The organism is Paenibacillus sp. Leaf72 (assembly GCF_001422685.1).
Classification (GTDB): Bacteria; Bacillota; Bacilli; order Paenibacillales; family Paenibacillaceae; genus Pristimantibacillus.
Map to the genome: position 1 here is coordinate 922744 of NZ_LMLV01000001.1, position 57671 is coordinate 980414.

54 protein-coding genes and 3 pseudogenes (1 of these 57 running past the window's edge) are annotated in these 57671 nt (G+C 47.9%); 21 read left to right on the forward strand and 36 right to left on the reverse strand.

What is annotated here, in order from left to right; genetic code table 11:
• The 5 genes from ASF12_RS04055 to ASF12_RS04075 form a co-directional block, all read right to left on the reverse strand.
• Positions 1–1273, reverse strand: the 5' portion of a protein-coding gene (locus ASF12_RS04055) for a hypothetical protein (RefSeq protein WP_056029862.1). 128 nt of this gene lie to the left of the window's left edge; the window shows 1273 of its 1401 coding nt (coding positions 1–1273); the start codon lies at positions 1271–1273; its stop codon lies off the left edge, out of view.
• Between the two features lie 163 nt (positions 1274–1436).
• The gene (gene bioB / locus ASF12_RS04060) at positions 1437–2414 is read right to left on the reverse strand and encodes a biotin synthase BioB (RefSeq protein WP_056032797.1); all 978 of its coding nucleotides are present in this window, start codon (positions 2412–2414) and stop codon (positions 1437–1439) included.
• A 282-nt stretch (positions 2415–2696) separates the two neighbouring features.
• Complete coding sequence (locus tag ASF12_RS04065) at positions 2697–3194, reverse strand: SRPBCC family protein (RefSeq protein ID WP_056029865.1); 498 nt, start codon at positions 3192–3194, stop codon at positions 2697–2699.
• A complete protein-coding gene (locus ASF12_RS04070) occupies positions 3187–3558 on the reverse strand; it encodes an ArsR/SmtB family transcription factor (protein WP_056032800.1) in 372 nt (123 codons plus the stop codon). The genes ASF12_RS04065 and ASF12_RS04070 overlap by 8 nt, the downstream gene beginning before the upstream one ends.
• Before the next feature lie 272 nt (positions 3559–3830).
• Positions 3831–4115 (reverse strand): hypothetical protein, encoded by a 285-nt coding sequence (locus ASF12_RS04075; protein ID WP_063892464.1) that lies wholly within the window; start codon positions 4113–4115, stop codon positions 3831–3833.
• Between the two features lie 217 nt (positions 4116–4332).
• On the opposite strand from ASF12_RS04075, the gene ASF12_RS04080 reads away from it, so the two are divergent.
• The 6 genes from ASF12_RS04080 to ASF12_RS04105 are packed head-to-tail and all read left to right on the forward strand — an operon-like array spanning position 4333 to position 7866.
• Positions 4333–4554 carry a sugar ABC transporter permease gene (locus ASF12_RS04080; RefSeq protein WP_056029873.1) on the forward strand — a complete coding sequence of 74 codons (222 nt, stop codon included), beginning with the start codon at positions 4333–4335 and terminating at the stop codon, positions 4552–4554.
• Positions 4555–4592: 38 nt separating this feature from the next.
• Positions 4593–5111 carry a hypothetical protein gene (locus ASF12_RS04085; RefSeq protein WP_056029876.1) on the forward strand — a complete coding sequence of 173 codons (519 nt, stop codon included), beginning with the start codon at positions 4593–4595 and terminating at the stop codon, positions 5109–5111.
• 12 nt (positions 5112–5123) lie between these two features.
• Positions 5124–5648, forward strand: a complete 525-nt coding sequence (locus ASF12_RS04090; protein WP_056029879.1) for a tubby C-terminal domain-like protein — start codon at positions 5124–5126, stop codon at positions 5646–5648.
• A 16-nt stretch (positions 5649–5664) separates the two neighbouring features.
• Complete coding sequence (locus ASF12_RS04095) at positions 5665–6015, forward strand: LytTR family DNA-binding domain-containing protein (protein ID WP_056029882.1); 351 nt, start codon at positions 5665–5667, stop codon at positions 6013–6015.
• Positions 6012–6959, forward strand: coding sequence for an ABC transporter ATP-binding protein (locus tag ASF12_RS04100; protein ID WP_056029885.1), 948 nt, complete (start codon positions 6012–6014; stop codon positions 6957–6959). The genes ASF12_RS04095 and ASF12_RS04100 overlap by 4 nt, the downstream gene beginning before the upstream one ends.
• A complete protein-coding gene (locus ASF12_RS04105) occupies positions 6928–7866 on the forward strand; it encodes an ABC transporter permease (RefSeq protein ID WP_056029888.1) in 939 nt (312 codons plus the stop codon). The genes ASF12_RS04100 and ASF12_RS04105 overlap by 32 nt, the downstream gene beginning before the upstream one ends.
• Positions 7867–7967: 101 nt before the next feature.
• On the opposite strand, the gene glpK is transcribed toward ASF12_RS04105, so the two are convergent.
• The 3 genes from glpK to ASF12_RS04120 form a co-directional block, all read right to left on the reverse strand.
• Complete coding sequence (glpK, locus tag ASF12_RS04110) at positions 7968–9458, reverse strand: glycerol kinase GlpK (RefSeq protein WP_056029891.1); 1491 nt, start codon at positions 9456–9458, stop codon at positions 7968–7970.
• A 20-nt stretch (positions 9459–9478) separates the two neighbouring features.
• Positions 9479–10021: a glycerol-3-phosphate responsive antiterminator gene (locus tag ASF12_RS04115; protein ID WP_056029893.1), complete on the reverse strand. Its 543-nt coding sequence runs from the start codon at positions 10019–10021 to the stop codon at positions 9479–9481.
• 242 nt (positions 10022–10263) lie between these two features.
• A complete protein-coding gene (locus ASF12_RS04120; protein WP_056029896.1) occupies positions 10264–10911 on the reverse strand; it encodes a hypothetical protein in 648 nt (215 codons plus the stop codon).
• A gap of 252 nt (positions 10912–11163) precedes the next feature.
• Between ASF12_RS04120 and ASF12_RS04125 the strand changes: the two genes are divergently transcribed.
• Genes ASF12_RS04125 through ASF12_RS04145 form a run of 5 tightly spaced genes read left to right on the forward strand, consistent with a single transcriptional unit; the run spans position 11164 to position 15810 of the window.
• Positions 11164–11721, forward strand: coding sequence for an RNA polymerase sigma factor (locus ASF12_RS04125; RefSeq protein WP_056029898.1), 558 nt, complete (start codon positions 11164–11166; stop codon positions 11719–11721).
• The gene (locus ASF12_RS04130; RefSeq protein ID WP_056029900.1) at positions 11708–12472 is read left to right on the forward strand and encodes a hypothetical protein; all 765 of its coding nucleotides are present in this window, start codon (positions 11708–11710) and stop codon (positions 12470–12472) included. Before ASF12_RS04125 ends, ASF12_RS04130 begins: the two co-directional genes overlap by 14 nt.
• Before the next feature lies 1 nt (position 12473).
• Positions 12474–13355, forward strand: coding sequence for an ABC transporter ATP-binding protein (locus ASF12_RS04135; protein WP_056029902.1), 882 nt, complete (start codon positions 12474–12476; stop codon positions 13353–13355).
• The gene (locus tag ASF12_RS04140; protein WP_056029904.1) at positions 13352–14641 is read left to right on the forward strand and encodes a hypothetical protein; all 1290 of its coding nucleotides are present in this window, start codon (positions 13352–13354) and stop codon (positions 14639–14641) included. Before ASF12_RS04135 ends, ASF12_RS04140 begins: the two co-directional genes overlap by 4 nt.
• Before the next feature lie 35 nt (positions 14642–14676).
• Positions 14677–15810 carry a hypothetical protein gene (locus ASF12_RS04145; RefSeq protein ID WP_155972760.1) on the forward strand — a complete coding sequence of 378 codons (1134 nt, stop codon included), beginning with the start codon at positions 14677–14679 and terminating at the stop codon, positions 15808–15810.
• 120 nt (positions 15811–15930) lie between these two features.
• Here ASF12_RS04145 and ASF12_RS04150 read toward each other — a convergent pair whose 3' ends face one another.
• Together ASF12_RS04150 and ASF12_RS36125 are read right to left on the reverse strand one after the other, a co-directional pair.
• Positions 15931–16221, reverse strand: a complete 291-nt coding sequence (locus ASF12_RS04150) for a hypothetical protein (protein ID WP_056029910.1) — start codon at positions 16219–16221, stop codon at positions 15931–15933.
• Positions 16222–16364: 143 nt separating this feature from the next.
• Complete coding sequence (locus tag ASF12_RS36125) at positions 16365–16490, reverse strand: hypothetical protein (RefSeq protein ID WP_268795400.1); 126 nt, start codon at positions 16488–16490, stop codon at positions 16365–16367.
• 776 nt (positions 16491–17266) lie between these two features.
• Between ASF12_RS36125 and ASF12_RS04155 the strand changes: the two genes are divergently transcribed.
• The 3 genes from ASF12_RS04155 (at position 17267) to ASF12_RS04165 (ending at position 21043) form a co-directional block, all read left to right on the forward strand.
• Positions 17267–18667 (forward strand): discoidin domain-containing protein, encoded by a 1401-nt coding sequence (locus tag ASF12_RS04155; protein WP_056029912.1) that lies wholly within the window; start codon positions 17267–17269, stop codon positions 18665–18667.
• Between the two features lie 244 nt (positions 18668–18911).
• Positions 18912–19718 (forward strand): alpha/beta fold hydrolase, encoded by an 807-nt coding sequence (locus tag ASF12_RS04160; RefSeq protein ID WP_056029915.1) that lies wholly within the window; start codon positions 18912–18914, stop codon positions 19716–19718.
• A gap of 170 nt (positions 19719–19888) precedes the next feature.
• Positions 19889–21043: a PQQ-dependent sugar dehydrogenase gene (locus ASF12_RS04165; protein WP_056029918.1), complete on the forward strand. Its 1155-nt coding sequence runs from the start codon at positions 19889–19891 to the stop codon at positions 21041–21043.
• 60 nt (positions 21044–21103) lie between these two features.
• On the opposite strand, the gene ASF12_RS04170 is transcribed toward ASF12_RS04165, so the two are convergent.
• The 14 genes and pseudogenes from ASF12_RS04170 to ASF12_RS04235 all read right to left on the reverse strand — a co-directional run.
• Positions 21104–22798: a hypothetical protein gene (locus tag ASF12_RS04170; RefSeq protein ID WP_056029921.1), complete on the reverse strand. Its 1695-nt coding sequence runs from the start codon at positions 22796–22798 to the stop codon at positions 21104–21106.
• 54 nt (positions 22799–22852) lie between these two features.
• Entirely contained in the window at positions 22853–24016 is a 1164-nt protein-coding gene (locus tag ASF12_RS04175; protein ID WP_056029924.1) for an MFS transporter, read from the reverse strand.
• 11 nt (positions 24017–24027) lie between these two features.
• The gene (locus ASF12_RS04180) at positions 24028–24903 is read right to left on the reverse strand and encodes a carbohydrate ABC transporter permease (protein ID WP_056029927.1); all 876 of its coding nucleotides are present in this window, start codon (positions 24901–24903) and stop codon (positions 24028–24030) included.
• A 26-nt stretch (positions 24904–24929) separates the two neighbouring features.
• Entirely contained in the window at positions 24930–25832 is a 903-nt protein-coding gene (locus ASF12_RS04185; RefSeq protein ID WP_056029930.1) for an ABC transporter permease, read from the reverse strand.
• A gap of 166 nt (positions 25833–25998) precedes the next feature.
• Positions 25999–27597 carry an extracellular solute-binding protein gene (locus ASF12_RS04190; protein WP_056029933.1) on the reverse strand — a complete coding sequence of 533 codons (1599 nt, stop codon included), beginning with the start codon at positions 27595–27597 and terminating at the stop codon, positions 25999–26001.
• 386 nt (positions 27598–27983) lie between these two features.
• The gene (locus ASF12_RS04195) at positions 27984–30254 is read right to left on the reverse strand and encodes a helix-turn-helix transcriptional regulator (protein WP_056029936.1); all 2271 of its coding nucleotides are present in this window, start codon (positions 30252–30254) and stop codon (positions 27984–27986) included.
• Between the two features lie 377 nt (positions 30255–30631).
• Complete coding sequence (locus ASF12_RS04200) at positions 30632–31288, reverse strand: urease accessory protein UreH (protein WP_056029939.1); 657 nt, start codon at positions 31286–31288, stop codon at positions 30632–30634.
• 33 nt (positions 31289–31321) lie between these two features.
• Positions 31322–32161 (reverse strand): urease accessory protein UreD, encoded by an 840-nt coding sequence (locus ASF12_RS04205; protein ID WP_056029942.1) that lies wholly within the window; start codon positions 32159–32161, stop codon positions 31322–31324.
• The gene (gene ureG / locus ASF12_RS04210) at positions 32154–32870 is read right to left on the reverse strand and encodes an urease accessory protein UreG (RefSeq protein ID WP_081418599.1); all 717 of its coding nucleotides are present in this window, start codon (positions 32868–32870) and stop codon (positions 32154–32156) included. The genes ASF12_RS04205 and ureG overlap by 8 nt, the downstream gene beginning before the upstream one ends.
• A gap of 59 nt (positions 32871–32929) precedes the next feature.
• Positions 32930–33664 carry an urease accessory protein UreF gene (locus ASF12_RS04215; RefSeq protein WP_056029945.1) on the reverse strand — a complete coding sequence of 245 codons (735 nt, stop codon included), beginning with the start codon at positions 33662–33664 and terminating at the stop codon, positions 32930–32932.
• Positions 33665–33691: 27 nt separating this feature from the next.
• Positions 33692–35740 (reverse strand): urease subunit alpha, encoded by a 2049-nt coding sequence (gene ureC, locus ASF12_RS04220; protein ID WP_081418600.1) that lies wholly within the window; start codon positions 35738–35740, stop codon positions 33692–33694.
• Complete coding sequence (locus ASF12_RS04225) at positions 35737–36063, reverse strand: urease subunit gamma (RefSeq protein ID WP_056029948.1); 327 nt, start codon at positions 36061–36063, stop codon at positions 35737–35739. The genes ureC and ASF12_RS04225 overlap by 4 nt, the downstream gene beginning before the upstream one ends.
• Before the next feature lie 245 nt (positions 36064–36308).
• Positions 36309–36731 (reverse strand): ester cyclase, encoded by a 423-nt coding sequence (locus tag ASF12_RS04230; RefSeq protein WP_056029951.1) that lies wholly within the window; start codon positions 36729–36731, stop codon positions 36309–36311.
• Between the two features lie 23 nt (positions 36732–36754).
• Positions 36755–37006: pseudogene (locus ASF12_RS04235) on the reverse strand (TetR family transcriptional regulator C-terminal domain-containing protein); the annotation flags it as partial.
• A 234-nt stretch (positions 37007–37240) separates the two neighbouring features.
• Here ASF12_RS04235 and ASF12_RS04240 point away from each other — a divergent pair.
• Positions 37241–37834 (forward strand): annotated as a pseudogene (locus tag ASF12_RS04240) (MFS transporter); the annotation flags it as partial.
• Between the two features lie 519 nt (positions 37835–38353).
• On the opposite strand, the gene ASF12_RS04245 reads toward ASF12_RS04240, so the two are convergent.
• The 3 genes from ASF12_RS04245 to ASF12_RS04255 form a co-directional block, all read right to left on the reverse strand.
• Positions 38354–39373, reverse strand: a complete 1020-nt coding sequence (locus ASF12_RS04245) for a Leu/Phe/Val dehydrogenase (RefSeq protein ID WP_442952513.1) — start codon at positions 39371–39373, stop codon at positions 38354–38356.
• A gap of 341 nt (positions 39374–39714) precedes the next feature.
• Complete coding sequence (locus ASF12_RS04250) at positions 39715–40107, reverse strand: DoxX family protein (protein ID WP_056029960.1); 393 nt, start codon at positions 40105–40107, stop codon at positions 39715–39717.
• A 43-nt stretch (positions 40108–40150) separates the two neighbouring features.
• Positions 40151–41812 (reverse strand): AraC family transcriptional regulator, encoded by a 1662-nt coding sequence (locus tag ASF12_RS04255; RefSeq protein WP_056029963.1) that lies wholly within the window; start codon positions 41810–41812, stop codon positions 40151–40153.
• Between the two features lie 194 nt (positions 41813–42006).
• Here ASF12_RS04255 and nikA point away from each other — a divergent pair, with 194 nt between their 5' ends.
• Positions 42007–43644: a nickel ABC transporter substrate-binding protein gene (gene nikA, locus ASF12_RS04260; RefSeq protein WP_056029966.1), complete on the forward strand. Its 1638-nt coding sequence runs from the start codon at positions 42007–42009 to the stop codon at positions 43642–43644.
• A gap of 1 nt (position 43645) precedes the next feature.
• On the forward strand, positions 43646–44842 hold the full coding sequence (cntE, locus tag ASF12_RS04265) for a staphylopine family metallophore export MFS transporter CntE (RefSeq protein ID WP_056029969.1): 1197 nt from the start codon (positions 43646–43648) through the stop codon (positions 44840–44842).
• A gap of 30 nt (positions 44843–44872) precedes the next feature.
• Here cntE and ASF12_RS04270 read toward each other — a convergent pair whose 3' ends face one another.
• Positions 44873–46453, reverse strand: coding sequence for an AraC family transcriptional regulator (locus ASF12_RS04270; RefSeq protein ID WP_056029972.1), 1581 nt, complete (start codon positions 46451–46453; stop codon positions 44873–44875).
• 85 nt (positions 46454–46538) lie between these two features.
• Here ASF12_RS04270 and ASF12_RS04275 point away from each other — a divergent pair.
• From ASF12_RS04275 to ASF12_RS04290, 4 genes and pseudogenes are all read left to right on the forward strand, one after another.
• Positions 46539–46877, forward strand: a pseudogene (locus tag ASF12_RS04275) (MFS transporter); the annotation flags it as partial.
• Positions 46878–46905: 28 nt separating this feature from the next.
• Positions 46906–47199: a hypothetical protein gene (locus tag ASF12_RS35010; RefSeq protein ID WP_056029981.1), complete on the forward strand. Its 294-nt coding sequence runs from the start codon at positions 46906–46908 to the stop codon at positions 47197–47199.
• Positions 47172–47933, forward strand: coding sequence for an IucA/IucC family protein (locus tag ASF12_RS04285; RefSeq protein WP_056029984.1), 762 nt, complete (start codon positions 47172–47174; stop codon positions 47931–47933). The genes ASF12_RS35010 and ASF12_RS04285 overlap by 28 nt, the downstream gene beginning before the upstream one ends.
• Positions 47923–48474, forward strand: coding sequence for an IucA/IucC family C-terminal-domain containing protein (locus tag ASF12_RS04290; protein WP_056029986.1), 552 nt, complete (start codon positions 47923–47925; stop codon positions 48472–48474). Before ASF12_RS04285 ends, ASF12_RS04290 begins: the two co-directional genes overlap by 11 nt.
• A gap of 391 nt (positions 48475–48865) precedes the next feature.
• Here the strand turns inward: ASF12_RS04290 and ASF12_RS04295 are convergent, their stop codons facing one another.
• The 8 genes from ASF12_RS04295 to ASF12_RS04330 all read right to left on the reverse strand — a co-directional run bounded on the left by ASF12_RS04295 (position 48866) and on the right by ASF12_RS04330 (position 57554).
• A complete protein-coding gene (locus ASF12_RS04295; protein WP_056029987.1) occupies positions 48866–49792 on the reverse strand; it encodes an ABC transporter ATP-binding protein in 927 nt (308 codons plus the stop codon).
• Complete coding sequence (locus tag ASF12_RS04300; protein WP_056029990.1) at positions 49756–50859, reverse strand: ABC transporter ATP-binding protein; 1104 nt, start codon at positions 50857–50859, stop codon at positions 49756–49758. Before ASF12_RS04300 ends, ASF12_RS04295 begins: the two co-directional genes overlap by 37 nt.
• Positions 50860–50872: 13 nt before the next feature.
• Positions 50873–51892 carry an oligopeptide ABC transporter permease gene (gene opp3C, locus ASF12_RS04305; RefSeq protein ID WP_056029992.1) on the reverse strand — a complete coding sequence of 340 codons (1020 nt, stop codon included), beginning with the start codon at positions 51890–51892 and terminating at the stop codon, positions 50873–50875.
• The gene (locus tag ASF12_RS04310; RefSeq protein WP_056029995.1) at positions 51885–52826 is read right to left on the reverse strand and encodes an ABC transporter permease; all 942 of its coding nucleotides are present in this window, start codon (positions 52824–52826) and stop codon (positions 51885–51887) included. The genes opp3C and ASF12_RS04310 overlap by 8 nt, the downstream gene beginning before the upstream one ends.
• Before the next feature lie 132 nt (positions 52827–52958).
• Positions 52959–54644 carry a peptide ABC transporter substrate-binding protein gene (locus ASF12_RS04315; protein ID WP_056030000.1) on the reverse strand — a complete coding sequence of 562 codons (1686 nt, stop codon included), beginning with the start codon at positions 54642–54644 and terminating at the stop codon, positions 52959–52961.
• 216 nt (positions 54645–54860) lie between these two features.
• On the reverse strand, positions 54861–56357 hold the full coding sequence (locus ASF12_RS04320) for a monooxygenase (protein ID WP_056030003.1): 1497 nt from the start codon (positions 56355–56357) through the stop codon (positions 54861–54863).
• Between the two features lie 30 nt (positions 56358–56387).
• The gene (locus ASF12_RS04325) at positions 56388–56894 is read right to left on the reverse strand and encodes a MarR family transcriptional regulator (RefSeq protein ID WP_056030006.1); all 507 of its coding nucleotides are present in this window, start codon (positions 56892–56894) and stop codon (positions 56388–56390) included.
• Positions 56895–56993: 99 nt separating this feature from the next.
• On the reverse strand, positions 56994–57554 hold the full coding sequence (locus ASF12_RS04330) for a nitroreductase family protein (RefSeq protein WP_056030009.1): 561 nt from the start codon (positions 57552–57554) through the stop codon (positions 56994–56996).
• Between the last annotated feature and the right edge of the window lie 117 nt (positions 57555–57671).

Sequence of the window (57671 nt, forward strand, 5' to 3'; positions counted from 1 at the left end):
CCATTTCATCAAGTTCTTCTTGCGAAATCATACTGCCATCATCGTTTTCATCCATTACCGTTTTCGAGAAAGCCAGCATAAGGCTGCGCACCTGTTCCCAGACTTTTTGAAGCTCATCAACGTCAGCATAACGACTGTTCATCTTTTTTTCAATATTGCCTACAACATAACTGTGAATCACTGCCCTATACTCAAGATTATAATTAGCCGCAAATTCTTGCCACATGGTGCCTTTTCCACTCTTTACGTAATTATAATCTATCACTTCACTAAGGATATCTCCCAAAAGTTCGTCATATATCTTAACCTTCTCTGCAAGCTCGTCATGACCAGCCAACATGTGAACAATATCTTGGTTGAAGCATTGCCCTAGAAGATACATTAAGCTTTTATGGAGATAGGTTGAATAATCCATAAAAATCGCAGTGGAATCGTAGGTGTTTACATATTTCAAGCTGTTCTTTTCTAACATCTTGCTGCTGCAGATGAGTGCTGCCAAATGCTCGATTTTTATTTCATCATCATCCAGGTTGGCGATCTCGTTATAAATCAATGCGGCCTCCCCCGTAACTCCTGCAATACTTTTGCTGCCATCGGTACGATTTAGCAGGTCATCAAGCCAGAGCAGCGGGACAAAATACTGATGGTCACTAAAATACACCGAGGCCCATGTCAGAGACCCGCCGTTGGCTCCCGCTCTGGCATCCTTATAGTTTCCGATAATGATAATATCCTTTTCACCGTCATGATTGATATCTTTAAAGCTAACTGCAAGAATATCCTCCAGCTCATAACGGGATGCGCTGTTGCGAGGGAGCCGATATTCCGCTTTGCCATCCTTATTGATTAGATAAAATCGCTGCTCCCCTTTATGATTAGCATTAGAATACCCGCTTACAAAATGCACCGCGCCCCAGTCCTGAAGCTCCGCCTCAAAGGATTGCTCCTCAATAATGATTAGCCCTTCGTCTTGCAGTTGAGCAAGTGTTTTTCCAACATACGACTGCTGCTCATCTTCATTCTCCTCCTCTAAATCAGCCGTATCTACGAATTGTGTTTCCTGATTGGTCGGTTGAAATGAATTATTTTGCGTGACATTTCCTGCTTCTTCACTGCTGCCAATTGGCGATGTAGTTGTCGATACTTCCGGAACGGCTTCTGTTTGAACGGATGCGGACAAATCGTCCTCTGCTTTATTGGATGAACATCCTGCCAATGCGATAATGATGGTCAGCATTCCTGCTGCCATGACGAACTTGAATTTCTTGCTCATTATTTCCCCCATGTTTACTTATCATTTTCTTATTTTCTAAAGCCCTACTCTTAAAATTCGACATGATTTTCATAGCTCCTTCCTTAAATTGGAGATAATACGATCCAGATGAAGCAGCAGAGCGGATTAAGCAATCGTCCGATTAGAGCGCATTCCGCTCAATTTAAAACCCCAGGTCTTGAATCATTTGATGGTCAATCGAAATATCCTGGCCCTCTGTCGTCAAATAATCGCCGACGAACAGCGAATTTGCCGCATATAATGCTAAAGGCTGGAGCGATCGCAGACTGCGCTCCCGTCCGCCAGCAACGCGAATTTCCCGCGACGGGCAGATTAATCGAAACAGGGCCAGCACCTTTAAAGCTTGCAGTGGCGGCACGCAGCCCGCAGCTGCAAGCGGCGTGCCTTGTATCGCATGAAGAAAGTTAATTGGAATCGAATCCGCTTCAAGCTCGCGTAAAGCAAAGGCCATTTCAACGATCTCCTCGTCTGTTTCCCCCATTCCGATAATGACGCCCGAGCACGGCGATAGACCGTGGGCTTTAGCGGTTTGCACCGTGTGGACACGCTGCTCATATGTATGTGTCGTAGTAATGGAAGAGTAGTGCTTCTCGCTCGTATTCAAATTATGATTGTATCGATGAACGCCCGCATCAGCTAAACGCTTCGCCTGCTCCTCTTTCAGCAGCCCCAGACAGGCACAAATTTTCAGCGGCATCGTCGCGCGAATTTCCTCAACCGCTTCTACCACTTGGCTGAGCTCCTTATCTGTAGGTCCCCTGCCTGCTGCAACTATGCAGTAGGTTCCCGCTTTGCGAGCCAATGCTTCGCGTGCGCCAGCTAGCAGTGTCGTTTTATCAAGCATGGTATATTTGGGGATGGAGGCGGTCGACAAAATCGATTGGGAGCAGTAGCCGCAATCCTCTGGACAGAGGCCGCTTTTCGCATTAATCAGCATATTCAGCTTTACCTTTCTGGAAAAAAAATGCTGCCTCACTGAAAATGCTGCCTGCAAAAGCGGAAGCAGCTCCTCCTGCTGCGCCCCAAGAATAGACCGTCCCTCCGCTAACGTTAGACATTGTCCAGCAAGCGCCTTTTGCGCCATCGCCTCCCACTTGCTCCCATTAAGCTGTTGCTCCATCATCATACGACCTGCCTCCCCACCGAATAAAAAGCTGCACCACATTTATCCGGACATTTATCTATTATTTTAAATTCAATTTAATTGTTAACCTAAATAAATAAAATTTGGTTAACAATTAATCTTTGTTATTTTAGCAAAACATGCCTCCTCTGTAAAGATCGCCTTCATTCCTTTCCTGAGCACGGCATAACAAAAAGACTGTCCCCTTGCAGCTTGCACTGCGAAAGAAACAGCCTTCGGTATTGCTTAAAACCTGCATAATTACTCGATTAAAAAGGCTTAGCCTGCTTGAACGCCTTTCAAATAAGCTTCGAGCTGGTCGAACGTGCCGCCAAAGCCTTGTCTCATGGAATCGAACATGTCCATGAAAAATTGGCGTTCTGCCTCCGTCGCATTAATCGGCCCTCCAAGCAAGGTAAGAATAGTTTTGCCATCCTGCTCGGTAAACGTTAACGTATTGGACACTTCAATCGGGAATGTTTCGCTGAAAGGAGCACGTACGGCATTGCCATCCTTGTCCGAAAAAGAGTTAACGAAAACGATTTTTTCCGGCTCCACGATTTCTCCAAAAACAAATCTGCCCCACATTTCAGCACCATCCGGTGCCGTCATCTTGTAATGGAACATGCCGCCTGGTCTAAAATCCAGCTTGGCATAGCTAATTTCCAGTCCAGTCGGTCCCCACCATTTTTTCAAATGCTCGACCTCAGACCATACTTTAAATACGAGCTCGCGCGGCGCATCCAGTTCTCTTGTAATTTCTAATTGATCAGCCATGTTCATCCTCCGTCTTTAGCTTAGTAATCGATTGCTGGGCTTGTGCTGCCTCTTGCTTCTGAAGCTCCTTCAAATAAGCCTCCAAATTGTCAAAGCGCTGCTCCCACATGCTGCGGAACGTCTCCGACCATTCATTCAATTGCTGTAAAGATTGTGGCCGCAGCTTGTAAATTCGCTTATTGGCAGCCGGCTGCACCTCAACCAGGCCCGCGTCGCTGAGTACGCGAAGATGCTTCGACGTCTGGGGCTGGTTCAGCTCCAGCTGCTCGGCAATAGCTCCTACGGGCAGCGGCCCGTCACGCAGAAGCTCCACGATACTCAGGCGGTTCGGCTCGGCTAAAGCGCTAAAGGTCATTGCTTTCATCATTATAAATCTACTCCAGACTTGTTATCCATTAAAGTATACTTCAAAAGGAATATTCCTGTAAATGCATATTTAATTCAAAATGTTTTGCAGGTATTCTCTTCATCATAACAAGCCAAGCCGATTTGTACCACAGCAGAAGGAAAATAAACAAAAGAAACGGCCGTCCACGGAAAAATACCGCGAACGACCGACTTGTTTGCCCAATATTATCCTGATTAATCTACTAATAGGACAAAATTTATTTAAACTAACATTCTTCTAGTAGAAGACTAAAGAATATTAGCGCTTCCCCACAGAACCGAGATAATGTCTGCTATTTTCCCTGCCGGCGTTAAGCTCAAAATGAATTCTCCTAGATCAAGAATGACGCCGCCCAGATCTGCCCAAGAGAAATTGCCCCCAAATGAATTGTAAATAGCGCGGAACTTCCATAGCAAGGAGTTATAAAGTGAAACAGCATCCCCCGCAACATTAAGCTTTCTGAAAATCAATTGCGCAATAGACCAAGCTGCATCAGCAAGACTCGACGTACCAGTAAAAGCATTGTATAACATAATCCAATTTCCTCCTAAAAAATATGTTTTTGACTACAAACACATCGTAACCTGATTATTACTATTTTTTTTCGAATCTATTCGAACTAGTAAGTTTGATACTTAAAACAATCATTTACCAATACGTAATGGTAAAAAATCTATTCTAAATAATCAATATTGATTAGTTTGGGCATTTTTGTTATTATTAATTTCAAGATGAAAGGGGGTGAATGGGTTGAAAAAACCATGGTTAGCTATATTACTTTCTTTTATTTATCCGGGTCTTGGGCATTTATATTTAGGATATGTAAAAAAGGGAATTATTTTGCTTGTTGTTGAATTTATTTCTATTCTACTTATTTCAGTCGTTGTCGGAATTTTCTTATACCCTATTATCTGGATATACAGTATTATTAACGCTTATCAATTATCCACAAAATCGCAAGCGGCTTCATAGTTCGGCCATGCTTCCATATCCATTGAAGGGTAATTCAAATGATGAATTTTCGAAAAAAATTGATTTTATTTTTCTGCATGTTGTCCTTTATTTTTTTTCTAATCGGCTTTTTTTCGCCAGGACAATCTGAACATCATGAAATAAGTCAACTAGGCTTCAATGATGCTCTATTTATCTTTATTTTCAATAGTATCAATCTATTAATCTGGTTCATGCTTTCTTTGACGGGCTTGTCCCCATTGCTTATATTAAAAGCGATTTTCGGCATGGGCACAGGCTGGCATGCGTTGTCTATCTCTCCTTTACTCTATTACAGCACTTCATTTTCACATGGGGTTTTGGAATGGATCGCCTGTCTTATCGTCTTTCTTTTTACAATCGATCATCTTTATCATTTAACTTCATATTTCAGGAAAAAAATCTCTTATGAACAATTGAAAAGCTTTTATTGGGTGACTGTAAAGAAAACGATTCCAACGGCCCTTTTCATACTTTTCGCCGCAGCTTTTTTTGAGGTATATGTATCTAATAGGCTGTTGCTCATTCTGGTTCAATAAGAAGGGTGTCCTATGATTTATAAAACGACTTTACCTTTTCTAAGGCTGAGTACCTCATCGGCAATACTAGAAGATGAGAACGGCAGCCCTGTTGGGAGCATGCAGCGTTATTACTCAAATAAGAAACAGAAGCTCATGAATTATTTATTCGATAATATGGTGAATAATGTACATGCCTACGATCAAGATAACAATCTACTCGTAGATATTAAAGAAATAAACACAATAAAAACGCTTGTAACAGAAAAATGGCATGTGCATATTGGTCAAGATCAGTTCGTTTGCGAGAAAAAAACAAAAATCAAAACCAATCCACAATTTTTATATAAAAAACACAATGCAGAAATTTGGATCAAAAAAGATTTTGCTGATAAAGCTGTCCGCTTTACTTTAAATGGACAGATCATTGCTGAAGCTGTACCAGACGGGCTAATACCGCCGAAATCCAATCATATTACATTCAAAATATTCGACTCTCGATTTGAAGTTCATGAAATTGCGTCTTTATATTATGTTTTTTCTCTAAAAAATAGCTAATATTTAGGAGTTAATTATGAATATTCAATTGGTGCATAATCGACTGATTATTGCGAAAAGAGATCAGATTGTTTACCTAGACCTGTCTGAAATTATTTTTATTGAGCGTATTGGACAAAAAACCTTGATTCACACGGATACACAAGAAATTTATGTGTATGTCTCTTTGAAAGATTTAATGGGCATATTGCCCGATATGTTTGTAAGATCGCATAAGTCTTTTATAGTAAATGTCTTCAATTTAAAAGAGCTCAATTTTTTCAACCGTAATACATATGAAGCTTACTATAAAAACCGTAAAACCGCTTTAGTAAGTAAACGTGTAATACGACAATCTATTACATTGAACCAGGTGGGAACCCAGTGACCATTCATCCATTACAAATCGAAAATTTGAGCAAGACCATTCGGGGAAAAAGCATATTGCAAAATATTTCACTTGAGGTAAGAAGAGGCGAAATTTTCGGATTGCTCGGGCCCAATGGAGCAGGTAAAACAACGCTATTTCGCCTAATTGCCAACCTGATATTTCCAACACAAGGCTCCATATATATTAATGGAATAAATGCTAATCAAAATCATGTTCTCGCCGCGAAACATATCGGGGCTATCATTGAAACACCGCATATGTACCCTTTTTTAACTGCCTATCAAAATCTAGTTCATTTTTCTCTCTACAGCCAACAGGAACCAGATAAAAACAGCATTTTGGAAATTTTAAAAGTCGTCGGCCTGCAAGAAGCTGCAAGAAAAAAAGTGAAAACCTTCTCGCTAGGGATGAAACAAAGGCTCGGACTAGCACAGGCGCTGCTCCATAATCCCGACCTTATTTTGCTTGATGAGCCAACCAATGGCATGGACCCTGTCGGTATGAAGGAGTTCCGAGATTATCTCCATCATTTGACCAAGGAGCAGAACAAAACCGTCATTATTTCAAGCCATTTGTTAAATGAAATGGAAATGATTTGTGATCGTGTGGCGTTTATAGTGGATGGTGAAGTCAAATCGATTGAATCCATGCAAAAAACAGAAAACGTTAGGCAAGTCGTTACAATAGAGATAGACTCAACCGATCGAGCGTTACCATTACTTCATAAGCATGAACGAACGTCGAACTTGCTCAAGGTGGAGGAATCCGAATTGGTTTTCCTGTTGCTACGCGAAGAAATTTCGGAAATGCTTTATCTCCTTATTCATCATCAGATCCATGTATATGCTGTTCAAAGCAAACAGTTGAGCCTGGAAGACAAGTTCATGAGCTTGACAGAGGAGGCTTCCATTGATAAGGCTTATAAGAGCAGAGCAAATTAAAATATACAGCCGTCCTATGGTATGGGCCATGGCTATCATTTTTGTAATCATTGTTATTATGACGGCACTGTTTAATATCGATAAAAGGAACGATTCTCAAACAGACGATTGGAAAACCGTTATAAACGAAGAAAACCAATTGTTAAAAGAACAAATGAAGGAAGCTCCAGAGGATGTTCTTCCCTATTTAAATTCACAAATTCAACGTAACGAGTATGCCTTGGAAAATGGAGTGTCTCCGGATCGCATGACATCTTGGAAATTTTTAAGCCTGGTCTCCAATTTTCTTCCATTCGTCACGTTATTTACGCTTATAGTTGCCAGTGATATCGTAGCTAGTGAATTTAAATGGGACACCATGAAGCTGCTGCTCATCCGTCCAGTTCGCCGCTATAAAATATTGTTAGCGAAATATTGTTCCGTCCTTATGTTCTCAGCCTTGCTTATCTGTATGATTTTTCTTTCATCTTGGATTATTGGTTCCCTTTTATTTGGGGTCGATGGCGCTTCAGAGCCATTCATATTTTCAAAGGATAAACAAAATTATGAACACATCCCTATGGTTATGCATGTGTTCCTATCATATGGATTAAAAATGATTACCCTTTGCGTTATTGTCACTATGGCATTTGTCATCTCTATACTGTTTCGAAGCAATTCTCTCGCCATTGCATTCTCTGTGTTCATCTTGTTTGGCGGCAATATGATCTCTGCCTTCTTAAGTCGAATTCAACCGGAATTCGCAAAATATTTTTTATTTTCTCATTTGAATCTTGAGGCTTATTTTACAGGCACCCCAATAGTAGAAGGTGTTACCCTTCCGTTTTCATTGATCATTCTGTCCGGTTATATGCTATGCTTTTACGCCGCCGGCTGGGTCGTATTCACTAGAAGGGAAATGGGCTAAAACTCACGTATACACAAATAGGGCAATTCCTAAAGTCATCTTTCATGACAGCAGGAATTGCCCCTATTTATGACTGCCCCGGCAACCAGGGGGCCGTTCTATTATTTAAACGCCCTCGCGGCGTTCACTGCTTTTTTCCAGCCGGTATAGAGCTTTTCTTTACGCTCTTCCTCCATGGCGGGCTGGAATGCCCGCTCCTTGTGCCATTGCTCCATAATTTCCTCGCGGCTGGTCCAGAAGCCTACCGCTAGTCCCGCTAAATAGGCAGCGCCAAGTGCCGTCGTCTCTGCATTGACCGGACGCTCGACCGGAACGCCGAGAATATCGCTCTGGAACTGCATGAGGAAGTCATTTTTCACGGCTCCGCCATCGACGCGCAGCGTTTTCAACGTTAGCCCAGAATCAGCCTCCATAGCCGCAAGCACATCGCGCGCCTGGTAAGCGAGCGCCTCAAGCGTTGCTCTAATAAAATGCTCCTTGGTCGTGCCGCGTGTCAGCCCGAATACCGCCCCGCGCACGTCGCTATCCCAATAAGGCGTGCCTAGTCCAACAAACGCCGGAACGACATAAACGCCTTCCGTTGAATCGACGCGCGCGGCGTACTGCTCGCTGTCCGTCGCATTTTGCAGCATGCGCAGGCCATCCCGCAGCCATTGAATAGCAGAGCCCGCTACAAAAATACTGCCCTCCAGTGCATATTCAACCTTTCCGTCTATCCCCCACGCGATTGTGGTCAGCAAGCCATGCTCGGACACCACTGCTTTTTCACCCGTGTTCATCAGCATGAAGCAGCCTGTGCCGTAAGTGTTTTTTGCCATGCCTTCCTGGTAGCAGGCTTGACCGAACAAGGCCGCTTGCTGGTCGCCTGCGATGCCGGAGATTGGAATTTTGCAGCCGAAAAAATGATATTCATCGGTATAGCCGTAGACCTCAGAGGAAGGACGTACTTCTGGAAGCATATTAGCTGGTACCGTTAGCAGCTCCAGCAGCTCTTCATCCCATTTTAACTCGTTAATGTTATACATCAGTGTGCGCGAAGCATTGGAATAATCCGTCACATGGACTTTGCGCCCGGACAGGCGCCAGATCAGCCACGTATCGACCGTTCCGAACATCAGCTCGCCGCGCTCAGCCTTCTCACGCGCGCCCTCCACATGGTCAAGAATCCATTTTACCTTCGTGCCTGAGAAATAAGCATCAATAAGCAAGCCCGTCTTGCTGCGGAACAACGGCTCGTGGCCATCAGCCTTAAGCTGCTCGCAAATCTCTGCCGTTTGGCGCGATTGCCAGACGACGGCATTGTAAATCGGAATTCCCGTCTCGCGATCCCATACAATCGCCGTTTCACGCTGGTTCGTAATGCCGATTCCAGCAATCTGCTGCGTTTTAATGCCTGATTCAGACAAACAGGCGGCAATGACAGCCAGTATAGAGCCCCAAATTTCATTGGCGTTATGCTCGACCCAACCTGATTTTGGAAAATATTGCTTAAACTCCTGCTGGGCCGTATGAACCTTTTCCCCTTTTTTATTAAATAAAATAGCTCGCGAGCTTGTCGTGCCTTGATCGAGCGCCAATATATATTTTTCCATCAATTCAATAACCTCCTGATTTACACGTTCCACAGCGCCGCATTGCTGGATGAAACCGCAATAGCACCAGAACCGAACAAAGCGGGCAAATCCTCACGCGTATGCACAAAGCCGCCCAAAATAATTTCCGTATTCGTCTCCTGCCTGATTTTGCCGACCATAGAGTGGGCGAAGCTTGGCAGCAACTCGATGTAATCGGGCTTCACATGCGCAGCCGTATTAATAATCGTCTTGACCGAATGCGAGTCAATGAGAAATCCGCGTTGAATAGCGGCCAGCCGATGTTTCTTAGCAAGCAGAAGGCTGGACGTTCTCGTGCTGATGACGCCATCAATCTTGATCGCCTTGGCTAAATAATGAATAGATGCCTCATCGTCCTTAATGCCTTTGACCATATCCAGATGCAAGAACAGCTTTTTCCCCGCGCTTCGCACCGCATCCGCAATGCCTTGCAATTGGATTAGCTCACCCTCTAGCAAAAATAAGATGGGCTGCGGCGAGGCAAGCGCCTGCTCTAGTTCCTTGAAATTCCGAATGGCCGGAATGACCGTATTCGGCTGCATGCCTGTTCCCTCCCTACTCGCAATCATTCACGGCTGCCCGGATTACTGTGAAGGCTGTCAAGCTGTAAACGATTTCAACGGCTATAAATTAAAAAAAGCCGACAGAAAGAATGTATACACCCCATATTTGGAATTTATATACTCAATCCAGCGGCTGTTCTCATTAGTCTCACAGCGAGTTTTATTTACTTGTCAGTGACGATTATAATATACTCCGATCAAGCTGTAAACCCACTCATTTCTTATGAAAGTGCCAGAAGGCCAAGCGCTTCCAGTTCCTCAAGTGCTTCCTCAGCGTCTCGCTCCGGATTCAGGCTGGCGATGAGTTCTTTTGTTATTTCGGCACCTTCAAAAACCGCGCGCACGGCTGCCAAATCCAGCTCCTCCTCAAAGTAGCCTTGCGCCCACTCCTGATAGCTTTCCGGGGAATCGCACAAATAGCCTAGGAGAAAATCCGCTCCATCTTCCCAACCACCCGGCTGCTCATATTCGCTGATGTGCCACGCGGAATTTCCATTTTCCCACCATATGCAGAAGGTAACATCCTCATAGGTGAAAGCCACATCCTGTATACGATGCAGCAGCGCTTCCGGCACCTCATCATAAATACCCGGCCAAGTGCCGTATTCCTCCTGCGCATGCGGACTGTAGGGTGATTCATGGTCGAAGCCTTTGATAATGGCTCCTTCCGGTGCAAAAACGACAAATACAACATCGCCCGCTCCATTGTTCAAGCTGCCCATCGTTTCATCATCCGACCATGAGGAATCATAACGGTGAACGCGAAGCCATTCTTCCTCGCACATCATCAAATCCAGCGCAGCGAGTATGCGCATCTGCTTCTCCAGCCGCTCCGGTGCCGGCAACTTCGGCATATCCCATATCTTCATTCGTATCTGCCTCTTTCCCCATTAGCCAATTTTTGCGCTGCTTTCCTTTAAAAGAGTCTTCATATATTTCCCATTATACAACAAAAGGATTGGAAGTTCCGCCTGATTTCATACGCGAATGCCTGCAGCGCTTTTTCAAGCGGGCTGGAAAAAGATTTATTTCAGCCAAACTATTTTACGCTACACTACGAATATATAAATAAGCGGCATAAATTGTCGAGCAGCATAACGTTTTAGGAAAAGAGAGGGCGCATGGAGACGGAAGCAGCATGGATTAAGCAAATCCAAAAACAATCAAGCGAGGCAGCAGCGAACGCGCTGGTCCGCCATTATTACAAAGAAATGTACAGCTATGTGTTTAGACAGACGACGAATAAACAGCTGTCCATGGATCTCACACAGGACATCTTCATCCATATGCTGCAGGCGATTGGGCGTTATGACGGAGGCAAGGGTTCGTTCCGGGCATGGCTGTACAAGCTTGCGACGAACCGGATCGTTGACTATTACCGCTCGCGGTACTATCGCTACGATCAACGAACGACAGCGATGGATGAAGAAATTGCCGAGGAGGAGGATTTCACGCTGGAAATTGAGCAAAAAGAACAGGTCGAAGCTGTTTTGCAGCTTGTAAACGAGATGGATGCTGCCGCTCAGCATATTTTCCGGCTCAAATTTTTCGCCGAATATACGTTTGCCGACATTGCGCCGCTGCTGCATATGCCGGAATCGACCGTCAAAACGAAATATTATACGATGCTCAGAAAGCTGAAAAACAGATTGGGAGACGATTACGATGAAAACCGATAAAACGGAGACGATTGAGCTGCCAAGCGAGCTGGAAATCGAGCAGCAAATCAATCTAATTGTGGCACGGGGGCTTGTGCCGAAGCAAACCTTTTCAGCCTACTTGCGCTTAATGTATACCCGTCTTGGCTTTCGTTATATGTTTCATGACTGGACGGAAATTGCCTTTGCGCTTGCTTCCGGCTCTCTGCTTATGCTATTCGCCCTATTTTTAGAATCAAGCCATTCGCAGGTCATAGAGGAGGATATTTATGCCGCTATCTTTATCGGGTCGCCCGTCCTCTACCTCCTTGTATCCACCCTCTTCTTCGTTCGCCGCAAGCATAGCGATACGTATGAAACGGAAATGGTGTGCAAATACAATGTGTATCAGCTTGCTTCGCTGCGGATGCTGGCTTTTAGCCTCATCTGTTTGGCGCTGAATGTAGCACTCGTGCTTGCTGCTTCCGCTATGTTTCAGCACATTCACCTGCTGTTTGCGCTGGCGCTGTCAGCTTCGTCACTGTTTCTGTTTTCCGTTGTTTTTCTGTATATCATACTACGCATTCGCTCGGACATAACGAAATACGCCCTGATCTCGCTCTGGTTTGCCGGCAATATCGGTTTGAAGGCTTTGTTTAGCACAGAGTATATACAGCTGCTTCAAACGATTCCTGTCTCCGTTTATTTGCTTTTAACAGCTGTCTGCGGGGCGTTATATATCAAAAACCTAAACCAATTGCGAAAACTACAAAATCCGGAAGGAGCGATTTAAGATGCTGACTGTACAGCAGGTTTCCAAACGCTTCGGCAGCTTTAGCGCGCTGGAGGACATTAATCTTGAATTTACAAATGGCGTATATGGGCTGCTTGCCCCAAATGGCGCTGGCAAAACAACGCTTATTAAAATGCTCGTCACGCTGCTGTTTCCAAGCGAAGGCGAAATTTTATACAACGGTGAAAATATTATAAAAGCAGATGAGCGCTATCGCGAGCAGCTCGGCTATCTTCCGCAGCAATTTGGTTATTATAAGCATTACAGCCCGCGCAAATATTTGCTGTACATCGCCGCCCTGAAAGGCATGCGCGCAGCCGACGCCAAGCCGCGAATTGCCGAGCTGCTGAAGCTCGTTGCGCTGGAGGATGTCATGGATAAAAAGATGCGCAAGTTTTCCGGCGGCATGATCCAGCGCGTCGGCATTGCGCAGGCGATGCTGAATGATCCGCGCATTCTCATCCTTGACGAGCCAACCGCAGGGCTTGATCCGAAGGAACGCGTTCGCTTTCGCAATATGCTGGCGCAGCTTGCCCGCAATCGCATCGTCATTTTATCAACCCATATCGTCTCTGATGTGGAATCGATTGCCGATGAAATTATTATGATCAAGGACAAGCGGGTGCTGCACAAACGCCCCATCGCGGACATTTGCCGCCTGCTTGAGGGAATGGTATACGAAACGACCGTCGATTATGAGGAAGCTGATCACTTTCGGGGCAAGCATTTGTCCATCTCGGAGCGGCAGGAGCAAGGAAGGCTAAAATTCCGTTTTATTGGCCGAGGCGAGCCGCAGCCGGATTGGACGATAGCTATTCCTAATTTGGAGGATGTGTTCATTTATATTTACCAGGATGAGGCGCAGGCGGATGAAACGCCATGAGGGGGATTATCTGGCGCTATGAGCTGAGAAAAGCGCTGCTGTCTCCGGTTATTTTAGCACTGCTCGCCCTCTTCCTCGCGTTCAATCTGCTGTACATTATGCAGCAGTCGTATAAGCGCCAGGATATGGCGGTACTGAACACAATGGCTGGACAATTCGGTCTGCGAATTAACGATCAGATGCTGGCTGAGATTGAGCAATATAATCAGCAGCAGTTGGCGGAAATGAACGCGCTGACGAAAGAACGTGCAGGGAAAGTATATGCGCAGGCGGATGATTTTTTCACTTATGATAATTTGGGTGAAGTTGTTTATCAGCAACCGGGCCTATTTCTGGAATCTGAAATCGCCAGCTTTCATCGGCTGAGCATTTTGCAGCATTATGCTGCGAGAATGCAGAGTATCGATGAAGTTTATGCCAAGCTGGATACGAGCCAAATGGCTGAAGGACAAATCCAATTGTACGGCCTTAGCGGGCAAGCTGCAACGGCCTTGAAAGAGCGTTATGCCGGGCTGGACACACGGCTTCAGCAGCTTGAGGCAAGCGGAGAATATAAGCATTTATTTTTCGATGGCAAGCTGTATGGAACGCACTCGATGCTGTTTAAAAGCCTGCTCAGGATGCTGCTGTTCGAGCTAATGATTTTAGCTGTGCTCCTTTCTGTCTTTTTAAGCAAAAATGAATTTGAACAGCATACGCATTTATTGTTTTATTCAGCCAAGCATGGGCGAAAGCTGCAAACGGACAAGCTGCTTGCCGCGCTTGCTGCTACCGCTGCACTGACAACTATACTGGCTGGCATTACCCTTTCCGCCTACTTTCTCACATTTAGCTACAAGGGACTGTGGCAGGTGCCGATCAGCAGCTTTTTCACCTGGGAGCCAGGCATGGCCTTTCCATTCCTCACTTGGCACGTTCTATCGTTCGGCAAGTATTTGGGCTGTGCTGTAGTACTTATGTACGGGCTTCAGCTGATTTTCGCTGCCTTGGCCTTTGTACTCGGCTTTTTTATCCGCAGCAGCTACCTTGTATATGGCAGTTTTGCCGTGCTGTTTGGCAGCCTGCTGCTGCTAGGAAGAGTCATACCGTTGAGCTCGGAGCTGCTATTTTATTCCGGTTTTACTCCCTTTCAACTCATACTTAATCCGCATATATGGTTCACTGCAGGCGGGGCGTTCAATATGATCCGGGATTGGGAATGGATAACCGCAGGCGGCTGGGCCATTGTGCTGGCTGCTCTCTGTTACGTGTGTCTAAAGCAATTTAAACGCCAAAATATTCATTAATCGGAGGTGCAGCTGTGGGGATCGTCCTTCACGAAATGAAAAAGCTTTTTAGCCTGAAAATGATCGTTTTAGTCGCTGTACTGAACGTCCTTTTTTATTTGATGTTCATCCAGTTTTATTTTGAATATTTTCCGAATGGCAGGCCCGATAAAGATGCGTATAAGGTTGTCATCGAGATGCAGCAGCAATATGGGCTGGAGCTTGATGAAGCGGAATTCGAACAGTTCAAGCTGAGCTATCACGAAAGGGTTCAGGAAGCTGAGCAGCTTATGCATGATGACCCGCAGTTTAAGAAGGCCGGCATTTCTACTTATGAGGCTTTTCGTGCAATGGATGTGTTCAGCGACAATAAGGAATGGAATGAATTAGACCGCTACGCGATGTTCAACCCCGGCATTGATTTGTTCTGGGAGCTGCAAGGCAGAGAGTATTTAATCGAGCAATATGAACGCAGGCTGGAGCGGCCTTATGCAAATCTTTCAAATGAGGATGCGGCGGCCCTGCAGCGAATGGATGAAATGGTGGCGTCTGGCACGCTGAATACGATTTTTCCATCGATGATTTATGATAATTTTAAAAATGTGATGTTTTATGTGTATGCCATAAGCATAATCAGCATTTTGCTAATCGTATCGCCGATTTTTTTGCGCGACAGGCGCAGCCGGGTCGTTCATCTCCAGCACGCCTCGCGTATCGGGCGCAGCCTGTTCCGCAGCAAGCTGATTGCTGCACTGCTGTCTGCTGTACTCATTATTTCTATACAGCTCGGCTGCATCTTTCTATTGTACAGTCAGCAGCCGGGCATTGAATTATTTTACGAAGCACCCATCAACTCTGCCTTTAATTTTCCCTACTTCTGGTATGATCTTACGTTTGCCCAGTTTATCATGCTGACGGTTGCCGTCCTTTATGTGCTTGGCTTGATTACCGCTCTGGCGGCAGCTTTCTTCTCCAGCATCTCTGCGAATTATATGGCGCTCGTTGCGCTGCAAATTCCTTATATTTATCTCATTACACAGCCGCTTTCCCGTGTGCTGATTGAGGAACTCATTATGTTGTACAAACCGAAGTACGCACAGCCTCTCGCATACGGGTTGTTTATCGCGATCGTCGCTAGTTTGCTTGCATACAGGTGGCATCGGGAACGAAAAGGAGATTTGCTTCTATAAAACTTGCTTTGCCATCAAGCATCAGCCTACCCACAGGCCTCGCTTGATGGCTTCGGCTGTTTAAGCAGCCGGTCCTAGACTGCCGATGTTTGCTCAATAAATAGATGTACATGATAAAGCTTATTTTCCACTGTTCTTTAGGTTGCCAAAGGAGATTTTCCGAGGCAAATCTTTACCTTCTAGCCGTTCATACGCATCAAGTATATCTGGGACATTTTCTATTGTGAGAATTAGACCTTTTAATGTATTACTAATTATCTCTAGTTCATCTTCATTATAAATAGACAAACCACTTTTTGAAAATTGAATTGGCTCGCCCAAATGTCTTGTTAGCCCCGTTATGATCTGTTTTTGTTCTTTCTCCGCTAACTTTCCAAATTGAGATATGATGATTTCAATAGATTCACTCACAAAATATCTCCTCCCTTCACATATCGTAACACGATTTCAACAATTGGGCACATGACCCAGTATCATTAGGCTAATGTGTATCATACATTGCCATATAAGTTTTCAAAATGTTTTGAACAAAGAAACGTAAAAGGAGTTATTCATCATGTGGTCTTATTCTCCTGATTGTTATTATCGCGCATTTGGACCGTTTGGAATTCCAGGCCCTTCAATGCCACCACCAATTGCTCCCCCTTTTTTCCCTCAACCTGGGATGCAGCCATTCCCAAGCACGCAGCCTCCCGTTCAAACACCTACTCAAGGAGGCCCTCCTGCTTTCGCTCCTCCTTCTACCATTCCACCCAGACCACCACAATTGCCACAAGGAGTGTCTGCTTTAATTGATCCAGGTGCAATCGTAAGTTGTCGAAATAAATTTACCTATATATGGCAAAGTAACGGCGCTTCCTACTGGATGTTTATTACTTTTGTTGGCCCAAATTCAATAGCTGGTTGGCGCTGGGTCGGGCCAGGAATTGGTTGGGTAAATTTTGGGCTTGATCTTAGATTTGTGGACTCGAGTGTCTGCGTCCCTTAATTTCATGATTTTTCACTAAGACGATTGTGGACTAAGATTCAAGGGGATGCAGCCAACTATTTGACTGATTTGATTTATTTTATTCGCAAGGCACTTGGCATTAGAGAAGCTTAAACGGCCTACACCCTCAGAAGATAAAAAAAAGACGTACCCTCCAATTCATGAAAGCTGAATGGGGAACGTCTTTTTTTGCCTTTCTATTTATTTTTAGTCCAATCGGCCAGCGCCGCGTTTCCCTCTCCACAACGTTATTTTTCGCTCGGCGGCTGCATGATTCGACAGTTATCCACAAATTTCATCAACAATTTACAAAATAATACTTTCCTATTTTTTTCATCTATTGTAAAATGATAGACGAATTGATAGTTTGCTAGATGTATCCAAAAATTCAAAATCAAAGTACATGTGGGGATGAGGGTCAGCTAGCCGTTTTAAAAAAATCCAATCTCAGAAAATGGAGGAACACAAATGTTAAAGAAAACCAGCCTCACCTTGACTTCATTCTTGCTCTCGGGCTCCCTGCTTGCAAGCAGCCTTACCGTTGCGTCAGCAGCTCCGGCGGTGCCAACGATTACGCCAGCAGTCGCTTATCAGGCTTCAGCCGCCGCGGTCAGCAGCATTACGCTTGCAGACATGCCTGCGAACCTGAAAAACTCCATTGAGTGGGTATGGACTAATCGCATGGTAACGGAAGGCTCGACGATTCGCAAAAACTTGATTTTTGATCAAATCGTTGCTGGAAAAGGCACTTTAAATTACGTCGTGCGCTGGCAATCGGGCAAAAACTTGACGCTTCAGCAGCGCAAGGATCTTGCCGCCATGCTGCAGCGCCAAATGAATAACTGGACGAAGCATTTGAAAGATTATGACGGCTGGCCTTACGGAGACATTCAAGTGAAAATCGTGGGCTGGGCCGTAGCCAACTCCGCGCAAATTTTAGACAAGCAAGCAGATGAAATCATCTATACAGACTATATAACTGACCAACTGAGCACCTCTAATCCCGCTATCCCATCGAAGCTGCCTGTAGCGCCGAGCGCTTTGTCGCGCTTTGACCATTTTACGAACCCCAACTATGTTTATCCGGGCGGACTCGACAAGCGCTTTGACATGTATTTGTGGGCAACATCAGGCTTTGGCGGCGGAGCAGGCGGCGATTGGGGCCAGCGCATGTCCGACGATTACATTTTGAGCACCGTCAATTCCAATGAAATTCAAATTACAGAGCATGAAATTGGCCATGGCTTTGGTTTGCCAGACTTTTATGAGGCGAACGAGCGTCCTCCGGGCGGCTTCCCAGTGCCTACCATTATGTGGGCAGGAAATTCCCCAACGATTACGAACTGGGACATCTGGATGCTGCGTTATACATGGAGCCAAGTGAAGAAGGATGCTACTCGATTCCCGGGCATAACTGATAATGGGAATACGAATTTGAGCAACATTGCGCTTAACGCTTCCGTTACGTCCTCTTATGTATCCCCTTGGGAAAGCATTAGCGCACTCAATGACGGCTTTGATCCGATTCATTCCAACGACCGCAATCATGCGGTTTATGGAAACTGGCCGGAAACCGGTACGCAATGGGTTCAATATACGTTTGATAAGAGCTACACCGTTACACAAACGGATGTGTACTGGTTCAAGGACAATGGCGGTATCGATGTGCCGAGCTCGTATAAAATCAAATATTGGAACGGCAGCGCTTGGGTAGATGTCCAAAACGCCGTCGGTCTCGGAACGAGCATTAACCAATACAACACAACAACATTCAATCCTGTCGCAACGACATCGCTGAGAATCGAAATGGTGTCGAAAAACCCGGCATCCACTGGCATTTTGGAGTGGAAGGTTAAAGCATCCAGCTAGCATTGGAGCCTGGAAGTTTAGCGAACAATAAGCTAGGCTGCGCGTAAAGCAAAGCAGCAAAAGCATAAAAGGAACGTCAAAGGAGACTATCCCCTTTCGGCGTTCTTTTTTTACCAATTACAATTAGTAGAAGCATAGACAGTCGCCGAGCAAGTCTATCCCCTATTCATCATCCATGCTTATGGCATGACGGCCCGCCAGCTCGAATATAATGATAAGCATCCTAATGTGGAGGCCTATTCCTATGAACGAGCTTCTAGCAACTGCTCAGCACCTGTCGTATCGCAATAGCAGCATAGCTTATCAATTCATGCCTAACCCCGGAAAACAAACGCTATTGTTTCTCCACCCGGCGTTCGCAGATCATCGGGTATTTCGCAAGCAGACGAGCTATTTCAAGAGCGGCTATCAGGTGATAGCCCTTGATATGCCAGGGCATGGCCGCAGCCAAGTTCAAGGCACCAAAGTGACGTTAAAAGATATGCCGCACATTGTGGCCGCGGTTTTAGATAAGCACAACATTGCCGCCTGCCATGTGGTCGGCGTTTCCCTTGGCTCGCTCGCAGCTCAAGCTTTCGCTGAACGTTTTAACGAGCGGGTGCTATCCGTTACGATTGTCGGAGGTTATTCCATTCATCGCGAAAATGCGGAAATTTGGAAGGAACAGAAGCGCGAGGGACTGCGGTGGCTGTTTTATTTTTTATTTTCCATGGGGCGGTTTCGCCGTTATGTGACTACCATTTCCTGCGCCAGCAGCTATGGCCGGGATGTATTTGCCCGAGGCGCGAAGCTGTTTAATCGGCGCTCTTTTGCAGCCATGTCGGGGCTTGGCGATTTTTTCACAAAAAAAGATACGCCCGTCCCCTACCAAATGCTGCTCGTATACGGAGATCAAGATTTGAAGGTGCTTGTGGATCACGCGCACAGCTGGCACAAGGCAGAAACGCTGTCGCAGCTTGTGCTGCTGCCCGGTGCCGGCCACTGCGCCCAGCTCGACGCGCCGGAGTCGTTTAATTGCATATTGGAGCGTTTCATCATGTCTGTATCCTGACGGGCATGTTATTCCTTCTGCCAAAGAAACGGGTGCTGGAGCCAGCGCCTGTTTTGGCTTGCTTTCGACGTATCGCTTGGCTGAAGCTTTCCCTATTCATTTTTCTGTTTCGGCGAAGCGCCCGAAGCGTAATAATAGGTGATAGAAGAACAAGAAGGAGAGGATGAATCTTGAAATGGACACGAGTATCAGCTGTACTTATATTGAGCCTATGGTTAGGGGTTTTGGCCGCTTGTGGACAAAATGAAGATCCGGCGGCAGCTAAGCGCTCCGCTGAGGCATCGCCAGCATCAACATCGGATACAGCTGTGCCAGTTGCATCCGATGCAACGGAACCATCGACCGAATCGACTGAACCCTATGAGGTTGTCGCAGAAAAACTGCGAGCTCCTTGGGTCATTGCGTTTGCCGGTGACATTATATACGTTAGTGAGCGGGAAGGCCATATTGTCCGAATCGAGGGCGATCAATCGACGAGGCAAAACGTTAACCTGTCTAAATCGGTTCATGGCGGCGGCGAGGGCGGATTTCTGGGCTTTTTGCTGGCGCCGGATTTTGAACAGTCGCAGCAGGCGTATGCTTACCACACGTATGAGGAAAATGGCGAAATGCTCAACCGCGTCGTGCAGCTGAAGTATACCGGCGAGAGCTGGGATGAGATACGTGTTATGCTGGAGGGAATACCCGGTGCTTATAATCATGATGGCGGCAGAATGGCCTATGGACCGGACAAGCTGCTGTATATGACAACAGGAGATGCCCAGCAGCCTGAGCTATCACAGGATAAAGACAGTCTGGCAGGCAAAATATTGCGCATGACGCTCGATGGCGAGGTACCAGCAGACAATCCATTCCCGGATTCGTACGTTTATTCCTATGGGCACCGCAATCCACAGGGACTGGCCTGGACAGATACAGGTGTCATGCTTGTGACGGAGCATGGTCCATCGGGCTCGCCTGGCGGTCATGATGAGATTAACGTTATCGAGCCTGGCGGCAACTATGGCTGGCCCACCGTATATGGCGATCAAACTGGCAGTGGGATGAACTCGCCCGTCTATCATACTGGCGAGCCGGCTATCGCGCCTTCCGGTGCAGCCATTGACGATCAGAACCGGATGCTGATCGCTACGCTAGTGGGCAGTGCCTTGTATCGCTATGACCCTGCAACAAAGGAAATGTCGGTCGTGTTTGATGGAGAAGGGCGGCTGCGCGATGTGAAAATAAAGGATGGCCGTGTATATGTCATCACTAATAACACCGATGGCAGAGGAAACCCGGCAGAGACGGATGATCGGCTGCTGATCGTGAACGAGTTGAAGTAAAACATGCCGCCGCTTGAACGAAGCAGTGCCCCCATTTCTAACGGAAACGGGGGCACTGTGCTAAACCTTCCCCTGCACTCTGCTGAGCAAAAATTTCATTGTATTGGGGGCGGCAGGTGTCTCTAATGATTTTTTCGCTTGTACCAAATAGATGATTTCCAGACGATTGTCAAAAGCTTGCACAACAGGAGCTGGAGCCTCCGCCTCAACTTCAAGCGTCAGCCCTGGCAGCGTCCAGCGATTGGCCGCAATGCCGCGCGCGTCCACCCCTTGCCCCGTAATTTCAAAATAAAATTCAATATCAACGGCGGCACCGCACTGAACCTCTACCTCAAGCTCGCGTTCATTCACTGCCGCTTCATAATAGACACCTCGCAGATGGGTGTTCCAATGCTTGCCGACTTCGCGCCGAATGAGACGGAGATCGTATTTATGTCCATCCGCCGTTTTCCAATGAATCGTGGCGGGGTGAAGCTGGCCGTTCGTGTTTTTGCTGCCTGACATGGCACCCATCATCAGCTCTTTCTCGATCCAAGCCCGCGCTGTACATAAATTTGTATTTGCATCCGGCTGGTCCCGCTCACACAGCTCCCGGAAAGGCTGCTCCACAAGCCGGTCGCCCTGATGCTCGGCAAGCTGCGGAAGCAACTCCTCCGGTACATCTACACCGACAAGCGCGATCATAATATCATGCTCCGTCTCACAGTTTATTGCGGTAAAATGCTCATAGCCATTGCCGAGCGCCAAATACAGCATGACACCCAGCGAGCTGTGGGCGGTCATTTCCATTTCATAGGCACGGGCAAACGGCCCGGAAAGATTTTCGATATACGGATTATAAAAATCGGCGATGTTGGCCCAAAGCCCCTTCTCCATCGCATGCCCAAGCTGCTTAAAGGCAGCCGTCTTTCCGTATTGCCGCCATAAACCAAGCACCGTCAAATCGACACCATAATAGGTTGTCGTATTAAATTCGGATAAGGAGCCAAACTCCGCATAACGGGCGTGAAGCTTCTCCGCCTCGCGGTCGGCATGCTCCAGCCAATCGCTGCGCTGCAGACGTGTGCCATAATAATGGACAATAAACGTATGCATCAGCTCAATATTGGAATTCATCGGAACGACATCCGACAAGCGGCGTTCTATGGAGCCGGTAACCGCCTTGATCATCGATTGCTCCATACGTCCGAGCAGCTGCTGCGGCAGCTTGCCTGCAAAATGCTCCAAAATGACAGCAAAAATGCAGCTAATGAACTCGCGCCAATTCGGATCGTAGCTTTTCCAAACTGGAGGCAGCACTTCATCTACCGCCGTCACAAGCCGGTCAGCCCATTCCTTTTTCGCTTGCTCGCCTTCTATTCCGCTGACCAAACGCTCGGTTATTTTTTCAACGGTTTGCGCTAGAAAATAAGCATGGCCATGCCCTAAGCTTTTCCAAGGGTAGTTGCCCGCTGGCGGGTCGACTGACTCAAGTGCGCTCTTAAAGGTGCCATGGTAAATCTCATCTGGCGCATCGAATTGCAAATCAATAATTTTATGGAGCACCTCGCAAGCCCGCTCTATGTCGCCCGGCTCGCTGCGCAGCAGCAGTCCGAGTGCGTAATGTCCACTGCCCCTCGTGCCGTGCTTGCCATGCTCCTCGCTTTCGCCAATCAGCTTCGCCTTCTCATCATACTTTGCATCCATATAAGCCAGCGCTTGATCGACTAAATAACGGCGCTCCTCCGACAACTGGCTCCATTCTTTCCATGCCATGCCCTTTCTCCCCCTAGAAGTTCCGCCATTATCCGCCCGGTTTTCATCCCTAAATTAATGCCCTTGCAAAGAACGGCTTCTTTTATTAACGCCATGTAACAGCAACAAGCCCATTATAGCACTGACCGTGCATGCCAGATACATCAATTGTGCGCCACCCGCATTGTACAAAAATCCATTAAGCAGGTTGCCAATAATGCCGCCCAGCCCAACAAAAACCATATTAAATACACTTTGCCCGGTCGCCTGCATGTCCTTGCCCGATACGTTTGCTACATACTCGACCGCTGCGACATAAAAGAGTCCGAACGACAAGCCATGCAGCGCTTGGATACCTATCATGACAGGCGGGTACGGAAACAGCCATTGCACAGCCCAGCGCAGCGCATAGGCGAAAGCGGCAATGACGAGCGTCCGTTCCCTGCCAAGCTTGGCAATAATTTTAGCGGCCAGCAGCATGGAGGGCACATTAGTCATCGAAGCGAGCAGCAGCGCAAAGCCGACCATGGAGAAGCTTCCCCCTGCCTCCTGAAAGGACAGCACAAAAAAGGAATTGTAGGCGGTCAGCGTCTGATTGACAAAAAAGCAGGCTACAAGAAACCATAGAAAATTGCGGTTGCCGAGCATTTTTTTGAACCCTTCGGTTAAGCTCACCGTCGTTCGGTAGCTATCCGACTTATTCGACAGCGTCAGCACCATTGCCACTCCAGCCGCACTGAATATAAAAAACGGCAGCCACAGCTGGGTAATGTGAAAATAAGATAAGTACAAGCCGCCGGCATAACCGCCAAGCGCCGTGCCTAAACTCCCCAGGCTGCGAATCGTCCCATAGGAGGTGCGCCCTTCGCGGGCAGCGGTAACGGCATAGGAATCGGCGATTGGGCTTTGCGTCACGCTGAAAATAATCGACGTTGTGTACACGATGACAAGCAGCGCGAATATGTGGACATTGTAAAAGTAAGCAAGCACCGCAGGCATGCCGATGCTGCATACAAGCACTAGCTTCGTCTGGCGGTAACGGTCCACCATGTAGCCCCAGAATGGTTGAACGATGATAGACAGCAGCGTGCCCAGCGACATCATCATGCCTACCTGACCCGCCGACATGCCTTGATGAACGAGCAGCGTCGTTAAATAAGGGTTGAACAAACCGCCAGCAAGCCCTGTAAACAAGTACAAGGCTCGCAGCTTTAGCAGCATTTTTTTCGCGTCATTCATGATGAGGTTGATTATCCTTTCACTGCTCCAAGCATTACGCCACTGACAAAATAACGCTGAAGCCATGGGTATACGAGCAAAATCGGAACAGTAGCAAAAATAACACTCGCTGATTTCAAGCTTTCCGGCGTAATCTTCGGCCCGCCGCTGTTGCCTTCAAGGCTGGACAGCTCGGACACCATATTGTTCTGAATCATTTGATACAGCTTGAGCTGAATCGGATACAGCTCCGGCTTGGAAATGTACATGAGCGTATCCTGAAAGCCATTCCAGCGCCCAACGGCGTAAAAGAGGCACAGCGTCGCCATAACGGGCAGGGAAAGCGGCAATATGATGCGCATCAGCGTTCCAAAATGCGAGCTGCCGTCGATTTCAGCCGCTTCCTCCAAGCTTTGCGGAATGCCATTAAAGAAAGAAATCAGAATAATCAGATAAAATGGGCTAATCAGACCCGGCAGCACGAGCGCCCATACCGTATTGAGCAAATTCAGGTCACGCACGAGGATATATTCCGGAATGATGCCGCCTGTGAAAAACATCGTGATGACGATTAAAATCATGAACAGCTTGCGTCCTTTAAGCTGCGATTTCGTTAACGGATAGGCGGCAACAATCGTCATTGCCATACATAGCGCAGCGCACAGCGCCGTAAGAAATACAGTAAACCCTAAGGACCGAATCATCGTCATATCCGAAAAAACCTTGCCATACGCATCCCAGTTGAACCCGACGGGGAAAAGGGTTACCTTGCCCGACGTAATCGCTAAGTTGGAGCTGAGCGATACCGCAATAATATGCAGAAACGGCAATATACAAACTACAACTGCCAAGGCAAGCAAAACAATATTTACCGTATCGAATACGCGGTTTGCCGTACGTTCATTCATGGAGCCTCCGCACCTTTCTGCAAGAGCTATAATATGCTCTCATCTGTTAGTTTTTTAGATGCATAATTGGCGCCAAGGACGAAGATGAGTCCCACTACCGCCTGGAATAAACCGACGACGGTCGCCAGCGTATATTCGCCAGACTGGATACCGACGCGGTAAACGAAGGTGCTGAGCACATCCGAATATTCGCGAACGGCCAAATTGCCTATAATATACGGCCGTTCAAAGCCTATCGTAATCATATTGCCTAGATTGATAATGAGCAGCGTGACAATAGTCGTTTTGAGGCCCGGAAGGGTAATATGCCAAATCCGTTTGAAGCGCCCTGCTCCATCAACCTCCGCCGCCTCAAACAGCTCGCGGTTAATGCCCGTCAAAGCGGCTAAATATAAAATCGTGCCCCAGCCTGCGCTTTGCCACACGCCGGTTGCCAAATACGTCACAAGCCAATCCTTTTTATCCGTCAGAAACGGAATCGCATCAAAGCCAAGCGAGCTTAATAAATTGTTAATCATGCCGGATTGCGTGCCAAATACTTGATAAACAATGCCGCCTATAATGACCCATGAGATGAAATGGGGAATATACAAAATCGTTTGCGATATTTTTTTGAACCAAACCCATTTTGCTTCATATAGCATGATTGCTAAAATTAATGGAGCCGGGAAGGAGACGATTAAATCCAAAATATTCAGCATTAACGTATTGCGAAGCGTCAAATAAAAATCCTTCATTTTGAAAACTTCTACAAAAGCATCAAATCCAATCCATTCACTGCCCGAAATGCCTTGAAACAGGTTGAAATCCTTGAATGCGATTTGCACGCCCCACATCGGTCCATATTTGAACACTAGAAAATAAAGGAGCGGGAGTGAAATCAGCGCGTAAAGCTGCCAATACCTGCGAAAATAAATGTTTGTGCTCAATGTTGTTCGCCCCTTCTTTCTTTCATTTACAGTTGGCGCAGAGGGAGCCCCGCCTATATCGGTTCAGTTCGGCTCCCCACTGTCCTCCTGTCTTTTACTTGCTTGCTAGTTTGCTAACTAGCTAGTAGCTTGCCTGCCTAGCCTATCAACTCAAACGTACGCTGCTTTACTTCGCTTCTGTGTAAGCTTTCGTACGCTCGTCCATCACTTCCTTGCCGCCACGGGACATATAATCTTCCAATGCCGTATCAAAGGTGCTGTCGAATTTATCTGGAGAAGCCATCGTTGTTTTTACGATCAATTCATCAAGCTTGCTTTCAAGCGAAGTGCCGTATTTCGTTTTGCTCTCAATCGGGCGGGCAAATTTGACCGGCGCGATCGTATCCGTATCGGCAAATTCCATCGATTGGCGGACGCCTTCTTGATATTTCGTTGGCATCCCGTAAATAAAGGCTTCTTTATTTTTCTCGTCATCGCCTGCGATTCTGCCATTAGCTACGATGACGATATCGCCGAGGTTATAAATTCGGTCTTTCGCTTCCTGCGACGCATTTTCAAGCACCACTGGAATGCCATCCTTCAGCTCGTAGTTTTCGCCTACAACGCCGTTTTGCATATCGATTAGAACATTGGTCGAAGACATCCAATCCAAATATTTAACCGCTTCAGCAGCATGCTTGCTTGACTTAGGAATCATGATGTACAGGCCATTGGAAGCATATTCCGGCTTTGCATGCAGTCCTTCCGCATTCGTATACGGATCAATTGGAGCGAGAACTGCTTTCGGGTTGTTCGCCTGCAGGTTCTCATACGCCGCATCGTTATAATAAATGTTGTCGTAGTCATCGCTGAACATGCCGATTTTGCCGCTTTGAATATCCTGTGTGAGCTGCTTCTTATCTTGATCCAGCCCAAAATCCTTGCTCATCAGCCCTTCGTTATACAGCTTGTTCATAAAGCGCAAGCCTTCCTTGAAGCCTGGGAGCACCGGCAAATAATCGCGGTTGGCCAGCTGCTCATCCGTTGTCAGGCTGTTTTGCGGCTGTACGAATGACCACAGCAATGGCTCCAACTGCCCAGGCTCAATGGTCATGCCGAGCGGAATGACGCTGCCTCCCGTTTGGCCCGGGTCCTTCTCTTTAAACGCTTTAAGCGTTTCGTAAAGCTCGTCTGTCGTCGCCGGCATCGGCATGCCCAGCGCATCCAGCCAATCTTGGCGAATCCATGAGGAATATCTAGCCGTTATCGTTCTTTTGCCCGGAATGGCAAATTGTTTGCCTTCTACTTGTCCATACTCCAGCGTATCGTCGCCTAGAAACGTCTTAAGGTTTTGTCCATGCTCATTTAATAAGTCCGTCAAATCAGTGAGACCGCCTTGCTCGGCATACCGTTCGAATGTCGCTTGATCATACGTAAATACGATATCCGGCACATCATCGCCGCTTGCCATCAGCACATTCAGCTTGGCAATTTCCTCTGAACGGGGAATCGGCACGAATTGAACATCAATGCTGCTCGTTTTGCTGAAGTTGTCCTTCACGTAACGAGTTAAGTAGCTGTCTGTAATCGTATAGCCCTGCGGCGTATTGCCGCGGTCAAAAATTTCTACTTTTAATGAAGAAGCTGCGCCACCGCCTGCGTTCGAGCTTGAGCTTGCGCTAGGTGTTTCTCCGCCTCCGTTCGAACAGCCCGTAACCAATACAGTTAATGCGAACGTACCCGCCATCCATTTTCTGACCGCCATTTTACTTTTGCTACGCTTCATTTGTTCACAGCCCCTTTTTGTTTGGTTTGCCTCGCCTGCTGAGGTAAGCTTTCCTAACCTCTCGTTGACGATGCCGCTTGTGGAGATGAGCCAAGTATGACACGATGACAGGAAATCTGACAATAAACAGAATTCCACCTCAAAAAATAGGTGGAAAATCGTCGCAAGCCCCGTATTTCCACTGATGTGACGCTATTCCTGTAAACATACCTTTTTCCGATTCGCTTGAATTGGCCATCCAAGGTGAAACGGCTGTCGCCATCCTCTGGCGGTGCGGCGTGTTTCAGTCCGAGAAATATAAGCCTATTTATACGTGTGAAACTTATACATTCTTATATTTAAAAAAGGCCCCCGAATTTGTTCGGGAGCCGCCTTGCAGCTAAAGCTTATTCATTTGCATGATCTGGCTTCATTTCGTATTTTCTATAGTCTCCCGGCGTCACACCGACTATTCTTTTAAACACACGTCCGAAGGTGACGGCATTCGCATAGCCGACCTGCAAGGCGATTTGCTGGATCACCTCATCGGTTTGGCTCAGCAAATTTTGGGCATGCACAATGCGCAGCTGCGCCAAAAAATCAACGAATTTTGTATGAAACTCTTCCTTGAACAAATGGCTCGCATATTTCGCCGACACTTGAAACCGATCGCTCAATATGGTGAGGGACAGATCGGGATTCGTATAATGATCTTCAATGTAAGCTTTCATCTCACTAATCATCGCCCGATAGCTTTTATTTTCATTAGTCGACACATATACTCGGTAAACCTCATTCATCATTTCCAGCAGCAAAGCTTCCATCTCGGGCAGCCGTTTCGTTTTATCCAGCTCTGCCCGCCACAGCTGCGCCTGCTGTCCGACGAAATAATCTTTCAGATTGTCAGAGAGGTCCATCAGCTCTCTGCCCAGCATTTGGCGCAGCCAATGGATGAGCATGCGAATGTCATGATCCGCAAGCAGCTCAGAGCCGACCATTTGAAACAGCGTATGCACCTGCTCCCGCCATTCCTGATTGGTCAAGCGAAACATTTTCACAATGCCAGCCATGATCGGGAAATATTTATAAGACTCCATATGCGGCTGCAGCGGCACATCCGAGCCAAACACCATTTCATTTTCACCCAGTGACAATACATATTGCAGCGCCGATCCGGCCGATTGGTAGGATTCCTTTAAGCTTAAGGCGCTATCCAAATTCGCCACAATGCCGATACCGAACTTCATTGTCAGCTCGAATTGGTTCGCGGCCCACTGGTGTGAGCTCCTGACGGCTAATCGCAGCCTGTCTTTGAAAGCTTCTTCATCATCTTCTGCTTCCTCTGCGGCACCACTTGTAAAAATAATGCCCAACTGGCTGCTGCTTATCCATTCCGCCCAGCTGTCCAGCTCCCTTTCCCGTGCCAGCTCCTGAACAAGGTTCATAAGCGTCAAACGGAACGTTTGCTGATCCTGATGGGAGAAATCGCCGTAGGAGGCATCAAAATCATGCATTTCCGCAATGACGACCGCAGCATGCACCGCATGCTCCGACGCTTGCAGCACGGCTAAAGAGCGGCATTTTTCAACCCTATCCCCTTGAGCATTGCCTTCGATTAAATCGATAAAAAACTGCCGCCTGCGTATAAGCAGATTCTCATGATGCTGCATCTCATAATCTGCGGTCTGCTGAATAAGCTGCTCCAGCGCGTGGTCAATTAACGCCAGCTCGTCCCTGGTCGTGACATCTGCGGAGCGCGCGGGAAGCGCCTGAATACGGCTCATCATCACCTGAATGGGCTTATAGTTTTTGCGCGTAATATAAATGATATAGAGGACGGCTAGCAATAAGGTAGCCAGGCCAATAATAATCCATACATAAGAAATGACGGATACCCATGCAAACAGCTGCCCCGCGCGCAAGCCGCTGCTGAACGTCCAGCCCAGCTTTGGAGATACTAGCGTCGTTAACACCGTACCCTTCTCGTCGATACTTCCCGTTCCTAAATTGCCTTTCGGAAAAATAGTTTGGCCCTGCTTCCCCGTCACATGAAAAAAGGAAACGTTGCTGCGCGTCATATCATCAATCATCCGGCCTATCGGATAAGCACCCAAATTAATGACCAAAACCCCCTCCTCGCCGAACGGAAGCGGCAATCGCTTATGCATGCTGATTACTTCCTCCGGCTTGTCGGATTCCAGCAGCTTAAAGGAGCGAATTTGCGACCAGCCCTGAAAAGCTGGTTCATCCAGCGCCTGCTCCAAATAAGCGCGATCAGCAAACACCTCTTGCGTCGTAAACCCATATTTACTAACGATTCGCTGATCGGACAGACGGTATATATACATGGAATCCAGCAGCTCATTGTTGCTTTCCATGACCCATAGCTTTTTGGCGAGCTCCATAAATTCAGGACTGCCCTTCTCCACATCGCCCGCAAGAAATTGTCCGTAAATCGGATCATTTTCCATTTGGCGCAAAATTTCCATCTCTACTTGATTGAGCGCTCTGTCCAGACTATCGACGACATAGGAAGTGGAAATGCGGCCCGCCTTCTCGGTTTCATTCCGTGAAATCTCATTCACAATAAGGAAGGAGAGAAAAATGACGATAGATATCGTTAAAATAAAAATCGGAAAATACGAAAATAGCAATCTGCGATACCAATTTTTTGACATATGCCTCACTCCAAATCTGACAGCATCGAAATTGCCATGCGATTATTCCTTACAAACGCCCTGTTAATGGCAGCTTTTCTAACATTGTATCAGATATATCGAGAAAACAAAGCTTAATTCAAAAAAAGATGGCAGGAAAACCCTTACATTTGCAATGTAAGGGCTATATAAATGGACAAAGAAAAACGGGAATGCCTCGGAGCATCGGTCAGCCCCTCACATTCCCTTGTAGTCGTACCGCTTACTATATAAAACGCAATAGCCTCTTCAGCGTTGTCATTAAACCATAAAAATGTGGTGATTTTTTTGCATGGATGGCTGCTCTTTTAATTGAATCAATACTTTTCACATCGCAAATACGCCATACCTTGTACTACCTACACCCATAATCCAAACAATCCTTCATTCACGCCTAGGTTGTACATATAATACAAACCAAATACAGCGCTAACGACGCCGGTTGCCCCGATTAGAACGCGATTCAGCTTAAAGCGGCTGGAAGAAAGAATAAACGGAATGCTAATGAAGGTAGTAAAGCATAACATGCCGATTACCGTACCAACGCCAAATACGACGATATAGATCAGCCCTTCGCTAATACTATTTACGGTGCTCATCGTCAAAACGACCATCGCTCCGCTGCCAGCGAGGCCATGAATGAAGCCAATCAGCAAAGATTTACGATAGGAGCCGTGAAAATGCTGACTATCCTTCGCACCCGCAATCGCACGCCTGTTTCTAAGCGAAATCATCGTATTTACGCCCAGCACAACGATCATGACACCAACAAGAAATTCTAGCGACATCGCCCATTTTTCCGTCATCTCGCTTCTCATGGCCATGAGGATAAACCCGACAATAAACAGCGTCAGCGAATGCCCGATTCCCCAAAACACGCCGGAAAAGGCGGACTTAACAATATGCTTGCTTTTAATCGCAATTGTGGATACCGCAATGACATGATCCGGCTCAAGCGCATGCTTGATGCCCAGCAGAAACCCGATAGCCAGTACAGAGAGTATACCTGCATCCATTTCATAACCCCCTGTTTTTAATTTCTATTTCCACTACTTGCGCAGCTGAAAAGCATCCTTACCTAACAGCAGCGGGCGCAGCTCGCTCCAAATGACATGGAACAGCGCCTCAAGCTCTGCTCCGCTATTGCCAAGGCAGCGCACGACTAGGCCATTCGCCTCCAAGAGCGACACCCCGCCGTATATCTCCTGCCCTAATCTACTACTATTTGACGGCTTCACATTCGAATAACTGTCCAGTATACGCCGCACCGCATCCACATGCTCTGCTGTAATCTTTTCAGACAAAAACCAAAAATTCCCAAAATGAGAATAACCCCCAAGCACCGATTGGGGCGGAAACTTCGGAGGCTCCAGCCTTAATGGGTCCCATACGACAAGCCGATCCTCCCAATACACCGCCAGCTCGCTGTGCAGCATCTCGTATTCAAACGTTTCTCCGTAACCCGCACGGCCAGGCGTAATGATCTCACTCATCAAAAGCTGTGCCCCCCGCTGCAGACGAACTACCGTATTCCCCTTATAACGGACATCCTTATAAGGAACGAGCGGCCCTGGAAAATACTCCAGTACAGCATCTTTCCCGACTCGAAAAAGATTGTTCTGTCCGCTCGTCGCCTCGCCCATTCCCGGATGCAGCTTGCACGAAGACTGTGTCGTAAGCAGCAGATGTGCGTTCTCCCCTACTAGGCAATCCAGCTCCTGAACATCCCCGCCGAACAGGCCGGGAGATGATTCCATTAAATAAATAATCATCTCGCCGGATGGCCCTTTGAACGGGCGGGTAATTTTCAGCGGTGCTTGATGAGCCGAATAGCTTAAAACATTTTTTCCATTAATATAGTCAATTTCACCCTGCCATCGGCTATGCATGGTCGTGATGATGCTCGTGATGGTGGTGATGAGTATGGCTATGCTTTAGGGCTGGGCAAGCTGCGATAATCCATTCCACGACTTTAGCGGCACTTTCTTCGCTTTTGAGATTGGTCATTACAAATGGACGGTCCCCGCGCATCCGCTTGGAATCCTCGCTCATCACCTCAAGGCTAGCGCCAACATAGGGGGCGAGATCGATTTTATTAATGACGAGCAGATCGGAGCGGGTAATGCCCGGCCCGCCTTTGCGCGGAATTTTTTCGCCTTGGGCAACATCAATGATGTAGATAAACATATCAACCAGCTCTGGGCTGAATGCTGCCGCCAAATTGTCGCCGCCGCTTTCAATGAACAGCAGATCCAGGTCGCTAAAACGCTGCTCTAGATCCTCGACCGCCTCCATATTCATCGATACATCCTCGCGCACAGCGGTATGCGGGCAACCCCCTGTCTCCACTCCAATGATGCGCTCCTGCGGCAAAACGCCTGTTTTGGTCAAAATGACCGCATCCTCTTTCGTATAAATATCATTAGTAATTATGCCGATGCTGTAGTCCGGATACATGATTTCGCTGATTTTCTCCAGCAGCGCTGTTTTCCCCGAGCCGACAGGACCGCCTACTCCGATACGAAGCGCTCTTCCTCCTTGAAACGGCGTGCTGTTCCAGCTGTCATGGGCATGGCTATGATTTGCTCCTCCACACATATGCTCATCTCTCCTTCATCTTTTTTAATTGCCAACGCGACGGCTAGCTTCATCCACCATTAAGACATAAACAAGCGGGAATACAGACTTTCATGGCGCATAGCTGCAATTTCCTGCATGACGTTCGCGGTATACATCTGGCTTGGCAAAAGCGGCTCCGCTGTTATCGCCGCCGCCTCGCGCTCCAGAAGCGGAAACAAGGCGGTCATTATTTTTTGACCATCGGTCTGGCCCAGGCTCCACATTCGAATTAAATTTTGCAGCATGCTGTTAACCGTCTGATATAAAAAGCTGAGCACCGCCATATGAGGCGTCAGCTGCAAAAACGCGCAAATCCAGCCATGAACGATCGCCGCGTTCGCGTCCCCGCGCTCATGCTTGATCCAAGCCGCATAATCGCCCAGCAGCGATTCGGGGTATACCGCCTGCACGGTATGCAAATACCGTTTTCCGATTTTGCTTGCCCCTTCTCTGGACTCCCGCGCCAGGCGCGTGCCCGTCATCCTGCGCGATAAATCCAGCAGCTTCGACTTTATCTTTTCCTGCTCCTGCTTCTCAGACTGCTGCCTGGACTGCTGCAAGTAGGCCGGCACCCAAATGGCGCTCCAATACACGCCAGCGCCTTCAATAGGGGCAACGGTGCCTTGAATATAACCTTCCATCCATGTTAAAAAATCGGGAATAGTTCGAATTCGCTCCTCCTGCACATACGTTTCTAGGCCGAAGGAATGGGAAAATGCCCCTGTCGGAAAAGCTGAGTCTACTAATTGTGCCACTTGCAAAAAAGACATCATCCTTGGCTTCTCCCTCCAAGCGAGCTTCTAAAATAAGTAGTACCGCTGCGCCATCGGAAGCACGCTCAGCGGCTCACAGATCGCCTGCTCGCCATCGACCAGCACCTCGTACGTATCTGGATTAACGGTAATTTCCGGCGTTAAGTTATTAAGCAGCATGTCGCGCTTGCCAATCGTGCGGCAGCCCGATACCGGCAGCACCTGCTTCCCAAGGCCCAACTGCTGCTTAATTCCAGCTTCAGCTGCTGCTTTCGATACGAAGGTAATACAGCTGCTGTATTTCGCCTTGCCATGCGCTCCGAACATGAGCCGACCGATTTTGGGCTCCGGCGTTGGAATCGAGGCATTAGGATCACCCATGATTGCGAAGGCAGGCATGCCGCCCTTCAGCACCAGCTCAGGCTTCGTCCCGAAAAATGCCGGCTTCCACAAGACGAGATCCGCCCATTTTCCCGCTTCTACCGAGCCTACATATTTCGAAATGCCATGGGCAACGGCTGGATTTATCGTATATTTAGCTACAAAACGCTTTACCCTGCTGTTGTCGTTGGCACTCGCCTCTCCCGCTTTGCCATCCTCGCCAGCCCCACCATCTCCAGCCAATGGGCCGCGCTGGCGTTTCATTTTATCGGCCGTCTGCCATGTACGGGAAATGACCTCTCCCACTCGGCCCATCGCCTGTGAATCAGAGCTAATAATGCTAAGCGCCCCCAAATCATGCAAAATATCTTCCGCTGCAATCGTTTCAGGACGTATGCGTGAGTCAGCGAAAGCGACATCCTCGGGGATGTTGCGATCAAGATGATGGCAAACCATCAGCATATCCAAATGCTCTTCTATTGTATTAATCGTAAAAGGCTTTGTTGGATTCGTTGAAGACGGAATGACGTTCGAATGCCCTGCGAGTGTAATAATATCCGGCGCATGGCCGCCACCCGCCCCTTCGGTATGGTACGTATGAATCGTCCGTCCATTAATGGCTTTAATCGTCTCTTCCACAAAGCCCGCTTCATTCAGCGTATCGGTATGAATCGCTACCTGGACGTCCATTTCATCCGCGACCGTGAGCGCCGCGTCGATAACAGCTGGCGTTGAGCCCCAATCCTCATGAATTTTAAGGCCAATCGCCCCTGCCGCTACTTGCTCGCGCAGCGTCTCCAGGCCGGATGAGTTGCCTTTGCCAAGAAAACCGATATTCATCGGGTATTCCTCAGCCGCCTCCAGCATGCGATGAATATGCCAGCTGCCCGGTGTACAGGTCGTTGCTTTCGTTCCCTCTGCAGGCCCCGTTCCTCCGCCAATCATCGTCGTTACACCTGAAGACAGCGCCGTTTCGATTTGCTGCGGGCAAATAAAATGAATATGCGTATCGATTCCACCCGCAGTAATAAGCTTCCCTTCTCCGGCAATGACCTCTGTGGAAGCGCCTACGATGAGCTCAGGATGAACGCCCTCCATCGTATCTGGGTTGCCCGCCTTACCAATAGCGATGATTTTCCCATCCTTAATGCCAATATCACCCTTCACAATACCGACGTAATCAATAATGACGGCATTGGTAATGACCGTATCGAGCACATTCTCATCCCGAGTACGAAAGGCTGACTGCCCCATGCCATCCCGCAGCACCTTGCCTCCGCCGAACTTGCATTCATCACCATAATGGGCATAATCGCGTTCAATTTCTATAAACAGCTCTGTATCAGCGAGCCTCACTCGATCGCCTATCGTCGGCCCAAACATGCTGATATAGGCTTCTCTAGAAATCGGCAAGCCCACCTGTTTATCCTCACCCTCAGTACTTAACGGCGAGGCCGCTCCGCCATAAGCTACGAGCTGAACCGGCTTTTCCTCGCCTGGCTCGAAGCGCACAGCCGTTCCAGATGGAATATTGAGGCGGAAGCCTTCTGCTGCGGCACGGTCAAAATCCAGCTTAGGATTTACTTGTGCAAATGGAAAATGCGACCCTACTTGAATCGGCCGATCACCACGATTCATTACTAGTACGTCTCTTACTATGCGACCTGTATTTTGCCAAACGACATTCTGCTTCGGAACTACCTCGCCGGGAATCATTGTTCACTCCCCTTCCTTCGCGGAACAATGGGGTCATGAATCGTAACTAGCTTCGTTCCATCTGGAAAAGTGGCCTCGACCTGCACCTCATGAACCATCGACGAGATACCCTCCATCACATCTTCCTCAGCAAGAATGGTACGCCCGTAACTCATAAGCTCAGCTACCGTCTTCCCGTCCCTTGCCCCTTCCATAATCTCATAAGTAATAATGGCAACGGCTTCGGGATAATTAAGACGCAGGCCGCGAGCTTGCCTTCTCCGTGCCAAATCGGCTGCCAGCACGATAAACAGCTTTTCCTTCTCTCTCTCCAGCAAATACATAGCTACACTCCTTTATAGCGTCATCTTCCCATGTTGTATAAACTACATAGACCTTGTCATATATACTAACATGAAAACCCTTATTTTTGGATATTTTGAACAAAAAAATAAATATTGCGTCCGAAAGCCAGCCAGCCTCATATAAAAAAAGCCTCCAGTCCCGCGAGATCCGTGGTTCTGAAAGCTTCTTATGCGCCATCTAATTCACCTCAGTGAAGGCCACCGTACTGCTGTTAACATTTAACTTAAAGTTTAGCATTTTGCTCCAATTGGACACGAATGCCTTCACGATCGATTTGAATCCAATATTCAACGATTTTTCCAGCTTCAACCCGATAAACCGCACTTGCGATTTCAACAATCGGTTTTCCTGTCGGCACAAAACCGTCTATCTCGCCCAAATGGGTGCCCACCTGCTTCCAGCGCACGTAAACCTGGTCATCCTGTACTAAAAATTGTTCAACGGTTAATGTAAACTCCCCATATATATGCATCATTTCGCGGACATGAGCTGCATAATCCGCTGGCGACCGCTCTACCGTCACTTCCTTTTCCGATTTAACCTGATGGGCCAATACGCGTTCCGCCATTACTCCATGTACCGCTTCAAGCTCCTTACCTGAACGGACCTTTTCAAAAAATTCACGTACAACCTGCGCAGCCGACATCCTCATCCCTCTTCCCCTACTGGCTATGAATCTAGCAAGCTCAATATCATATTCATGCTATTGTCAACAAAAGAACGATCAGACACAACCAGCGTTTGGGCCAATCCCTTGGCGTTGATATTGGAATCAAGCTCGCCCGTACTAACGCCTCGTTCAATCGTCTCCTCAAAAATAACAGAGAGATACATCTGATGCTCTCTCGTCAAAATTTCGAATTTCTCATCATGAGGGGACAGCTCCACCGTCGTATTGAAGCAAAAGCACCCACACTCGGGCCATAGCAACCTCCAATTTAATAACGATCGGTATACTATTATTTTAAAATCGAATAGGCATATTGTCAATGTATAAGCATTCAAACCTTGACAAGCGTACGGGTTTAAAATTATAGTAATCAAGCATAATTATGTACTGATAAGTATTTTATACTAGGCAAGGAAAAGCCCTCACAAAACCGAATGCATGAAGGAATTATTTTTGATGATGAAAAAAAGAACACCGTCTGTGACAGCCTATCGTACTGGCAGCTGCTGCGCTCTGTACTCACCTTATTTGCGGAAGAACGGGTGCTTCGCGTCCGTGCCGTGCTAGCGCTGCTCATTTTTGCCGCCTTCAGCATATTGTGGACGTCTTTGGTACTGCCGCTTAGTGCTCCGCCCTTCTCACTTTCGCACACCGCTATTGGCGCCTTCGGTCTAGCCGGCGCGGCCGGAGCTTTAGCCGCAGCGAGAGCAGGACGGCTTGCTGACCGCGGCTTTGGCCAACGAACAACAGGCATCGCGCTTGCGCTGCTGCTTATTTCCTGGCTGGCCATTCGTTATGGCGACCAATCTCTTTTTCCATTAATAATAGGTATTATCTTGCTGGATTTAGCCGTACAGGCCGTACATGTCACCAATCAGAGCATGATCCTCAGCATTCGACCGGAGGCGCGAAGCAGACTGACTGCCGGTTATATGGTATTTTATTCCATAGGCAGCGCAGCCGGCTCTATTGCTTCTACTAGCATTTACGCTTATGCAGGCTGGGGCGGTGTATGCTGGCTAGGGGCAGGCGTTAGCGCCATAGCACTCCTTTTTTGGGCGGCAACCCGGTTGCCGTAATCTGCTGCTTAGCTCTCCCTTTTTTTCAACGACGTTTCCGCCAATTGTATTGGGGTTTCCATTGCTTTAGGCCGTTATCCCCTTAGCTCAGAAAAAAATATCGGCGCACCATTTGGCACAACGCTTCTGAGCTGAGGGGATAACTTAGCAAAGCGCAAAAAAACAGCATCAGCATTTCGCATGAATGATACAATTGCGGCGGAAAGACGCACAACGAAATCAGTATGAATTCTAAATACATAGAAATAGCTGATGTGCACAAGCTAATAATTCCCCAGGAAATAAAGGAAAATATTACGGCTATCGTAAGAAGCTTGCGAGTGCCTTTAAACATCTTGAAAAACTCAGTTTTCCCAGTGATTAACTTCAAATTCTCACCCGGGTCATCATGAACGCAACCACTCCTGGAATAATCAGCAGCATATGAGCCACATAGGGGCTGCGTTACGATTGGTGCAAACTGGGCAGGCACACCGGGACGGTTGCAACTCTATCCATTGCGTTCGCGGAATTTCACCACTAAACAGAGACCCGATGTTTATTTATCCGAATCTCCGCCAGATGATCCGCTGCACGGAAAGAAGGGATTTGCTGCTCTTTCGATATTTCAAAAATACGCTGGAGCTGGCTGTAAATTCCCTCTACCTTGCTCAGCACTCGCTCCCTGTTATAGCCATACAATTCGTCAGCGACATTCATTAAGCCGCCGGAGTTGACGACGTAGTCTGGAGCATATAATATGCCTTGGGCCGCGAGCTGATCGCCATGCTTTTCTTCCTTCAGCTGATTATTGGCAGCACCAGCAACCACCTTCGCCTTAAGCAGCGGAAGCGTATCATCATTAATAATTCCACCCATCGCGCATGGAGCAAAAATATCGCATTCGACGCCATAAATATCATCCACGCCGACCATTATTGCCCCAAACTCAAGCACAACGCGCTCTGCATTTGCTTGCACGACATCGGTCACAATCAGCTTTGCGCCCGCTTCATGCAAATAGCGGCATAAATGATAGGCAACGCTGCCTACACCCTGTACCGCAATCGTTTTTCCCTTTAGATCAGTTGACCCGAAAACCTCAAGGGCGGCGGCTCTGATGCTGTGAAATACACCTAGTGCCGTAAAAGGCGAAGGATTACCTCCACTTCCAAACTTTGGCGATACTCCCGTAACGAATTTCGTCTTCTCACGAATAAAATCCATATCCGCCACAGTCGTCCCTACATCCTCCGCCGTGATGTATCGGCCGTTCAATGTCCCAATGAATCGTCCAAACGCATGAAACAGCTCCTCGCTTTTATCCGTCATGGGGTTGCCGATAATGACCGCCTTGCCTCCTCCCAGATTAAGCCCTGCAACGGACGATTTATAGGTCATGCCTCGCGCAAGCCGGACGACATCGTGGACGGCGGCCTCCTCCGTTGCATAGGGATGCATGCGAGTACCGCCAAGCGCTGGTCCAAGCGTCGTATCATGAATAGCGATAATCGCCTTTAAGCCCGATTTGTGATCATAACCAAAAACGAGCTGCTCCATCCCATATTGCTCCAACCGCTCAAAATACAAAACACCCACTCCTATCTCCATTCAAATAATGTCAGATATAATAACACTATAATCATCCATGAGGTTCATAAAGGCTTTAATCGTTTTAGAATATCCCTCTCGATAATCTATTCTTTAAAGCTATGATTTGACTCATCAGCTTGCCTAGCCAACCAGGCAAGTTTTACTAGACGGTTTGCCTTCGATGGATCGCCCTTATAGATGGGCTGCAAACAAAAACAGCCTTATTTTCTCGGCGACCCAGAACCGTAATCGTTCTGGGCGCGAGCAAATAAGGCTGTTTAGACAAGCGACTACATCCTATTCCTCTTTTATTTTTGAAAAGGAATTAATTTACGCACCTGCTCGTTCCGCAGCCAAATGCCACCCCAAGCAAGCACAGCAAGATATACTGGAAATAATGTGTTGCTCAGCAATGGGGCATCCAAACGCAGATGCGTCGCGATAACCCCGCCGAAATAACCGGTCAGCAGCACAACGCCGAGGAACGACGTACGCGGCAGCGCATATAAAATCGTGGAAATGAGCGCAAGCACGCCCAAAATGACAATATGATGCTCCTGAAACCCGAGCTCGAGTGTTGATTCCACTACAACCGCAGGCTTAATCAGCTTCATAATGCCATCAAACAGCATAAACAAAATAACCAAACCGCTCATGATCCATGATGTCCAAAGCCGTCCTTTTGAAGTGCGAGCATACATCGATAGTTCCCCCTACGTTTATGAAAATATTGTACCACATCTGCTACGGCAAGCGGAAAATTCGCGGCAGCGCGGGTAAAAGCCTGTCCCTTGTAATGGGATCATCGAAATTCCATTTGGCTTCCGTTACATAAACCCGGCTGCTGTCCAACGACTGCCAATACGCGCTTTTTGTAATGCGCGCCGCCTCGGTTCTAGATCGCTCGCTCTCCCCTACTAATAAGAATAGGCGGTCAGCATGATATTCACTCATTTGCTCCAGAGCAATCGCTTGGAAAAGAATTCCCGCTTCAATTAATTGCCTTACTTTGTCTGCTGGTTCAAATGCCATCGGATGGTAAAGCGTCAAGGCGATGCCCCTCATGCCCATGACATACAAATCACCATCTACTAGGACAAAAATAGCAGCCGTTTCCCTTTCCTTCGTATATAAAGCCAAATGCCGCCACATCTCCCCGGCTTTGCGCTCATAATGTTCAATCCATTGCTTGGCCTGCTCTTCCTTCCCGAACAGCTCCGCCACCTGCATGAGCCGGTCATAGGTTGGCTGCAAGCGATCAATCGATACGGTAGATGCTATTTTGGACAGCTCCTCCATTCGATCCTGCCGGAAGCTGCTGTAGAGAATCAAATCCGGGCATAGCGCCTTCACCTTGCCGAGCTCCCCCAGCAAGCCAATATCTGAAATATTTTTCAGCTCATTGCGATAAACGACCTTTCGGCCAATAACCGTCATGTCTGCTCCTACTGGCCTAATGCCCAGAGAAAGCAAATCGCCAAGTACATAACCAACTACAACGATTCGTGAAAAAGGGCTAACGTCCTGCTTAATCGTCGGATGGCTGACGCCGCGAGTTTTGGCATATTGCTTCGGAGTCAGCCCCATGGCATGCCGGAACCTGCGGGCAAAATAATATTCATCCTTGAACCCTGCCTGGCGGGCAATTTCACGTAAAGGATCATTGGTCAGCAGCAGCAGTTCCTTCGCCCGATTCAAACGAAGCTCCGTCAAATAATCGAGCGGCTTTTTGCCAGTTAACGTTTGGAACAATGCGCTATATTGCCAGCGGGCTACACCGGACATTTTCGACAGCTGCTCCACGGTTATCTCCTCACGGTAATGCTCTACCATATAAGCGATGCTTTCCTGAACGGCCAGCTTAGCATCCGATGAGGAACGTGAAGCTGCCACATGCTCCATCAGCAACACAAGAAGCTCCTGCAGCCTAATCTGCTGCTTGAATTGGTCCACTTGCTTGCAGCTTTGATGATTTGCAGCTCCCTCAGCAGCTTGCTCCAGCAAATCAACGAGCCGCGCCATTGCAGTCACATCAATTCTCGTCTCATAGGGCAAGGTTAAGCCTATTTCTTGCGCTGGTTCCCGTTCTCCTACTCGATAAGCATCGAAAGCAATCACATATACCGCTCCCCGATGATCGCCTGGCTCACTTCCTTCCACTTGCGCCTTTGCCCCAGGAGCAAGAAGAAAGCACGCCCCTTTTTCGGCATAAATAGAATGGCCCTCCAGATGGAGCTTGCCCCCGCTTTGCGCAAAAGCAATGAGGCGATGTCCTTCGCTTTCTAATGTATGAATCGATCGGTCAATTGCACAATCTACTATGTTAACAGACGTAAGAATATACAAGTAAGGCAGCGATAGGGAAGCTGATGTTTCATCAGGTTTTAACAAGGGATGTTCATCCATCGGCGTGCTCCCTTCTCATCATAATTGTATTAGTATATCGGAATATAACTGGGCTATCAAGAAACATCCGCGCCCGCTCTTCATTTTGTCCAATAAAAAAACAGACATTTCTCTATTGCTAGCCAAGTGAAGAATCCTTAGTATTATTGAACGTAATAATCATTCTCAATAGATGAAAAGGGGTACCTGCAAAGATGTCCAGAATAAAAAGAAATACCACCCTGCAGACGATTTCCGTTCTGTTCGTATTAGTCATGCTCGCAATAGGATGCTCGCAGCAAGAGGCGGCCTCTAATGGCAACGAGGCGGGAACAAGCACAGCCGCCCCGCAGGAACAAGCGATTACCGTTGCTTGGCTAAGAGATATAGGTCCGCTTAATCCTCATGTCTACTATCCATCGCAACTCTTTGCCCAGTCCATGCTCTATGAGCCATTGGTCAGCTACAACGAAGGCGGAGAGCTTAAACCGCTGCTGGCTGAGTCATGGGTCATTTCAACCGATGGCAAGGAATATACGTTCAAGCTCCGCCAAGATGTTAAATTCGCGGATGGAACGCCGTTTAACGCAGCCATTGTCCAGAAAAACTTTGATGCAATCATGCTTAACAAAAGCGTCCACAGCTGGATTGGACTCGTCAAAGTGCTTGAAAAAACGGAATCTGTCGATGAATTTACGTTTAAAATAACGCTGACCTCTCCCTACTATCCAACCTTGCAGGATTTGGCGATTGTGCGGCCTTTCCGTTTTCTCGCCGAAGCCGGGTTCCCGGATGACGGAGATACGACGAAAGATATCAAGCAGCCGATCGGCACCGGACCTTGGCAGCTCGCTGATTATAAGAAAGATGAATATGCGGTTTTCACCAGAAATCCGAATTACTGGGGAGAAATGCCGAAGCTCGACAAAATAACAGTCAAAATTATACCGGATGGTGAAACACGGGTTCTCGCTTTCGAGAAAGGCGAGCTGGATCTGATTTTTGGCGAGGGCGCAATCAGTATGGACGCTTTCCAGCAATTAAAGGATTCAGGCAAATATGAGACTGGGCTATCCGAGCCTGTTGGCACAAGAAGCCTGCTGCTCAATACGCTAAACGACAAGCTGGCTGACCACCGGGTGCGCCTTGCGCTTCAGCAAGGCTTTGACAAAGCAACCATGGTAGATGGCGTAACGGGTGGCGTTGAGGAAGCTGCCAACAACATTTTATCCAAAAACTATCCTTATTCCAATATCGACTTTGAGCCTATCGGTTACGATGTGGCGAAAGCAAATGCCTATTTGGATGAAGCCGGGTGGAAGCTCGAAGCTGGTAAAACGGTAAGGGAAAAAGACGGCCAGCAGCTCGAGCTTGAGTTAATGTACGATAAGGGCGATCTGATTCAGAAAGCGATGGCCGAAACGATTCAATCCGGGTGGGCCGAAATTGGAGTCAAGCTGAACCTCAATGCTGTTGAACTCGCGATGATTCCTCAGCGCTTGCGGGAAGGCACCTTTGACATCCACTTCTGGTTCAATTATGGCGTGCCTTATGATCCGCATACGCTTATTAATTCAGTCAGGGAGCCGGGCTTCGGTATATCGGAAGCACATAGCAGCCTCCCCATGAAGGCGGAACTGGATCAGCAAATTGTCACCGCACTCGCTTCCACGGACGAAGCGGAACGCCAGCAGTTGTATACATCCATTTTAAAAACATTGAATGAACAGTCGGTTATTTTGCCAATCTCTTATATTAAACAAACCGTCGTTTACCAGAAAAACTTGAAAAACTTCAAATTTCCCGCCAGTCGTTGGGATCATCCTTTTGAAGGGCTCGAACTGAATCTGTAAAATGGGCAAAAGCATAGCTGTATCCGTATCCCCGCCTTTTATGCGGCTTTATATTGTTACCTTTTTATTTTTCAGCGCGAATCCGATTATTAATATCGTTGTTCCGCTGCGCGGGAAAGCCGAAGGAGCAAGCAATGCCGAAATTGGCATGATGATGGGCGCTTATATGCTTACCAGCATGCTGCTTCGGCCTTGGGCCGGCAATGTGGTCGCCCGCTTTGGCCCACAGTTTGTGCTGCGTTTATTATTGCTCGCAAACTTTATTATTTTGGCATTGTACGCGCTTCTCGGTCTGGAATGGTATTTTCTGCTGCGTGCGCTGCAGGGCGTGACGACCGCCTTTTTTTCCTTGGCGCTGCAAATGGGTATTGTCGATACGCTGCCTGAAAAGGAGCGTTCGCAAGGACTGTCGCTGTATTTGTTAGCTGGCATGCTGCCAACCGTTGTCCTGCCTATGGCTGCCCTTTATTTATGGAATTGGGGCGAACTGTACTCTTTCGCAGCTGTCCTGCTTATTATTGGCGTTACAGCAGGCTTTGTGGGGTATAGTTCCCCCCTTCCTTCCCGCTTGGGCAGTTCTAGCACTGGTGTGAAGACAAGCTCTACACTGGCGCAGCTTAACCAATTATGGAGCAATCGGGCTTTTCTCGTGTGCAGCTCGGCCATGCTCATTGCTTCTATTGGCTTCGGTGCTGTCGTAACCTTTATTGCCCTGTATACGAAGCAAAGTGGGGTCGGCGATGCCGGCATTTATCTCATGATTCAGGCTGGCATCATCGTCATTTCCCGCTTTGCACTGCGGACAAAGCTGCCCTCCGATGGCAAGTGGCCTGCGGGCTTAACGATTAGTTTGCTGTTGTGTATGACGATAGGTACCGAGCTGCTAGCCTTGTCCATCCATTGGGGAGCCGCCTATATGTATGTGGCAGCCGGATTAATCGGGCTTGGCATGGCTCTGCTTTATCCAACCTTAATGACCTATTTGACCTTTGTGCTGCCAGCCGCCTCCCGAAATACGCTCATTGGCTTATTTATCGCCATGTCCGACCTCGGCGTTGTGCTCGGCAACATGGCGATGGGGCCAGTCGCCGATCATTTATCCTACTCCGTTATGTACAGCATTTGCGCCTTATTATTGCTTTCCGCTGTTGCGGTTGTACGCATAAGCGGCCGCCGCTTGAAATCGGAATTCCACTAATATATACACGAAAAAAAGCTCATTGATCGGCTATTTTGCCAGCAAATCAATGAGCTTTTTTATAATATGCTGCCTTCCTAACGGTGTCCAGCTCATGACGAACCAGTTAGGAATCGCATGTATATTTCCCTCTTGAATGGCACCTGTCTCCTGCCACGCAGCTGTTTGTGTCATCCGCTTGAATATTTCCTCGCTGCCTGCCAGCACATGATGCTTCTGAATAAACAAATGCTCGGTGTCCAGTACAGGCAACGCTTCCGGCGGAATTTCCAGCCTCCACATCTCTTCAGGCACTTGTCCACCCGGCTTTAGAGCAAGCTCTTTATAAATGAGTTCATTGAGTGGATGGGCTGTTTTTCCTTGAATGCCAACCGCCCGGTGACTAACCTGCATAACCGTAATCCGTTCCTCGCCCATCGAATGATGCAGCAGCCGCTTGGCATCTTCAATGCTTAAATCCAGACGGGTCAGCACCGCTTCGGCTTCACGCTCCCGGTTTACAAGCTCGGCAATTTTCACAAAGTTTCGTTTCCAATCCCACACGGAAAAATCGAGAAAATACGGTGTTGCGATTTGCTTAAAGCTGTCCTTAAGATGCAAATGGTAATGATCTGCAATAATTAAATCGCACTTGGAACGCTTTAGCTCGCTAAGCTGCTCAATCAACTGTTTGCTATACGCCTGTTCCCCTATCCCTGGATATTGAAACAAATCGACGACGCATACAGGCTCGATGCCGATGGACTGCAAATGCTCGTGAAAGCCAAGTGAAGAAGCGACCGCGATTTTCATCGTTCCGCGCTTCATATAAACGGTTGGCGATACGCCGACTAAACGCTGAAACATGCGGCTAAAATAAAACTCACTGCGAAAGCCGACGAAATCAGCCACTTCCTTCACGCGCCGATCTTCCTGATCGAGTATTTGCTTCGCCTTATCCATCCGGATTTGATTTAAATATTCAATAGGGCTTGCGACCTTCATTTTGCGAAAAAGGCGGGAGTAAGCGGTTGTCGTCATTTCGGCAGCCTCAGCCAAATGGTCAATGCTTATTTTCCCCGTATAGTTTTCTTTCATATAAATAATGCTGCGCTCAATTCGCTCATCGCTCGCTTCACGCTGCTCTGGTGCATTTGCAATAATAAAGCTAATAAATTCTTCTAACAGCAGCCGCAAGGAAAAAGCATCCGCCCTCGCTGCCCCTCTGCTTTGGTCATACATATGCAGCAATCGTTGAAGCACCTGCTGCGGCTGGCGAATAGCAATATGGCCCGGCAAAAAAGCGCCAGACAGCGATAATGCTTTTACCCCTTCAAACTTTTTGCCTTCCTTCACGAGCATAACAGGCTGAAAAAAAAGGCCGTAATACGTAATCAGGCTGCAGCGGTCCGGAACATCAATGATCATTCCCGGCACTAATAAATACAGCTCGAAGGGGCGAATTCTGCACAATACGCCATCTATTAAGAGGCTTGCTTCGCCTTCTAAAATAAAACACAGCACATGCACGCCTATCCGATGGCTGCCTGCTCCTTGATGAACGGGAAACTTCCGTTTCCGCAAGGATGAAAATAAATAGAGCTGATTCGTCTTCGAAGAACGCAACGGCATTCGGTTTAGCATCGACCTTTCGTAAAACCGTGACAATTTCTTCTATCGGCCCGCACGCAATTTCACCGCAGCCGGGCTACTATGCGCCCTTTGCATCATCGCCCAGACGCTGCCTTTTGGCTTGATCTGGCTTTTTATTGTCCGTTTTCTGCAAGGCTTTTTTTACAGTGCATTATTGCAAACCGTCATGCTTTCTGTCCTCAAAACCTCATCCGACCATGACAGAGGCGTTAAAATCGGGGCAACAAACAGCCTCCTCATGGCAGGACAAATTTCCGGGCCAACCATTGGTGTCTTTATTGGCGCTCAGCTAGGCCTGTCCTCTGTCTTTTTGGTGATGGGAGGCTTCATGCTGCTCGCCTCTATGCTTGTCTGGTTTCCCGCTGCCCATATTCGGCAGCAAAAACATTTTTCCGCCCAATAAATCAGCGTTTGAAAGGAGCTAATCCAACATGCCGCAAGCTCAAATAAACCAAGTTACTTTATCTAGCCCATCCGTTCAGCTCTCGGAAAAAGAAAGCATCAGCCGCTTGTTAAATGCCTATCTTCGCGAATCGGGGCAATTCGAGCCTAGCGATGTTTCCTTTTTTCATCCTGAAATAACGAAAGTCATTTGGCTCCCGCACACGAAGCTTGGAATCCATGGAACTGTTCTGCATTTGTCTGCGGGCGGCCACCATGTGTTTGGGGAGCACTTTTATACAAAGGAAGCACAGCAGTGGAAAAAAACTCGTTCGCCGAAGTGATTCAGCTTGTGCTGGATGAAATTTGCTTCGCCCAGGCAGACTCAGCGTCTAAATCGCAAAAACGGGCGGAGCTGAAAGCCCTTATTCATAACAGCCAGCAGCGTTTAAATCACTATTTGGCTTATGCCGCTGAGCAGGAGCGCGAACAAGGGGAGCGGCTCCTTGATTTCCGCTATTTGGAGCAGGCGCTACTTTGCGGACATCCCTTTCATCCGACTCCAAAAAGCCTGCAAGGCTTCACCGATAACGATTCACAGGCTTATTCGCCAGAATTCGGCGCCGCCTTCACGCTTCACTGCTTTGCTGCGGCAGCTGAATATATTGCAGAGGATTGGCTTGGCGAACAATCGAATGAGAAGCACTTCGCGTGGATTCCACCTGCGATGAAAGCGGCAGCCGAAGCGAAGCTTGGCGCGGCGAGCGGCGATTATAGGCTTCTGCCTTGCCATCCTTGGCAGGCAGAATATGTACGCAGCCTTGCGCCTGTGCAAAAATTGCTGGAGCAAGGAATGCTTGTAGATTTAGGGGATACCGGGCCACTCGTATACCCGACCTCATCTGTGCGAACGGTATGGAACCCGGAGCAAGCTTGCTTTTACAAGCTGTCGCTGCACATTCGGATTACGAATTTCATTCGTGAGAATACGCCCGAGCAGCTGCTGCGAACGCTTGACGCCTCAAGGGCGATTGATGCTATTCGAGAGGAGTATACGACGGAGTCATTTGCAGCCTGACTGGACAAATTGGCTGCGCCAATATTTGCACTTGTCGATGAAGCCGCTGCTGCATTTATACGCGGAAACGGGCATAAGCCTGGAAGCGCATGTGCAAAATGCGATGCTCCGCTTGCACCAAGGCATGCCCAGCACTTTTTATGTTAGAGATCTTGAGGGCATTAGCATTAACGTTGAATTGGCCAAGCAGCGGGGCTGGATTAACACCTTGCTGCGGGAAGACAGCCCTGTCCTCTATTCCGAGGAGCAGGCGCGCCATCGCTTAAAATATTATTTTTTCGTTAACCATCTCTCTCATCTAATTGCACGAATTTCGTATTATAGCGGGAAGGAAGAGCAGGTGTACTGGGCGATCGCAAGCGACGTGCTGCAAGAAATCAAGCAAGCATCCTCCCATGCGCTTTTGCACAATCTTATTCAAGATTTATTAACCAGCGCTACGCTCCCGGCAAAGGCAAATCTGCTCAGCCGTTTTCACCAGCGCGGCGAAACGCCCTTATATGTGGAAATACCGAATCCAATGCGCATAGATGAAACATAAAATTCGCCTTTTCAATTGTAATTAAATGTGGGAGTTGTTTAATAGACAACTCCCTTTCTCCCTTCCAGCATAGATACATGCTTCGCGGCGCTTTGGGCCATTATCCCCTTAGCTCAGAAAGCTTGAAGGCTGCGGCTGGAGATACCAACAGCCTGCCTCCCAACAACAGAAATGAACAAAGAAGAGGTTAATTACGAGGGGTAAGACGTGTTAACCTGCACATGCGGCTCTTCTGAGCTAAGGGGATAACAGCTGTAAGCAACCGAGAATTAGCAAACGCTAACCGATTGAGCACAAAAAACATACAACCATTAGCAAACCATAAAAACAACAAACAGCTCATTGCTAACTATGCTGCCAGCCCCTTTTATCGCATGCCGCTTGCATTCATTTATCTGCCGATCCACAATGAAAAATCCTCCTCGGTAGCAAGCACGCTGTGAGTCGCCGAAACGGCCTGCTCCGTCCCTCTCGCATAATCGATCCCGCTGCTTGCATAGTCGTAGGAGAGGGTGACTCTCGTTTTTTCCTTCAACGGATTGGCATGGGGAATCGCCGACAACAGCGACTTCGTATACGGATGTACGGGGCGCTCGAAAATATCCTCCGTCGTTCCCGTCTCGACTAAATAGCCTAAATGCAGCACACCGATTCGATCAGAAATATATCTGACCATCGATAAATCATGGGAAATGAACAAAAAGGCTGTGTTTGTTTCCTCTTGAATGCTCTTAAGCAAATTCACAACCTGCGCCTGAATCGACACATCGAGGGCGCTGATCGCCTCATCGGCGATAATAAGCCCCGGCTCCATAATAAGTGCCCGGGCTATGCCTATGCGCTGCCGCTGTCCGCCCGAAAACTGGTGCGGATAACGGTTTGCATGCTCGCGCGACAGCCCTACTTTTTCGAGTATGCGCTCTACCTTCTCTTGGCGCTCCTGCTTCGTTCGGTACAGCTTATGAATGTCCAGCCCCTGCGCAATAATGTCGATTACTTTTTTCCGCGGATTAAGCGAGGCCATCGGATCTTGAAAAATCATCTGCATCTTGGTGCGCAGCAGCGTCTGCTCCTTCTCCCTCAGCGTCCCGGAAATATCCGCACCTTGAAAAGAAATCGCGCCCGCCGTTGGCTCATACAGCCGAATAATCGTTCGCCCAATCGTCGACTTGCCGCTGCCTGACTCTCCTACGAGCCCATAGGTTTCCCCTTTATGGATGTCAAAGGAAACCCCATTTACCGCCTTCACTGTATAATGCTTGCTTACTCTAAAATGCTGCTTCAGATCAGCAACTCGTAAGATGGTTTCTCTTCCCACTCGCTCCCCACCTCCTTCGCCACCTTGCCCGATCTCGCTTTCAGCGTCTCTGACATTTCGATCTTCGGCGCATTCTCATGCAGCAGCCAGGTCGCCGCATAATGCGTGTCCGTAACTTTAAACATGGGCGGCTCCAGCTTAAAATCAATGTTTAGCGCATGGACATTTCGCGGTGCGAACGCATCCCCAGTAATGGGATGAAGCAAATTCGGCGGACTGCCGGGAATCGTGTACAGCTTTTCATTCGGCGAGCCCATGTCCGGCATTGAGGAAAGCAGCCCCCATGTATATGGGTGGCGAGGATCGTAAAAAATTTCTTCCACCGTCCCCCGCTCAATCATTTTTCCCGCGTACATGACCGTCACATAGTCGGCTACCTTCGCAACGACGCCTAAATCATGCGTGATATAGATGACCGAAATGCCCGTTTTCGCTTGAATCGTTTTTATCAGCTCTAAAATTTTAGCCTGAATCGTCACATCAAGCGCTGTCGTTGGCTCATCGCAAATGAGCACCTCCGGGTCGCAGGCGAGCATTATCGCTATGACGACACGCTGACGCATGCCGCCGGACAGCTGATGCGGGTAGCATTTCATTCGCTTCTCAGGATCGCTTATACCAACGAGATGCAGCAGTTCCAGCGCTCGCTTGCGCGCTTCGGAGCGGTTTTTTCTCAAATGGATGATCATGCTTTCCATAATTTGATTGCCAACGGTCATCGTCGGATTCAGCGACGTCATCGGATCTTGAAACACCATGGCGATTCGCCTGCCATTGATTTGCGAGCGCATTTCCTTTTGTGACAGCTTAAGCAGATCCTGAGTCACACGCTTGCCTTTATCCTCATAGTGAAAAAGGATAGAGCCGGCATTAATTTGCCCATTGCTGCTCAAGATGCGCATGATTGCCTTTACCGTAACGGACTTTCCGCTGCCAGATTCCCCAACAATCGCGACCGTTTCCCCTTTGCGCAATTCAAGATCCACTCCGCGTATGGCATTTACGAGCCCACTCGCCGTTTGAAACGAGATCGATAAATTACGGATTGAAAGCACCGTTTCGCTCATCTGCTTCCCCCTCCTAGCTTTCTTTCATTTTCGGATCAAGCGCATCGCGCAGCCCGTCTGCGAGCAGATTGAAGCTCAGCATCAGCAGCGCCAGTACAACGACCGGGGCGACAATCATATACGGATAAATCGTCATCGACTTGAAGCTTTCGCTAATGAGCGAGCCTAATGACGCCATGGGCTGAGGAATGCCCAGACCGATAAACGCCAGAAAAGCTTCGGTAAAGATCGCGCTAGGAACTGAAAACATCGACATAATAATGATTTGCCCGAAAATATTCGGTAAAATATCTTTGAAAATAATACGGAAATGACCCGCCCCGAGCGTTCGGGACGCGAGCACAAACTCCTGTTCCTTCAGCTTTAAAATTTGCGCCCGTGCTACCCGGCTCATCCCAATCCAGCCTGTAATCATTAAGGCGAGCGTTATCGTTACAAACCCCGGCTTTAGCACGACAATGAGCAGCGTCACAATGACCAAATTCGGGATGCCACTTAAAATTTCAATAAATCGCTGCATGACATTGTCAACCGAACGGCCGAAATAACCGGAAACAAGGCCATAACACATGCCGATCATCATATCTACTGCAACGGCAATTACCGCAATGTACAAGGAAATGCGCGTCCCCTCCCAGGTACGGGTCCATAAATCGCGCCCCAACGTATCGGTGCCGAAAATATAATAAACATCGGTCAGCCCTTTCTCCTCGTACACATGAACCCCATGGGCTACTCCATTAAAAATAAAAAAGGTATCCAAGCCTTCAATGCGCGGAGGCAAGCTTTTATGCTTAATATGGATTGATTTATACGTGTGCTCATTCATCATCGGCCCGAAGGCGGCGAAAAAAGAAATGATAATAATAATGACTAGGCCAATAACCGCACCTTTATTCACCTTAAACCGCAGGAAGGCATCCCTCCCATACGACTGGCTCGTATAGGTATGATCGATTTGCGCGCGCTCGCTATTGCCAGCAAGTTCGAAGTCGCCACCTGTACCTGTATAAGATTGAACCGGATTACCCATGCTTCTCCCCCTTCGCCAAACGAATGCGCGGATCGATGACGCCATATAAAATATCTACAGCCAGCATAATCGCAATAAACATCATGCTGTAAAGGAAGGATACGGCGATGATGACGTTGTAGTCATTGATTTGAATCGCCGTCACGAGCAAACTGCCGATGCCGGGAATGGCGAAAATCTGCTCAATAACGAGACTGCCGGTCATTAAAGCGACAACGAGCGGCGCCAGCACCGTAATAATGGGAATGAGCGCATTACGCAGCGCATGAACAATAATCAGCCTCACGCTTCCCACTCCCTTGCTCTCCGATAGCCGTATGTATTCTGAGCTAAGCACTTCAATCATTTCAGAGCGAGTAAAACGGGCAACGGTCGCAATCGTAAACATCGAAAGGGCAATCGTTGGCAGCACGGTAGACACAAACGGCGATGCAGAGCTATATAAGAGCGGAAACCACTTGAGCTTCCATCCCAAAAAATACGACAGGGCAAGGGCAAATACATAAGAGGGAAAGCTGACACCAATGACCGAAACAAAAGTCGTCAGGCTGTCGGCAAAGCTATTGTGCTTAAGAGCGGCTACAATGCCGAGAAGCAATCCAATCGCCGTTCCCAGCAGCACGGCCTGAAACCCGATTTGTATGGATACAGGCAGGCGCGCCTCCAGCATGGCGGAAATCGGCATATTTTTCTGAATGACATAGGAAACTCCGAAATCACCGCTCAGCATCGCTTTAATATAATGGACAAAGCGATTAAACACGGGCTGATCCAGGCCATATTTGGCATCCAGCACGGCCCGCTGCGCCTGGGTGATTTTCTCATCGTTAAACGGCGAGCCCGGCATAATCTCCAGCATAAGGAAGAGCATCAGCAAAATAACGAGCAAAGTCACAACGGCTAAGCCTAATCTTTTTAACACATAGTTTCTCAATCGTTTCACCTCTCAAGCGTAAACGGCTGTCGCCGTCCTCTGGCGGCCAAGCTATCGTTTCGCGATGAAATGCCGGATCACAGCTGCTTGAACTTCCGCTTCTGCGATCCGGCCCTTCAAGGAAACAGCCCGTTATTGTTTGTCAGCTAATTTGTAAGAAATACTGCCACCTATAGCGCCAAGATTAATACCGGTTACCTCCGGTTTAATTAAAATGGCGTTGCCCTTCTGATACACAGGGAAAATAACCGCTTCCTCCAGCACTTTCGCTTCCAGCTGCTTTAACGCTTCCCACCGTTCCTCAGGCTTGCTGGCCAGATCGCCTCTGCTCACCCGATCCGCGAGCTCATCATAGGCTTTCTCGCTCCATTTGCCAAAATTGTTCGGATTGTCCGTCGTCCACATCGCCAAATAGGTCATCGGATCGTTATAATCTGGCCCCCATCTGGTCAGGCCCACTTCATATTCGCCGTTGTACATCAGCTCGACGCGATTTTTCTTCGGCTGGGACTTGAGCGCGAAGGTTACGCCAGGCAGCGCTGTCTCAATTTCTGACTGAATGAACTGCGACACCAGCGTCGCGGATTCCGTATCCTCAAACAGCAGCTCCAGCTCAATGGCATCAATGCCAAGCTCGGCTTTCGCTTTTTCCCAATATTTCAGTGCTTCTTCTTTATTGCCTGATGGATAGCTGCCTGCCGTTTCCCGGAAGTCCTTCCCATCCGGCCCGGTCGCCAAAAACTGCGGAACGGCAAAATCAGCTACGATGGAGCCATCCTTCAATATTTCATCCACGACCGCTGTTTTGTCATAAGCAAGCGAGAGCGCCTTGCGCAAATTGACATTTTCAAGACCGGGAACCTTCTGATTCGGTGACAAATACCATAAGAAGCCTGTCAGCACGCTATGGTATTCCGAACTTTGCTGATAGTTTGCAATTTGTTCGCCAGAGAGGGCGACGTAATCGATGTCTCCATTTTCGTAGGCAAGGACAGATTGCTGTGTATCTTTAATAATTTTATAGTTCAGGCCATCCAGCTTTACACTGGCTGCATCATAGTATTCGTTATTTTTTTCCAAATAAAAGGTTGTTCCGCCGACCTCCCATGTCTTCAGCTTGAACGGGCCATTGGCCAGCAGCGCTTCTGGAGTCAATGCATATTCCGTGCCTTTCTCCTTCAAGAAGGCTTCATTTACAGGAAAGAAAGAAGGAAAGGCGATTATAGAGTTAAAGAAAGGAATGGGGCGTTCAAGCTCCACCGTCAGCGTCTTGTCATCAACAGCCTTTACGCCAAGCTCGTCGAAGCTTTTCTCGCCGGCAATGATGGCATCGGCATTTTTCAAACCGGCTACTCCTGCGATGAAGCTGTATTCACTAGCCGTTTCCGGATTAACAAGGCGCTTCCATGCAAATTCAAAATCATGCGCTGTAACCGGAGTGCCATTGGACCACTTCGCATCTCGCAGCGTAAACGTATAATGGAGGCCGTCCTCGCTCAAATCTACCTTTGCAGCTAGAGCCAGTTGGGGCACGCGATCCTCATCAATCGTATACAAGCCTTCTGTTGTAGCGGCAATCACTTCGAAGGACAGCCCGTCTGTCGCAATGGCGGAATCCATCGACGCAAGCTCCACATCTTTCCCCAAATTAAGCACCTTCAGTGGTGATGGACTTGCTTCTGGCGCCAGGCTCTCTGAAGGGGCACTAGAGCTTTCAGCTGAAGCGGGCGTCGTACCCGAGCTCTGCTTTGCGCTTGTGCAGCCTGCTAATAATAAAAGGACCGAAAATAGGGCGATTGTTATCTTTACTTTTTTCAACAAGGTTTCCTCCCCAAATGCTAGAAATAAAAAGGAATCTCATTCCATGTAAAATTCAGGATGTTTCAACCTTTTTATGCATTATACAAGTCGATTTTTTTAAAGTCAACTAATCTTATCGGAATTATAAAATTAATTGATATAACGATAGAAAAATCAAATAACCCCTATCTCGGCAGCGAGACAGGGGAATTAGACAAGCCATTCAATGATTACTTAACCAGGCTCACACCAGCGGGCAAGTCCTGCATTGACCGCCTCCAGCGGCGCCGTTTCTGTACGGTCAATCGCCCACGCAATATAGCCATCTGGGCGAATCAATGCCGTATGGACATTTTCCCAATCGGTAGCCGCTTCTGCTATAGAAGCTTGCACGCCTTCCACATGTCCATATTTCTCCCAGTCGACTAGCTCGCCAAATTGGGGATCACCCGCAAGGTGTAGCAATACATAGGAGCCAGCATGCATGAGCTTATAAGATTTCAGAAGAGAGCCGCTCTCCAGCCTCAACGTAAGCTCCGAGAATCGGCGTCCATTCAGGGCATGCGGCGGAGAGTGCGGGTCGGGCGCATAGCCCACATTAAAGGCTGAAATTTGGTCAGACAGCAACGCATTGGCTTCGGGAATTTGCAGAAGGGATGACATTAGCTTTCTTAATTCCATTACGCCCGGAAGCTGTCTAATTAATAGAGCCTGCGCTTCGGTATTGCGGAGCAGCGCCGTGCTGACAGGGTAACGTTCCTCATGATAGCTATCCAAAAGCCAGTCCGGGGCCCAGCCATTCAGCTTGGCAGCCAGCTTCCAGCCCAAATTCACAGCCTCTTGCAAACCGACATTCATCCCCTGCCCTCCTGCTGGGAGATGAATATGCGCCGCATCTCCGGCCAGGAAAACCCGGTTTTTGCTAAAATGCTCAGCCTGGCGAGTTGCATTGCCGAATCGCGAGAGCCACTGCGCTTCTCGAATACCAAAATCTTGTCCATAAACACGCAGCATGCTGGACTTCAGTTCATCCAGTGTTACTGGTTCATCTTTAGGAATCGCCATCCGCTCGGTATCAAACACAATAACCCGGTAAATGTGCTTAGTCACAGGTACAATCATGATGCCGCCCTGCTCCGTAAATTGGGATACGGTTTTTCCTGGCTCAAGATCGGGCAGTTTGACGTCTCCAAGCATACAGGTAAAAGTAGCATCCGTTCCTAGAAATGCGATCCCCAGTTGTTTGCGGACAAGGCTCCCCCCGCCATCAGCGCCCACAGCGTATTCAGAAGTCAGCCTATATTCCCCTTCCGCTCCTATCGCCGTCACTTCAACACCTTCGTCGTGCTGGCGGATCGATTTCACTTCCGTTTCCCGGAAAATAGCTACCCCTAGCACTTTTGCCCGTTCCTCCAGCAGCTTCTCGGTTTCACTTTGCGCCAGAAATAATGTATAGTTCGAGGCTGAATCCAAAATCGAAAAATCCAACGGCGTTGGGAGGCCGGCAAAATGCCCTCTTGGAATCGGCCTCCCCCTCTCCAGCAGTTCCGGCGTCATGCCTCGCATATCTAAAATCTCCAATGTGCGAGGATGAATGGTTAATGCCCGGGAATAAGGCGTTGTTTCCTTCAACCGCTCCAGCAAGCACACCTTTACATTAGCTAATGCCAGTTCAGAGGCTACCATCAAGCCGACCGGTCCACCTCCTACCACAATTACGCCATAATGCATCTTTCATCACACCTTTCCATCGATTATTCATCAGGTTTGCTCCGTTATCTTTGCAATGCTTTGCTCATAAAAACCGATCAAATCCAGCAGAAACCGCTTGACCACTTCAAGCTCGGCCTCGCTATAGGCATGCAAAATCCCCATAAATTGCGCTTGCGCCTTATCATGTATCTCTTCATGAATGGCATACAGCTGCTTGCCCGGCGAGGTCAGACGAAAAAAAACTTCCTTTTTGTTGTCGTTTAATTGTGTCCTACGTACCCAGCCGTTTTTGAGAAGGCGATTCGTCACCTTGGAGATATTTCCTTTGCTCAGTGCCATTTTATCAGCAATTGCCGTCAAATTAAGCGGCTCATGCTGCCCGATGCAGGCTACCACATGAATCTCCGTCATATTAAGCGGCGTATCGAATTCAATGCTTTTGCGCAGCTCCTGTAAAAACAAGCTACCTTCCTCCTGCTCAAACTGCTCCTGCTGATGCAGCAGCTTTATCAGCATTTCATAAACATATTGCTTGTTCATTTGATGTTTTTCCACGCGTAACCCATCCTTTTTAGCTTCACTCCTTTCAGTATAACGCATAAATTGTTTCAAAGGAAACAATTTGACCAATAAAAAATGTCCCGCAGCAGCAGATTACAGAACGGTTAGTTTCTTTTCAGCAGGTGTCCGGGTCTTCGCTTTCGGAATTTTATCATAATAGCCCATATGCAGTATACCGACTATTCGCTCTCCCGGCTTGACGCCGATGCCTTCACAAAACAACGGAGAATGGATACATTCAAGCGTCGACCAAACCATCCCAATCCCTTGCTCCCAAGCGAGCAGTTGAAAATTTTGGATAAGGCAGCTGACAGCCGCAAAATCCTCCTCCTGCTTATGGGCATCTTTGTCTGCTTTCATCACAACAATTAAAAAGGCCGGGGTTTTGCTGTAATGCTGCGACATCATTTGCTTCATCTTTCCTGGCATCAGCTTAAGGCGCTTCAGATGGGACATCGATTCCATCATGAGATCGACCATCCTGGCTTTGGCCTCCATACGCTCGGCTGCAATAAAGCGCCAAGGCTCCCGCAATCCATGATTAGGTGCCCACACGGCATCATTTAACAATTGGAGAAGCAGCTCCGTCGCAATCGGTTTATCGTTAAACTGCCGAATGCTCCGCCTTTCACGAATCGTAACTGCAATGCTCATTGACATGCCCCTCCTTTCCTTTTATTTTTCGATCCAGAAATTTTGTTTCGAAGGAAACAATCCAACTATAGAAAGAGAATTAAATTCCGAAACCTCGTGTAAATTGTTTCCCTTGAA

Bases quoted from the DNA above. Each gene is read 5' to 3' on its own strand.
- ASF12_RS04270 (WP_056029972.1), bottom strand. From the start codon at position 46,453: ATGCCGTTGCGTTCTTCGAAGACGAATCAGCTCTATTTATTTTCATCC.
- ASF12_RS04070 (WP_056032800.1), bottom strand. From the start codon at position 3,558: ATGAAAGCAATGACCTTTAGCGCTTTAGCCGAGCCGAACCGCCTGAGT.
- ASF12_RS04095 (WP_056029882.1), top strand. From the start codon at position 5,665: ATGAATATTCAATTGGTGCATAATCGACTGATTATTGCGAAAAGAGAT.
- ASF12_RS04205 (WP_056029942.1), bottom strand. From the start codon at position 32,161: ATGCATAGCCGATGGCAGGGTGAAATTGACTATATTAATGGAAAAAAT.
- ASF12_RS04085 (WP_056029876.1), top strand. From the start codon at position 4,593: ATGATGAATTTTCGAAAAAAATTGATTTTATTTTTCTGCATGTTGTCC.
- ASF12_RS04075 (WP_063892464.1), bottom strand. From the start codon at position 4,115: ATGTTATACAATGCTTTTACTGGTACGTCGAGTCTTGCTGATGCAGCT.
- ASF12_RS04200 (WP_056029939.1), bottom strand. From the start codon at position 31,288: ATGGATGCAGGTATACTCTCTGTACTGGCTATCGGGTTTCTGCTGGGC.
- ASF12_RS04090 (WP_056029879.1), top strand. From the start codon at position 5,124: ATGATTTATAAAACGACTTTACCTTTTCTAAGGCTGAGTACCTCATCG.
- opp3C (WP_056029992.1), bottom strand. From the start codon at position 51,892: ATGGGTAATCCGGTTCAATCTTATACAGGTACAGGTGGCGACTTCGAA.
- ASF12_RS04190 (WP_056029933.1), bottom strand. From the start codon at position 27,597: ATGAAGCGTAGCAAAAGTAAAATGGCGGTCAGAAAATGGATGGCGGGT.
- ASF12_RS04195 (WP_056029936.1), bottom strand. From the start codon at position 30,254: ATGTCAAAAAATTGGTATCGCAGATTGCTATTTTCGTATTTTCCGATT.
- ASF12_RS04300 (WP_056029990.1), bottom strand. From the start codon at position 50,859: ATGAGCGAAACGGTGCTTTCAATCCGTAATTTATCGATCTCGTTTCAA.
- ASF12_RS04065 (WP_056029865.1), bottom strand. From the start codon at position 3,194: ATGGCTGATCAATTAGAAATTACAAGAGAACTGGATGCGCCGCGCGAG.
- ASF12_RS35010 (WP_056029981.1), top strand. From the start codon at position 46,906: ATGCCGCAAGCTCAAATAAACCAAGTTACTTTATCTAGCCCATCCGTT.
- ASF12_RS04155 (WP_056029912.1), top strand. From the start codon at position 17,267: ATGTTAAAGAAAACCAGCCTCACCTTGACTTCATTCTTGCTCTCGGGC.
- glpK (WP_056029891.1), bottom strand. From the start codon at position 9,458: ATGGAAAAATATATATTGGCGCTCGATCAAGGCACGACAAGCTCGCGA.
- ASF12_RS04115 (WP_056029893.1), bottom strand. From the start codon at position 10,021: ATGCAGCCGAATACGGTCATTCCGGCCATTCGGAATTTCAAGGAACTA.
- ureG (WP_081418599.1), bottom strand. From the start codon at position 32,870: ATGTGTGGAGGAGCAAATCATAGCCATGCCCATGACAGCTGGAACAGC.
- ASF12_RS04320 (WP_056030003.1), bottom strand. From the start codon at position 56,357: ATGCATTATGGCGTAATTGTGGTAGGAGGTGGACCGGTCGGCTTGATG.
- ASF12_RS04225 (WP_056029948.1), bottom strand. From the start codon at position 36,063: ATGTATTTGCTGGAGAGAGAGAAGGAAAAGCTGTTTATCGTGCTGGCA.
- ASF12_RS04255 (WP_056029963.1), bottom strand. From the start codon at position 41,812: ATGGATGAACATCCCTTGTTAAAACCTGATGAAACATCAGCTTCCCTA.
- ASF12_RS04145 (WP_155972760.1), top strand. From the start codon at position 14,677: ATGAAAAAGCTTTTTAGCCTGAAAATGATCGTTTTAGTCGCTGTACTG.
- ASF12_RS04230 (WP_056029951.1), bottom strand. From the start codon at position 36,731: ATGTCGGCTGCGCAGGTTGTACGTGAATTTTTTGAAAAGGTCCGTTCA.
- ASF12_RS04330 (WP_056030009.1), bottom strand. From the start codon at position 57,554: ATGAGCATTGCAGTTACGATTCGTGAAAGGCGGAGCATTCGGCAGTTT.
- ASF12_RS04125 (WP_056029898.1), top strand. From the start codon at position 11,164: ATGGAGACGGAAGCAGCATGGATTAAGCAAATCCAAAAACAATCAAGC.
- ASF12_RS04170 (WP_056029921.1), bottom strand. From the start codon at position 22,798: ATGGCATGGAAAGAATGGAGCCAGTTGTCGGAGGAGCGCCGTTATTTA.
- ASF12_RS04135 (WP_056029902.1), top strand. From the start codon at position 12,474: ATGCTGACTGTACAGCAGGTTTCCAAACGCTTCGGCAGCTTTAGCGCG.
- cntE (WP_056029969.1), top strand. From the start codon at position 43,646: ATGGGCAAAAGCATAGCTGTATCCGTATCCCCGCCTTTTATGCGGCTT.
- bioB (WP_056032797.1), bottom strand. From the start codon at position 2,414: ATGGAGCAACAGCTTAATGGGAGCAAGTGGGAGGCGATGGCGCAAAAG.
- ASF12_RS04175 (WP_056029924.1), bottom strand. From the start codon at position 24,016: ATGAATGACGCGAAAAAAATGCTGCTAAAGCTGCGAGCCTTGTACTTG.
- ASF12_RS04215 (WP_056029945.1), bottom strand. From the start codon at position 33,664: ATGATGTCTTTTTTGCAAGTGGCACAATTAGTAGACTCAGCTTTTCCG.
- ASF12_RS04120 (WP_056029896.1), bottom strand. From the start codon at position 10,911: ATGAAGATATGGGATATGCCGAAGTTGCCGGCACCGGAGCGGCTGGAG.
- ASF12_RS04180 (WP_056029927.1), bottom strand. From the start codon at position 24,903: ATGAATGAACGTACGGCAAACCGCGTATTCGATACGGTAAATATTGTT.
- ASF12_RS04130 (WP_056029900.1), top strand. From the start codon at position 11,708: ATGAAAACCGATAAAACGGAGACGATTGAGCTGCCAAGCGAGCTGGAA.
- ASF12_RS04250 (WP_056029960.1), bottom strand. From the start codon at position 40,107: ATGTATGCTCGCACTTCAAAAGGACGGCTTTGGACATCATGGATCATG.
- ASF12_RS04140 (WP_056029904.1), top strand. From the start codon at position 13,352: ATGAGGGGGATTATCTGGCGCTATGAGCTGAGAAAAGCGCTGCTGTCT.
- ureC (WP_081418600.1), bottom strand. From the start codon at position 35,740: ATGATTCCCGGCGAGGTAGTTCCGAAGCAGAATGTCGTTTGGCAAAAT.
- ASF12_RS04160 (WP_056029915.1), top strand. From the start codon at position 18,912: ATGAACGAGCTTCTAGCAACTGCTCAGCACCTGTCGTATCGCAATAGC.
- ASF12_RS04245 (WP_442952513.1), bottom strand. From the start codon at position 39,373: ATGGAGCAGCTCGTTTTTGGTTATGATCACAAATCGGGCTTAAAGGCG.
- nikA (WP_056029966.1), top strand. From the start codon at position 42,007: ATGTCCAGAATAAAAAGAAATACCACCCTGCAGACGATTTCCGTTCTG.